Source organism: Desulfosediminicola sp., from assembly GCF_048381775.1.
Lineage (GTDB): Bacteria > Desulfobacterota > Desulfobulbia > Desulfobulbales > Desulfocapsaceae > Desulfopila > Desulfopila ganghwensis.
Genome location: NZ_JBLXGE010000003.1, coordinates 461,373 through 513,079 on the forward strand (window position 1 = coordinate 461,373; position 51,707 = coordinate 513,079).

Annotated in this window: 51 protein-coding genes and 1 riboswitch (1 of these 52 only partly in view); of the genes, 29 read left to right on the plus strand and 22 right to left on the minus strand. The window is 49.0% G+C overall.

Features of this window, described 5'->3' with window-relative positions; all coding sequences use genetic code 11:
• The 6 genes from ACN5NT_RS07480 to ACN5NT_RS07505 all read right to left on the minus strand — a co-directional run.
• On the minus strand, positions 1 to 410 hold the start of the coding sequence (locus ACN5NT_RS07480) for a biotin/lipoyl-containing protein (RefSeq protein WP_136796289.1). The gene continues 1,498 nt to the left of window position 1, outside the view; 410 of the gene's 1,908 nt are visible here — the first part of the coding sequence; it begins with the start codon at positions 408 to 410; its stop codon lies off the left edge, out of view.
• A gap of 55 nt (positions 411 to 465) precedes the next feature.
• Positions 466 to 1,908 (minus strand): acetyl-CoA carboxylase biotin carboxylase subunit, encoded by a 1,443-nt coding sequence (locus ACN5NT_RS07485; protein ID WP_419174994.1) that lies wholly within the window; start codon positions 1,906 to 1,908, stop codon positions 466 to 468.
• A 242-nt stretch (positions 1,909 to 2,150) separates the two neighbouring features.
• Positions 2,151 to 2,624 carry an ecotin family protein gene (locus ACN5NT_RS07490; RefSeq protein ID WP_136796430.1) on the minus strand — a complete coding sequence of 158 codons (474 nt, stop codon included), beginning with the start codon at positions 2,622 to 2,624 and terminating at the stop codon, positions 2,151 to 2,153.
• Between the two features lie 56 nt (positions 2,625 to 2,680).
• Complete coding sequence (locus tag ACN5NT_RS07495) at positions 2,681 to 2,995, minus strand: aminotransferase class III-fold pyridoxal phosphate-dependent enzyme (RefSeq protein WP_419175042.1); 315 nt, start codon at positions 2,993 to 2,995, stop codon at positions 2,681 to 2,683.
• Positions 2,881 to 3,855: an aminotransferase class III-fold pyridoxal phosphate-dependent enzyme gene (locus tag ACN5NT_RS07500; protein ID WP_419174995.1), complete on the minus strand. Its 975-nt coding sequence runs from the start codon at positions 3,853 to 3,855 to the stop codon at positions 2,881 to 2,883. Before ACN5NT_RS07500 ends, ACN5NT_RS07495 begins: the two co-directional genes overlap by 115 nt.
• Positions 3,856 to 3,935: 80 nt before the next feature.
• Positions 3,936 to 4,472, minus strand: coding sequence for a cysteine hydrolase family protein (locus tag ACN5NT_RS07505; protein WP_419174996.1), 537 nt, complete (start codon positions 4,470 to 4,472; stop codon positions 3,936 to 3,938).
• Between the two features lie 671 nt (positions 4,473 to 5,143).
• Between ACN5NT_RS07505 and ACN5NT_RS07510 the strand changes: the two genes are divergently transcribed.
• The 8 genes from ACN5NT_RS07510 (at position 5,144) to ACN5NT_RS07545 (ending at position 12,458) form a co-directional block, all read left to right on the plus strand.
• Positions 5,144 to 5,272 carry a hypothetical protein gene (locus ACN5NT_RS07510; protein WP_419174997.1) on the plus strand — a complete coding sequence of 43 codons (129 nt, stop codon included), beginning with the start codon at positions 5,144 to 5,146 and terminating at the stop codon, positions 5,270 to 5,272.
• 16 nt (positions 5,273 to 5,288) lie between these two features.
• The gene (locus ACN5NT_RS07515) at positions 5,289 to 6,314 is read left to right on the plus strand and encodes a TRAP transporter substrate-binding protein (protein WP_419174998.1); all 1,026 of its coding nucleotides are present in this window, start codon (positions 5,289 to 5,291) and stop codon (positions 6,312 to 6,314) included.
• 309 nt (positions 6,315 to 6,623) lie between these two features.
• Positions 6,624 to 6,992 (plus strand): hypothetical protein, encoded by a 369-nt coding sequence (locus ACN5NT_RS07520; RefSeq protein WP_419174999.1) that lies wholly within the window; start codon positions 6,624 to 6,626, stop codon positions 6,990 to 6,992.
• A 230-nt stretch (positions 6,993 to 7,222) separates the two neighbouring features.
• Positions 7,223 to 7,897, plus strand: a complete 675-nt coding sequence (locus ACN5NT_RS07525; protein ID WP_419175000.1) for an ATP-dependent zinc protease — start codon at positions 7,223 to 7,225, stop codon at positions 7,895 to 7,897.
• Positions 7,898 to 7,901: 4 nt separating this feature from the next.
• Entirely contained in the window at positions 7,902 to 9,458 is a 1,557-nt protein-coding gene (locus ACN5NT_RS07530) for a UUP1 family membrane protein (RefSeq protein WP_419175001.1), read from the plus strand.
• 2 nt (positions 9,459 to 9,460) lie between these two features.
• On the plus strand, positions 9,461 to 10,417 hold the full coding sequence (locus ACN5NT_RS07535; RefSeq protein WP_419175002.1) for an alpha-L-glutamate ligase-like protein: 957 nt from the start codon (positions 9,461 to 9,463) through the stop codon (positions 10,415 to 10,417).
• A gap of 34 nt (positions 10,418 to 10,451) precedes the next feature.
• Positions 10,452 to 11,753 carry a succinylglutamate desuccinylase/aspartoacylase family protein gene (locus tag ACN5NT_RS07540; protein ID WP_419175003.1) on the plus strand — a complete coding sequence of 434 codons (1,302 nt, stop codon included), beginning with the start codon at positions 10,452 to 10,454 and terminating at the stop codon, positions 11,751 to 11,753.
• Between the two features lie 255 nt (positions 11,754 to 12,008).
• Positions 12,009 to 12,458 (plus strand): hypothetical protein, encoded by a 450-nt coding sequence (locus tag ACN5NT_RS07545; RefSeq protein WP_419175004.1) that lies wholly within the window; start codon positions 12,009 to 12,011, stop codon positions 12,456 to 12,458.
• 196 nt (positions 12,459 to 12,654) lie between these two features.
• On the opposite strand, the gene ACN5NT_RS07550 is transcribed toward ACN5NT_RS07545, so the two are convergent.
• Positions 12,655 to 13,533 (minus strand): c-type heme family protein, encoded by an 879-nt coding sequence (locus ACN5NT_RS07550; protein ID WP_419175005.1) that lies wholly within the window; start codon positions 13,531 to 13,533, stop codon positions 12,655 to 12,657.
• A gap of 338 nt (positions 13,534 to 13,871) precedes the next feature.
• Here ACN5NT_RS07550 and ACN5NT_RS07555 point away from each other — a divergent pair, with 338 nt between their 5' ends.
• From ACN5NT_RS07555 to ACN5NT_RS07595, 9 genes are all read left to right on the plus strand, one after another.
• Positions 13,872 to 15,416: an ABC transporter substrate-binding protein gene (locus ACN5NT_RS07555; RefSeq protein WP_136796277.1), complete on the plus strand. Its 1,545-nt coding sequence runs from the start codon at positions 13,872 to 13,874 to the stop codon at positions 15,414 to 15,416.
• A 100-nt stretch (positions 15,417 to 15,516) separates the two neighbouring features.
• Positions 15,517 to 16,455, plus strand: coding sequence for an ABC transporter permease (locus ACN5NT_RS07560; RefSeq protein ID WP_136796276.1), 939 nt, complete (start codon positions 15,517 to 15,519; stop codon positions 16,453 to 16,455).
• A gap of 8 nt (positions 16,456 to 16,463) precedes the next feature.
• Entirely contained in the window at positions 16,464 to 17,483 is a 1,020-nt protein-coding gene (locus ACN5NT_RS07565; RefSeq protein WP_419175006.1) for an ABC transporter permease, read from the plus strand.
• Between the two features lie 13 nt (positions 17,484 to 17,496).
• Positions 17,497 to 18,519 carry an ABC transporter ATP-binding protein gene (locus tag ACN5NT_RS07570; RefSeq protein ID WP_419175007.1) on the plus strand — a complete coding sequence of 341 codons (1,023 nt, stop codon included), beginning with the start codon at positions 17,497 to 17,499 and terminating at the stop codon, positions 18,517 to 18,519.
• A complete protein-coding gene (locus tag ACN5NT_RS07575; RefSeq protein ID WP_136796274.1) occupies positions 18,512 to 19,528 on the plus strand; it encodes an ABC transporter ATP-binding protein in 1,017 nt (338 codons plus the stop codon). Before ACN5NT_RS07570 ends, ACN5NT_RS07575 begins: the two co-directional genes overlap by 8 nt.
• Complete coding sequence (locus ACN5NT_RS07580) at positions 19,525 to 20,370, plus strand: MurR/RpiR family transcriptional regulator (protein ID WP_136796273.1); 846 nt, start codon at positions 19,525 to 19,527, stop codon at positions 20,368 to 20,370. The genes ACN5NT_RS07575 and ACN5NT_RS07580 overlap by 4 nt, the downstream gene beginning before the upstream one ends.
• A gap of 69 nt (positions 20,371 to 20,439) precedes the next feature.
• Positions 20,440 to 21,165, plus strand: coding sequence for a gamma-glutamyl-gamma-aminobutyrate hydrolase family protein (locus tag ACN5NT_RS07585; RefSeq protein WP_136796272.1), 726 nt, complete (start codon positions 20,440 to 20,442; stop codon positions 21,163 to 21,165).
• Between the two features lie 236 nt (positions 21,166 to 21,401).
• The gene (locus ACN5NT_RS07590; protein WP_419175008.1) at positions 21,402 to 22,280 is read left to right on the plus strand and encodes a hypothetical protein; all 879 of its coding nucleotides are present in this window, start codon (positions 21,402 to 21,404) and stop codon (positions 22,278 to 22,280) included.
• The gene (locus ACN5NT_RS07595) at positions 22,277 to 22,591 is read left to right on the plus strand and encodes a hypothetical protein (RefSeq protein ID WP_136796270.1); all 315 of its coding nucleotides are present in this window, start codon (positions 22,277 to 22,279) and stop codon (positions 22,589 to 22,591) included. Before ACN5NT_RS07590 ends, ACN5NT_RS07595 begins: the two co-directional genes overlap by 4 nt.
• A gap of 261 nt (positions 22,592 to 22,852) precedes the next feature.
• Here the strand turns inward: ACN5NT_RS07595 and ACN5NT_RS07600 are convergent, their stop codons facing one another.
• On the minus strand, positions 22,853 to 23,209 hold the full coding sequence (locus ACN5NT_RS07600) for a RidA family protein (RefSeq protein WP_136796269.1): 357 nt from the start codon (positions 23,207 to 23,209) through the stop codon (positions 22,853 to 22,855).
• A 437-nt stretch (positions 23,210 to 23,646) separates the two neighbouring features.
• Here ACN5NT_RS07600 and ACN5NT_RS07605 point away from each other — a divergent pair, with 437 nt between their 5' ends.
• The 3 genes from ACN5NT_RS07605 to ACN5NT_RS07615 all read left to right on the plus strand — a co-directional run bounded on the left by ACN5NT_RS07605 (position 23,647) and on the right by ACN5NT_RS07615 (position 26,509).
• Positions 23,647 to 24,627 carry a TRAP transporter substrate-binding protein gene (locus ACN5NT_RS07605; protein ID WP_136796268.1) on the plus strand — a complete coding sequence of 327 codons (981 nt, stop codon included), beginning with the start codon at positions 23,647 to 23,649 and terminating at the stop codon, positions 24,625 to 24,627.
• 167 nt (positions 24,628 to 24,794) lie between these two features.
• Positions 24,795 to 25,232, plus strand: a complete 438-nt coding sequence (locus ACN5NT_RS07610) for a TRAP transporter small permease (protein WP_419175009.1) — start codon at positions 24,795 to 24,797, stop codon at positions 25,230 to 25,232.
• Positions 25,229 to 26,509, plus strand: coding sequence for a TRAP transporter large permease (locus ACN5NT_RS07615; protein ID WP_136796266.1), 1,281 nt, complete (start codon positions 25,229 to 25,231; stop codon positions 26,507 to 26,509). Before ACN5NT_RS07610 ends, ACN5NT_RS07615 begins: the two co-directional genes overlap by 4 nt.
• A gap of 339 nt (positions 26,510 to 26,848) precedes the next feature.
• Here ACN5NT_RS07615 and ACN5NT_RS07620 read toward each other — a convergent pair whose 3' ends face one another.
• From ACN5NT_RS07620 to ACN5NT_RS07635, 4 genes are all read right to left on the minus strand, one after another.
• Positions 26,849 to 27,202: a YMGG-like glycine zipper-containing protein gene (locus ACN5NT_RS07620; RefSeq protein WP_419175010.1), complete on the minus strand. Its 354-nt coding sequence runs from the start codon at positions 27,200 to 27,202 to the stop codon at positions 26,849 to 26,851.
• A 17-nt stretch (positions 27,203 to 27,219) separates the two neighbouring features.
• Positions 27,220 to 27,528, minus strand: a complete 309-nt coding sequence (locus tag ACN5NT_RS07625; RefSeq protein WP_419175011.1) for an HdeA/HdeB family chaperone — start codon at positions 27,526 to 27,528, stop codon at positions 27,220 to 27,222.
• A gap of 464 nt (positions 27,529 to 27,992) precedes the next feature.
• Positions 27,993 to 28,679 carry a COG3650 family protein gene (locus ACN5NT_RS07630; RefSeq protein WP_419175012.1) on the minus strand — a complete coding sequence of 229 codons (687 nt, stop codon included), beginning with the start codon at positions 28,677 to 28,679 and terminating at the stop codon, positions 27,993 to 27,995.
• A gap of 123 nt (positions 28,680 to 28,802) precedes the next feature.
• A complete protein-coding gene (locus ACN5NT_RS07635) occupies positions 28,803 to 29,966 on the minus strand; it encodes a multidrug effflux MFS transporter (RefSeq protein WP_419175013.1) in 1,164 nt (387 codons plus the stop codon).
• Between the two features lie 509 nt (positions 29,967 to 30,475).
• Here ACN5NT_RS07635 and ACN5NT_RS07640 point away from each other — a divergent pair.
• Positions 30,476 to 31,810, plus strand: coding sequence for a MipA/OmpV family protein (locus tag ACN5NT_RS07640; protein WP_419175014.1), 1,335 nt, complete (start codon positions 30,476 to 30,478; stop codon positions 31,808 to 31,810).
• 84 nt (positions 31,811 to 31,894) lie between these two features.
• Here the strand turns inward: ACN5NT_RS07640 and ACN5NT_RS07645 are convergent, their stop codons facing one another.
• The 9 genes from ACN5NT_RS07645 to ACN5NT_RS07685 form a co-directional block, all read right to left on the minus strand.
• Complete coding sequence (locus ACN5NT_RS07645; protein WP_419175015.1) at positions 31,895 to 32,878, minus strand: endonuclease/exonuclease/phosphatase family protein; 984 nt, start codon at positions 32,876 to 32,878, stop codon at positions 31,895 to 31,897.
• Between the two features lie 293 nt (positions 32,879 to 33,171).
• Positions 33,172 to 33,606, minus strand: coding sequence for a hypothetical protein (locus tag ACN5NT_RS07650; RefSeq protein ID WP_136796259.1), 435 nt, complete (start codon positions 33,604 to 33,606; stop codon positions 33,172 to 33,174).
• Between the two features lie 240 nt (positions 33,607 to 33,846).
• Complete coding sequence (locus ACN5NT_RS07655) at positions 33,847 to 34,287, minus strand: hypothetical protein (protein ID WP_136796258.1); 441 nt, start codon at positions 34,285 to 34,287, stop codon at positions 33,847 to 33,849.
• 590 nt (positions 34,288 to 34,877) lie between these two features.
• Entirely contained in the window at positions 34,878 to 36,161 is a 1,284-nt protein-coding gene (locus tag ACN5NT_RS07660) for a cytosine deaminase (RefSeq protein WP_419175016.1), read from the minus strand.
• Between the two features lie 9 nt (positions 36,162 to 36,170).
• Positions 36,171 to 37,112 (minus strand): ABC transporter permease, encoded by a 942-nt coding sequence (locus ACN5NT_RS07665; RefSeq protein ID WP_419175017.1) that lies wholly within the window; start codon positions 37,110 to 37,112, stop codon positions 36,171 to 36,173.
• 3 nt (positions 37,113 to 37,115) lie between these two features.
• On the minus strand, positions 37,116 to 38,165 hold the full coding sequence (locus ACN5NT_RS07670; RefSeq protein ID WP_419175018.1) for an ABC transporter permease: 1,050 nt from the start codon (positions 38,163 to 38,165) through the stop codon (positions 37,116 to 37,118).
• Entirely contained in the window at positions 38,162 to 39,712 is a 1,551-nt protein-coding gene (locus tag ACN5NT_RS07675) for an ABC transporter ATP-binding protein (protein ID WP_419175019.1), read from the minus strand. Before ACN5NT_RS07675 ends, ACN5NT_RS07670 begins: the two co-directional genes overlap by 4 nt.
• A 51-nt stretch (positions 39,713 to 39,763) precedes the next feature.
• Positions 39,764 to 40,756 (minus strand): BMP family protein, encoded by a 993-nt coding sequence (locus tag ACN5NT_RS07680; RefSeq protein ID WP_419175020.1) that lies wholly within the window; start codon positions 40,754 to 40,756, stop codon positions 39,764 to 39,766.
• Positions 40,757 to 41,135: 379 nt separating this feature from the next.
• Positions 41,136 to 41,843: an SDR family NAD(P)-dependent oxidoreductase gene (locus tag ACN5NT_RS07685; protein ID WP_419175021.1), complete on the minus strand. Its 708-nt coding sequence runs from the start codon at positions 41,841 to 41,843 to the stop codon at positions 41,136 to 41,138.
• A gap of 424 nt (positions 41,844 to 42,267) precedes the next feature.
• Between ACN5NT_RS07685 and ACN5NT_RS07690 the strand changes: the two genes are divergently transcribed.
• The 4 genes from ACN5NT_RS07690 (at position 42,268) to ACN5NT_RS07705 (ending at position 46,223) form a co-directional block, all read left to right on the plus strand.
• Entirely contained in the window at positions 42,268 to 43,329 is a 1,062-nt protein-coding gene (locus ACN5NT_RS07690; RefSeq protein WP_419175022.1) for an extracellular solute-binding protein, read from the plus strand.
• A 97-nt stretch (positions 43,330 to 43,426) separates the two neighbouring features.
• Complete coding sequence (locus ACN5NT_RS07695) at positions 43,427 to 44,515, plus strand: ABC transporter ATP-binding protein (protein WP_419175023.1); 1,089 nt, start codon at positions 43,427 to 43,429, stop codon at positions 44,513 to 44,515.
• Positions 44,512 to 45,369 carry an ABC transporter permease gene (locus ACN5NT_RS07700; RefSeq protein ID WP_419175024.1) on the plus strand — a complete coding sequence of 286 codons (858 nt, stop codon included), beginning with the start codon at positions 44,512 to 44,514 and terminating at the stop codon, positions 45,367 to 45,369. Before ACN5NT_RS07695 ends, ACN5NT_RS07700 begins: the two co-directional genes overlap by 4 nt.
• The gene (locus ACN5NT_RS07705; RefSeq protein WP_419175025.1) at positions 45,366 to 46,223 is read left to right on the plus strand and encodes an ABC transporter permease; all 858 of its coding nucleotides are present in this window, start codon (positions 45,366 to 45,368) and stop codon (positions 46,221 to 46,223) included. Before ACN5NT_RS07700 ends, ACN5NT_RS07705 begins: the two co-directional genes overlap by 4 nt.
• Positions 46,224 to 46,290: 67 nt before the next feature.
• Here ACN5NT_RS07705 and ACN5NT_RS07710 read toward each other — a convergent pair whose 3' ends face one another.
• Positions 46,291 to 46,677 carry a hypothetical protein gene (locus ACN5NT_RS07710; RefSeq protein ID WP_419175026.1) on the minus strand — a complete coding sequence of 129 codons (387 nt, stop codon included), beginning with the start codon at positions 46,675 to 46,677 and terminating at the stop codon, positions 46,291 to 46,293.
• Positions 46,678 to 47,151: 474 nt separating this feature from the next.
• Positions 47,152 to 47,344, plus strand: a riboswitch (cobalamin riboswitch).
• Positions 47,345 to 47,435: 91 nt separating this feature from the next.
• Here ACN5NT_RS07710 and ACN5NT_RS07715 point away from each other — a divergent pair.
• Genes ACN5NT_RS07715 through ACN5NT_RS07730 form a run of 4 tightly spaced genes read left to right on the plus strand, consistent with a single transcriptional unit; the run spans position 47,436 to position 50,973 of the window.
• Entirely contained in the window at positions 47,436 to 48,176 is a 741-nt protein-coding gene (locus ACN5NT_RS07715) for an AIR synthase related protein (RefSeq protein ID WP_419175027.1), read from the plus strand.
• A gap of 10 nt (positions 48,177 to 48,186) precedes the next feature.
• Positions 48,187 to 48,696 (plus strand): ECF transporter S component, encoded by a 510-nt coding sequence (locus ACN5NT_RS07720; protein WP_419175028.1) that lies wholly within the window; start codon positions 48,187 to 48,189, stop codon positions 48,694 to 48,696.
• Positions 48,697 to 48,715: 19 nt separating this feature from the next.
• Positions 48,716 to 50,200 (plus strand): ABC transporter ATP-binding protein, encoded by a 1,485-nt coding sequence (locus ACN5NT_RS07725; protein WP_419175029.1) that lies wholly within the window; start codon positions 48,716 to 48,718, stop codon positions 50,198 to 50,200.
• Positions 50,197 to 50,973: an energy-coupling factor transporter transmembrane component T family protein gene (locus ACN5NT_RS07730; protein ID WP_419175030.1), complete on the plus strand. Its 777-nt coding sequence runs from the start codon at positions 50,197 to 50,199 to the stop codon at positions 50,971 to 50,973. Before ACN5NT_RS07725 ends, ACN5NT_RS07730 begins: the two co-directional genes overlap by 4 nt.
• Positions 50,974 to 51,707: the final 734 nt, after the last annotated feature.

The window sequence follows — 51,707 nt, forward strand, 5'->3', positions numbered from 1 at the left end:
TTGAGGAAGTCAAACACGCGCCAGACATCCACGTACTTGGCAAATTCCCGCACAGTAAAACGAATTACATTCTGTGGATATGGCCGATAACCAAAGAGGTTCACACCCCGACAAAGGGTCTGAAACATAGTGTTCGGCATCTTCTCCCGCAACAGCTCCAGCTTGGTAAATGGATTTACCTGTTTTTTAAGCATATCCACATGGACGGAAGCGCCACCGGTGATTTCCAGTGAATAATATCCCGCCTTATCCCGCTGCTCCGCCGCCAGTAAATCGGTGTGCAGGAGAATGCGATTTTTGAAATCGGACTGAGAGATGTCACGGGCGGTATTGGTTATGTAATAGCTCTTGGCCGCACGAAGTTTTTTCAGCACCTCGCCCGCCGATGTTCCCTGAATAATTCTTTCCATGATTATTTTAAATCCTCACGTTTTTTAATGATCAGCGAAATCAAGATACGGAAAATTACGATGCAAACGGATTCTCACCACGGTGATGAATCTCTGCGATCAGTTTGGCGAGCTTGCCGGCTTCCCCCACCTCTTCTTCATAGTGGAAAAGATGCGGGTGGGTATCGAGATATGAGGTATTGAAGTCTCCCTTTATGAAATCCGGTTCATCAACAACATTCAAGTAAAACGGAATGGTGGTCTTCGGTCCGACAATGGCAAAGTTTTTGAGACAACGCTTCATACGCTCAACGGTTTCATCCCAGGTGAAACCATGCACTGTCATCTTCACCAGCAGTGAATCGTAAACCTCTGGAATTTCATAGCCCTGATAGACAAAACCGTCGAGGCGAACCCCGAATCCACCTGTGGAACGGTAGACGCTCACTTTCTTGCCGCCCTCAGGCATAAAGTTGTTTTTCGGATCTTCGGCGTTGATGCGCACCTCGATGGCATGGCCGCGAATCTGCACATCTTCCTGCCCGAAAGAGAGTTCGTAGCCAAAAGCAAGCTTTATCTGGTTCCTTACTATATCAATACCAGTAACCATCTCGGTTACAGTATGCTCAACCTGGATTCGGGTATTGATCTCCATGAAATAGTAGTTGAAATCCTTGTCGATCAGAAACTCAACGGTACCAGCGTTGAGGTAGTTTGCAGCTTTGGCAGCTTTGACAGCAGTCTGGCAGATCTTTTCAAGCAACTCAGGGTTGCCCACACGTGAGGGAGCAATTTCGATCAGCTTCTGGTTACGACGCTGGATAGAACAGTCGCGGGTGCCAAGGTGCAAAGTCTTACCAGCCTTATCGGCCAGGATCTGAACCTCGACATGCTTCGGATTAATCACAACCTTCTCAAGATAAACTGAGTCGTCATTGAACGCAGCCAGCGCTTCAGAACGCGCCACAGGAATCTGCTCAATTAACTGGAACTCATTTTCAATCAGCCGGATTCCCCTGCCGCCACCGCCGGATGTCGCCTTCAGCATAACCGGATACCCATACCTGGTTCCAAACGCCTTCGCCTCCTGGACACCGGCATCACCATGGGAGAGGTTTTCAGTACCGGGAACCATCGGAATGCCGGCATCAGCCATGATCTGACGGGCAATGACTTTATTGCCCAGATCGGAAATCACTTTCGATGACGGACCAATAAAGACAATACCCTCTGCTTCACAGGCTTTGGCAAATTCCGGGTTTTCCGCAAGAAAGCCATAGCCTGGATGAATCGCATCAGCTCCTGTCCTCTTGGCTGCCTGGATCACCTTGGCAATATCGAGATAATCTTTTCTGGGACCATCTCCCAGCAGCACAGCTTCATCAGCCAGACGGATATGCCTGGAACGTTCATCAGGTTTTTCAAATACCGCGACAGCGGTGCAGTCCAACTCCTGGATCGCACGAATCAGTCGAATGGCAATTTCCCCTCGATTGGCAACAAGAATTTTTTTCTTCAAAGCATTTCCCGAGTGTAATTGGATGATTAGGAGACTGAAACTACTAGCCTGCAGAACGACAGCAGAGAGAATCTGCTGCGGGCGAAAGTAATGCGCCTAATACGCTGCTGTTACCTGGATAAAATTCTGTGAAAACAGCCTAGAGTTCAGGATTACAATACGACAGGAATGCACCCGCAGCTAATACAGGACTCCACAAGTGCATTATACTGATTTGTTTCAACGCTAGCAAAAAACGTCTATTACCCGTTATTCACGTCCGCAGCAGGACCTGCAACCCAGTACCGGTAGCGTACTTCAACACCCTCAGGGACATAAATTACCACTGGCAGACGACTGTTGTAGCGAATCATGAACGGTTCACCACCGATAGGAATAAAACGCTCTGTTTTTTCTGCGTTCGGATCAACAGCCATCAGCGTACCGGCCATCGGCCCGAACTCTTTGACCAGGTAACGGGTATAACCCCACCCCTGAATGGTCTCGCTCTCTATTTTACCACCAAAAAAGTATTTATTCTGGGTATCTACTTGGACGGTTTTGCCTACAATAAGCTCCACGCGGTAGTGGGATTCATTTTCTTGTGCGGGAAGGTTCAAAACATAGCGGACCAGCCCTTCTTCAGCCTCGGGAAAGGCTTTCATGTTGTCCGCCGCGTGAAGCGCAGACGTTGATAATAACAAAGCTAATATACTCGTCAATAAAAAAAATTTCATTTTCATGCTCTCACCTCATGCGCCTGCGGAGGATGAGGGCTCCGGAAAATCGACCATCAACTTCTGCCTGCGCTCTTTATTAGTGTTATGATTTTTCCGAACTCATCAATAAATTCAGATAATTGTGCCTCATTGACTATAAGCGGCGGATCAATCCGTAATGTAGAACCTCGATTACCGATGATATACCCCTTGACTATAAGACTGTTGTAAATTTTGTCTGCCAGACCTTCATCAACCAGATCAATAGCAAACATCAAACCCCTTCCACGAACAGCCCGTACAATCTGTCCATCGACAAGTGATTGTAACTGCGCAAGGAACAGGAATCCTTTTTTCTCTGCTTCGGCAATAAGATCACGTTCTGTAATCTCAGCCACAACCTGGCCGGCAATAGCAGCACCAAGCGGGTCATTCTATGTGACTGCGAGTACTTAAAAGGCTTTCGGGTCAACTCCCGTGCCACTTCGCCACTGAACAGAGCAGCACTAACTGGATAACCGTTCCCTATCCCCTTACCAAGCGCAATCATATCCGGCACCAGCTTGTAATGCTGGTAACCATACCAGCGGCCGGTACGGCCTACCCCGGTCGTCACCTCATTGACGATTATCCGTCCCCCATTCTGCCGCACTTTATCTACTATATTCCGCACCAGCGGTTCAGGAGGAAAGCGGACAAAACCGGAGGAACTGCCCGGCTCGAAAATAAAATCCGAAACCTCAACCGGTATATCACCAAGTGACGGACAGTCAGTATCGCATGTGTCGTTTTTTTTGCACTGCCGGCAATAACTCCAGTCAAACAGGTACCAGTCCCGGCTTCGATCTGTGGCGGAGCTGTATGCACCAAGATAGGCGTCGTGGAAGGTCATCGATACTTTCCTGCCGGTCAGGTGACGCGCAACCTGCCGTGCCACTTCTATGGCCTCACTCCCCGAACAGAGAAAAAGACATTTTCCATCTTCCAGGCCACAAGTGTCAAGTAGTTTTCCGGCTGATTTTCCGATCACACTGCTGGTGTAACAAAACCCCGCGTGCATGATCGAATCAAGCTGGTCTTTTGCCGCTTCGATAATTTTCCTGTTACCGTGGCCGACAGAAATACACCAGACACCAGACTCAAGGTCCATGTACCGTCTGCCATTTTCATCAAAGAGATAGACTCCATCAGCCCTGACGATATTATCCATTTTCATTTCATGCCCGGTACAGTTCAGTACGTGATTCATTAACTCACACCACCTTTAGCCTAAATGAAATGCAGCAGAAATTATTTCAGAAGTATGTCGTTAAGTTATTCTCACCCAGATCAGGAGAAACTAATCCCATCACTTGAAACAGTTCTGATCTCAGGGCCAAAACTTCGAATATTACATAACGTTTTGTTGTGATGTTCCCGTATCCGGGCTGCTTCCATATGCTCTTTATCGTGGGTTGTGTGTGCATCCTTTACAATGTGCACCGAAAAACCCAGAGCGGCAGCACGTCGGACGGTGGTATCGACACAAAACTCAGATGCATACCCGCAAACCATCAGGCTCTCGACACCATAATCGGCCAGAAGCTGTTGCAAATCTGTGCCCTGGAATGAGTCCGGTGTTGTTTTCCGAACGTAGTGATCGGTATCACCAATCTCCAGATTGGCCTGAAGTTTCCAACCATCAGTTCCAGACTCCAGCACGGTACCAGCCTTTTCATGCTGTATGAAAATAACGGGCTTACCGACTAATCGTGCAGCAGCAGTAACTCTGTTAATGTTTTTTACCACAACATCAGCCTCAAATGGTCTCGGTTCCGGATCAAACAGGCCACTCTGAACATCAATAACCAGCACTGCAAATGACATATAAAACCTCTTTGAATTGTTGAATTCCAACAAATATTGAACAACTCAAGCATTATTCTTCATCGGGAATGCGCCGTCTGTTCAGACCGGCTCAAAGGTTTACAACTTCAGGATGGAATCAAATATTACACATTTCCCTGCAAAAGATCGACAACTCAATTCCCGATATCGCTCAGGATTTGTCATCAACCGATCGCCAAAGCAACACGTTGCAATCTTCTGCAACAAAAAAGGTGTTCTAAAGGTTGCTCAAACGACAACTGCCCAACCAGCAGTCGATACAAGTTGATACCGAATCGACCACATGGAACTGCCCCAGCAGGTCAGAACTGCACTGTTATGGCGGTTTATTCAGCATATCCATAGCAGCAATAAAAAAAAACACCTGGCATAAAAATAGATTAATCACTTCATTTCACGACATAAAAAATTCAGAAAATCGATGTTACTATTATTCTCACGGTGACGGAAAGGACGATACTGTTGCACTTTTCGCAGCCAAAGCTAGAATAGGAAGCCGTTCGGGGAGAAACTTTAGCAGTTTGACAGAACGTAGCCGCCGTCCCATGTATGCCCCCACAATCCATTCATCACGCGATAAATAACCGCACATCCACCTTGCAGGCCGGCACAGCAGTTCCCAGAAGTTTTCCTATGATCCAACGCTGCGTATGCTCAATTTTAAGGCCATATATGAAGCTATCTGCATTTCAGACGATGAAAGAACACTCATCTATGCCAATACCGCTTATGAGACAGGTCTCCATGTAGCCAAGGAGAAGGCGCCTGGAGAATCGTGAAGTTAACGGAGGTCCGATGATATCGAGTTGTATAAATGTGCGAACAATTCTCGTTACAGCTTTTGTCTGTCTGATGCTTTCCTTTCAGACCATTCATGCTGCCGATATTGAATATCCTCAAACACGGATTATGGCAGCGACTGCCAATCATGCTGGTTCAGTCCATGTCACGGCACTTGAGAAATTTGCCGAAATCCTGGAACATGAGTCCAAAGGCAATGTAACCGTAACCCTGTTTACCGGCGGTTCCAAGGGGGACGAGCTCGACAATGTCAAACAGCTTCGCACCGGAGAACTCCAGGTCGCAGCGGTTGCCACCAGTGACCTTGCCCCATTTGCACCTTCTGCAACCATAACTGTACTGCCCTATCTTTTCCCTGAAATTGAGAAGGCATATACGCTTTTTGAGAATAACAACTTCATAACGGAGCTCGGCGATCGGGTGGCTGCTGAAAGTCTCACCCGACCTCTTGGCTGGATGATCAGCGACTACAGGTCACTGACAAATTCCAAAAAACCGATTACCCGAATTGCTGATCTTCAGGGTCTGAAAATCAGGGTCCCGGAGGCGCCGATTCAACTCGAATTGTTCCGCTCCTGGGAAGTAGAGCCACATCCTCTCGCATGGTCCGAGACCGTCAATGCCCTGGAACAGGGCGTTGTTGACGGGCAGGTAAATCCTCACTCCGTCAATCGTGACCAGAAACTCTGGGAAGTTCAAAAATACGTCACCGACCTACACCATATGCTGTGGGTTGGTCCGCTGCTGGTTTCCGAGCGCTGGTACCAGAACCTTGAGCCCAACTTGAAGGCCCTGATTGATCGTGCCGCCCGCAAAGCAGTTGCCCACCAGTGGCAATGGGCTGACGAGCAAAACCGGCTGGCACTTCAGGAATGTCTGGACAACGGCATGCAAATCACCCGCCTCAGTGATGAGCATGAGTGGAAAGCACGTGCCCGAACCCTCTGGCCCAGGTTTTACAGAGCAGTTGGGGGAAAAGAAAATATCGACCGCGCGCTGGAAATCATGAATACGCCGTAATCTTCCCAAAAGACCGGATTGCATTTTTTACATACTAATAGCTATGAAATAATTATCAAATTACCCTTGAAACTCAGCACTGCAATCCAAGTTGTGGCAAGAGGACTGATTTAATTTTTCTTTTTTAAGCCCGGAAACAGATTTGTTTTCACTGGGCTACGTGAAAAAAGATCAGTCCTCCCTGCACTTCCGTTACAATCAATCTGGCTCCCGGACGAGTTGCTGAGCATTGGGCAAAATTGTGGGGGTAATCAGAAAGATTTCTATCGAAATTTCGAAAAATATGCCTGCATGTCTCTGCTGACCATAATGATCATGTGCCTTGTAGTTCAGATTATAACCAGAGCCTTTTTCAGCACGTCCTTTGCCTTCACAGAGGAGCTTTCTCGCTCCACCTCATGGATCGGCATCAATTTCTTTCTGGCTTGGGTTTGGGCATGCTACGACACCCATCTGATCGCTTCGGAATTTACTGAGATCTCTCCAACCCTCTTGGTAGTTATAGCCCACGTCGAAATTGTTATTCATGCCTGCTTCCTGCTGATCAACATCCGCATCGTTGAAAAATTCATCAGCAAGTACAGGGAAGATCTCAAGGCTGTGAAAAGCCTCGTTGACAGAATGCCTGGTAGCCTCTTAGCAACCTCGCTGTTCTCATCCCTCCCGGTAACCCGATGATCATTTACGCCATTATCGACAACCTCTCCGTTACCGCAATGTTTGCCCCTGGTGTTAGCCCAGGCCTTCCAACCATGGATTTGTACACAATTTGTTACCCGCCACCCTTGTGTTCTCATCTCAGTTGTTTAATAATACAAATCAGTTCCAATGTCCGGTTTGCCGTTTCACTCTTGAGCGCCTGCCCTTCCGACCAATAAAACAACCGAAAATCAACCACAACAGAAAACATGAAGTCTCGGACCTGTAATCTATTTGCCACCTTACTCAATTGTTTATTTATTTTATTTCTGGCGGCCTGCTCCGCTCCGAACAAGCAAGGGACCATTAATGAACCACCAACTGAACCATCCGTTATTGAAGAAGTGCTGCCCGCACCCGACCTCAGCCCTCAAGAGCCTATCATCGATGAACCGGCAAAAATCATCATCAATCCCGAAGCTGTCACTGGCAGAAATACGAGCGTGATTGCCAGACCTGCGACTGAGATAATCGGAGAGATCGAACCTGTCACCATAGTTCGGGCAAAGATGATAAAGCAGGCCAGGATAGATACAGGAGCTACAACTTCTTCTCTTGATGTGGAAGACTACACTGAATTTGAACGCGACGGCAAAAAATGGGTCCGCTACCACCTGCTGGAGCGTACCACGGGTGAAGTGGCTGAATTGGAGAACAGGATTATTAAATTTGTCCTGATCAAGAGAATAGATGCCGAATCCCATCGGCGACCGGTTATTCGCCTCAAGGTTCGCCTGGGTAATAAAACCCTTACCGAAGAGTTTACTCTTGCCGACCGCAGCCAGTTGGACTTCCCGGTGCTCATAGGCAGAAACATACTTGACAGTAATTTTATTGTGGATGTCTCCAGAAAGAACACCACTTCATCGATGGCTGAGGAGTAATTGAGTGAAACAACGGCTACAACTTATCATTATCGTTACCACCCTCGTTGTTGTTGGCTTAAGCTCGGCGATCTACAAGCATTATTCTCTCGGTTTTTCCTTTCTGCCTTCTGAAAGTATCCGAACCTGGACTGTTGAATCCGCCATAACCTTTACCGCCAACGACGGTCCGGTTGAAATGATTTTCAATCTGCCCAACACCTCCGATAATATTGCTGTTCTTGATATGTCGAGCATCGACTCAGGTTATACCTTTGAGTTGATGGAAAACCAGGCCAAGTGGAGTCGCGAACAGGCAAAAGGGGCCCAGAAGATATTTTTCAGAGCCACGGTTTCCAGCTTAAAAGGCGGTCAGGACCTGGTGCCGTCATCCTTTAAACCGTATGCACGGGAACTCAAGGAACCAGCCACCACTGCAGCAAACAACATAATAGCAGAGGTTGAGAAAAGGCTTGAGAACAGAACAAACAGCCCATTGATCAAAAGTGACACCATAAAAAGTGAAACCATAACAAAAGCCATTTATCTGCTTACGGCACTGAACAATACAGAATCGCCGGACACGAATGTTCTCATCAGCGAGGCAAAATTCTTCCCGACCAAAGCCAATCTTGCGGCGACCGTACTGAACAAGGCAGGCATCAAGGCACGACCTGTTCGCGGCATCAACCTGGTTCGGGACCAGAACAACGCCAGCCTGGATACCTATATTGAAATCGTTGACAACAACAAGCTGGTACTCCTTAATCCCACTACGGCCCAACCGGAAAGCAGAGAAACATTCCTCAGCTGGCAAATTGATGATGAACCTTTGCTCGACCTTATTGGCGGCAGTGGTGGCAAGGTTGCAATTTCAATCCTTGGAGGCCGGATGGCTGCGGAACGCGCCGCTGTACTCCATGGCCATCAATCCGGCAGCGTATTAATCGATTTTTCCATCTACAGCCTGCCGATCAAAGACCAGAACACCTTCAAATTGTTGCTGCTTATCCCCATAGGCGCGCTGGTGGTTGTCGTCCTCAGAAATCTTATTGGCATTCCAACTTCCGGTACATTTATGCCGATCCTGATAGCTCTGGTCTTTTTGCAAACCAAGTTGATAGCAGGACTTGTGCTGTTCATTACTGTAGTGGGCGTGGGACTGGTGCTTCGTTCCTACCTCAGTCATCTGAACTTATTACTGGTACCTCGAATATCGGCGGTACTGGTCTTCGTAATTATCATCTATGTGGCTATCAGTGTCGGCAGCCATAAACTGGGCATTGCCGGAGGCATGCAGGTCACCTTCTTTCCGATGATTATCATCTCCTGGACTATCGAGCGAATGTCTGTACTCTGGGAAGAAGAAGGCCCACGCGACGTATTCAAGCAGGGTGGCGGCAGCCTCTTCGCGGCAAGCCTTATCTACTTTGCCATGTCGAATAGTTACCTCAAACATCTCACTTTTTCGTTTCCCGAGTTATTACTGGTTGTACTGGCCATCATCATCATGATTGGCTCCTACTCCGGCTATCGGTTGACTGAGCTGCGCCGCTTCGAGCCACTCGCCAGAGGGGAATAGCCATGTTTTTTGTTTCACCTGCAAAATTACGCAAAGCTGGTGTGGTCGGCATGAACGGCCGAAATGTTCAGCTGATCGCCAGAAACAATCGCCGCAGCCTCTACCCGCTGGTCGACAATAAAGTTAAGACTAAAGAAATCCTCGCCAAGGCAGGTATTTCAGCACCCAAGCTGCTTGGTGTCGTCCATCACCAGGGTAATATCCGTGAACTTGAAGATTTCCTGCAAAAACACCAGGCCTTCGTAATCAAACCTGCCAAGGGGAGTGGCGGCAAAGGAATTCTTGTGGTCTCATCTCATACAGACGGAGAGTATACCAAAGCGAGCGGCGAAACTATCGGGCTCCGCTCGCTCCAGCGCCATTCCTCAAACATTCTCAGCGGCCTCTACAGTCTTGGTGGAGCCAACGATGTGGCAATGATAGAGGAAATGGTCCATTTCTCTGATACATTTGACGGGTTCTCTTTCCAGGGAGTGCCCGACATTCGCATCATCGTCTATAAAGGCTTTCCGGTGATGGCCATGACCAGGCTCTCGACCAAGGCATCAGACGGAAAAGCAAACCTGCATCAAGGTGCGGTTGGAGTCGGGCTCGACTTACAAACCGGACAGGCCCTGCGTGCTGTCCAGTTTGACCGGCCAGTGAGCCACCATCCTGACACGGGAGTTGCACTGCAGACCTTCGAGGTACCACTGTGGTCTGACTTTCTATTGCTGGCATCACGTTGTTATGAAATCACTTCGCTCGGTTATCTTGGTGTTGATATCGTACTCGATAAACTTAAGGGCCCAATGGTACTCGAACTGAATGCCAGACCAGGCCTCGCCATTCAGATAGCTAACGGCAGTGGCCTGCAACCGAGGGTCGATGCCATCGATGCCATGCAGTCCCAGGTGATATCCAATCTCAGTGCACATGAACGTGCCGAATATTCCATGGAGCATCTATCCAAAGTTTAACTGCACAAAAGGCATCGAGGAAACAATCAGAACCATGAAATTCACTTCAAACCTGACCTGTTGCTTTCTTATATGGGTCTTTTTGTTGGGCTCGGGAGTAGAAATTTCCCACGCAACAGAGACCATCGAAGATCATAGTGACACCATCACTGAACCGGCTACGCAGCCTGTAGAGCAAGAAACGCCGGAAAAGGATGTTGATGAGGGTGCTGCTGTCCAGGTACCTGCCGATCAAGCCCATCAGGATCTTGCTGAAACGTTTAAGGCAGAAGAGGCTCAACCTTTTGAAATCATCGGGCACACCGTTGCCCCAGGCACGACCCGGACTCTGGAATGGCCTTCTCTGCAATCGCCGCTCGGCAAAAGAATTGAGATACCTGTAATCGTCGTCAATGGTGCTAAACCCGGCCCCGTACTGGTAATGACTTCGGCTATCCATGGAGACGAGCTCAACGGCATCGAGATTAACCGCCGCTTCCTGCATGAGCTGAACCCCAAGAGGCTGAAAGGAGTTGTAATTGGTGTACCAATCGTCAACCTTGAAGGATTCTGGCGAAAAGAACGGTACCTGGGCGACCGCAAAGACCTGAACCGCTATTTCCCCGGTAACGAATCAGGCTCACACCCATCCCGTATTGCCCACAGTCTGTTCACCACCATAGTACAGCGGGGCGATATGGTCATCGATCTCCATACTGGTTCATTCTATAGAGAAAACCTGCCTCAACTGAGAGTTGACCTCACTGTTCCACAAGTTGCTGAGCTGGTAACAGGATTCGGCGCCGTTACAGCACTTCATAGTGTTGCTCCTGCAGGAAGTCTCCGTGGGGCAGCAACAGATGCAGGAATCCCCACTATTGTTATGGAGATCGGTGGACCACTGAGCCTTGAAACAGATAAGGTTGAGGTGGGTCTGCGCTCAATTCGAAGTTTTCTGCAATCTGTTGGCATGCTAGATAAAATCACCCTCTGGCCAAGCCCACAGCCTGTGTTCTATGAGAGTGAATGGGTTCGTTCCAATTCAGGCGGCATCCTGATCAACAAGGTGCAACTTGGGGAACCTGTGAAAAAAGGCGCATTGCTGGCAGAAATCTCCAACCCTCTGGATAACACCACTGTGGCCATCCACTCACCCGTTGCCGGTACAATCCTCGGCAGAGCGCAAAACCAGTTTGTCAGCCCCGGTTTTGCCCTCTTTCATATCGGCCATAAACGGTCCCTGGAAGAACTTGAGCAGGGCCTCGAAACCAGCCGGGCAGAAAATGAAGGGACAGATCGGGACACAGAAAACATAGATCAACCTGTTACTGATACAGCTACCGCAGAAACCGAATAATGAGGCCGCCGGCGGTACCCAGGAGGCTCACTCTTTTCATATTATGACATTGTCCATTTTTACGTTTTCCTCAGTCAGCCGCCAGAACAGTATTTTCAACCCTTTCAGCCATACTTGACTAGCTTATATACTTGTTATTACTAAATTTAATCTTGACCTTTACTCTGCCTTATTACATAGTAGAAGTAATGCTCACCCGTATATAGACAGGCACAGTCTGGCCGGTCCAGCATCTTCTCACGTAAGGGTAATTCCATGGATATATCATCAGTACCCGGGAAATGTATTGAACTTACAGCACTTCCAATCAAGGATGGCAAAGTTCGCAGGCTTTTTATACTCGCAGACGGTAAGCGGACCGTGTCCGAGATCATCAGACAGGCAATGGTCGCTGAAAATGAAGGGCTGGAAGGGATACAGCAGTTATTGACACACAACTTTCTCGCCATTGGCGAGTCCGGCAGTGAAGCAGGAAAACACACTCCAGCTGCCTTTCTTAGACGAGTTACCGAGGAATTGGCCGAATTTGTAGGCCCTTTCGCCGCTGTGGCTATGGAACCATACGCCAGCCTGTTACAAAATGACAGCGACAGCGCACGTCAGGAGGTGATTGAGGCTGCCCTTGCCGAGATAGACAGCAATGAAGACAGACAAGAGCTGCTCAGCGTCCTCAAGCCTCAGGATTTGTCTGTTGATACCAAATAGTCAGGTAATTATCAAAATGGTACCCGGATCGGCGCTACCGATAGTTCGGCAGCGCCTTTTTTGTTTTCTGGTTCCCACCAATCCTCAGCCTTAAACCTCTCCCCCTCCCCGCTCGCTCTCGCACCTCACACCCTGGAACCAGACTTCAGCGGGTAATTAGGTTTTGTGTTTTGGCTGAAAAATACAGTATCTGAGATTACTTGCTGCTATGACGTTCAATTAACTTCACTACACTGATACGCATTCTCTCCAGGGCCTTGGCGAGCTTGCCGATTTCATCTTCCGATGAAGTTTCAATTTTCTCATCAAGCCTTTTACCTACACTGATATCCGAGGCCCTCTTTTCCAACGCCCTAACTGGCAATACCACCTTTTTTTCAAAGAAAAACCAGATTACCAGCGACAACACAAAGATTCCGGCCACACCATAACCAAAGAGAGTCATGGCCGAGTTACGTGCATCATCAATTGCGTTTTGCACGGGAACATAGGTCACATAGGCGGCTACCACACTGCCGGCGACCCAATTGTAGCCATTTTCCGTGCCATACATATTTCGCTGGTCCTCAGGTGCATCGGCAGGATTACCATGACAACGAAGGCAGCCCTTTTTCACCTCAATGGGCTGAGCATAATAGAAAAAATCCTCTCCATCTTTCTCCATTATTCCTGATTTTCGCTGCATACTCTTATTGTCATTAAAATCGGTAATAAGCCTGATTTCATCGATGTCAGCCTTGTTTGGAGCATAGAGCGGGTCTACAGTTGCCTGTTTAAACCGGTAACCCGGCAGCTTTTGCTTGAACTCGTCCCACACGCCCCGGGATATGGCAAAACCGGACATAAGGGTTGGATGAAAGCGCTCTTTATCAACCATATCCATGATAAGAGGTCGCTGCTCACTCCTGTAAAAAGCCAGGGATGACTCCAAAAATGCCGATACGATATCCCCCTTTTTCTGTGCTTCGTCCAGTGCTGTGTTAATAGTGAACGAGTAACTCAAGAAAGCAAAAGCACCTGTCGCAATCAGACTAAGACAGCCGATAACCAAGATAAACCGTACTCTGATACTCATACTCCATTCCCCTCGGGCAAAATGGTAGTGCAACTCAAATGCATATACGAATATGCGCTTCTGACAACCTGGCATACGCCATAACGATTAAAGCTTATTACTCCGAATTTATTACATTTTTATTGCAATACTATTTTGTGGGGTCACAACTGTCAAGTGTAGCATTTAATTAAATACCTGTTTTTCAACCTATTCTGCCCGCACCCCGCAAACACCCCAGCACCAGTACCGAAAAAGTTTTTTATTCGCAATTTCCAACTAGTTCCGATAAGGTAACCAAAGTTATCCCAGGAGAATAAAATGTAACCGTAGTTATTTTTTCAAACTTTGGAGGAGAAATGATGAAAAAGCTTTTCGTATCGTTGGCAGTATCGACAGCGATGGTCTGCGCCAGCTTTAATGCTCTGGCCGCCGACAACACCCTGACAATCGGTATCGCCAAGGAACCGGCGAAACTCAACCCGGTCCTGATTCCCGGTGTATTTGGTGAAGCACTTGCCGGCAACATTTTCGACACCCTCATTTCTTTTAAAGAGAGCCCTTCCAGTCCGGCACCAGCCCTGGCTGAGAGCTGGGATATCACTCCGGACGGCAAGCTCTACACCTTTAAGCTTCGTAAAGGCGTAAAGTTTCACAACGGTATGGATTTCACCGCAGCAGACGTCAAGTACACCATCGAAGCGATTATGAACCCGGACAACGCCTCGCCAAGCAAGGAGTTCTTCTCCCCGATCGAGAGCGTGGAAGTTGTTGACGACTATACCGTAAAGCTGCACCTGAAAGATCCGTATGCACCGCTGATGCTCGCCTTGGGAAGTGCCACCTCAGGCATTATTCCTGAGAAACTGGTAACTGAAGTTGGCATGGATGAGTTTGACAAGCATCCGGTTGGAACCGGTGCTTTCAAGTTTGTTGAGTGGCTGCCCGATGAGCGTATCGTGCTGGAAAAAAACAGTGACTACTTCTTAACTGAACCGAAGCTCGACAAGGTTATCTTCCGCCCTATCCCCAAGCCTGAAGTTATGGCTGCCGAGGTTGAGTCCGGCGGTATCGATATCGCCCACCGGCTGCTGCCCCAGGATGTTTCCCGTCTTGAAAGCTCCGACCGCGTGCAGGTTATGACCATCCCAGGTCTTTCCAACTCCTACCTCGGTTTTGGCGTGAACAAGGCACCGTTTTCCGACCTGCGCTTCCGGCAGGCCGTTTACTATGCAGTCCCTTTTGAGCCTGCCATCAAAGGTATCTGGAAAGGCGTTGGCGAACGTTCCTACTCCTGGATACCCAACGGTGTGGTTCCTGAAGACACCAACTACATGAAAGAGCATGCCTTGCCGCATGATCCCCAAAAAGCTACCGCCCTTTTTGACGAGTTGAGACAAGAGGGAGTGTTGCCAAAAGGATTTGAGTTCTCCATCTACACCTCCCAGAACCCGTTCCGGGTCAAAATTGCCACCGCAGTTGCCACCGAGCTTCGCAAATATGACATCAAAGCCAAGGTCGAATCTCTGGAGTGGGGTACCCTCTTCCCGATCCTCAAGGGTAACGATCTCGGTATATACGTAATGGGTTGGGGTTCTGTACCCGATCCGGATCGCTGGACCTACAAGATCTTCTACACCGGTTCTTCCATGAACTTTTCCAAATACTCCAACCCCGATATCGACGCAGCGCTGGACAAGGGTCGCGTACTGGTAGACGTCGCGGAGCGTGGTGAGCAGTATAAAAAGGTTATGCGTACCGCCCTGGCCCAGGAATATGTTCACATTCCGCTGGTCTTCAAGAGCGTTACCGCAGTCACTTCCAACCGGGTGAAGGACTTCGCGCCTTCCCCGCAGGATTATTTCCACCTGGTGACCGAAAAACGTAACGTAAGCGTTCAGTAGCAAACAGAGCGCGATTGCTGTAACTCCGGCGGGATATTCACTTTTCCCGCCGGAGATCAAGATTTCAAGAATCAATTAAGAAATCACAAGGGACAACACTGTGTTCAACTACACCATCAGGCGACTCTTGATGCTCATACCGATACTGGCTGCCATATCGGTGATCATCTTCGCCATTTTAAAGCTCACCCCGGGTGACCCTGCCATGATCCTGCTGGGGGACCGTGCCACCGAGGAACTGTTGCGTCTGACCCGGGAAAAATATGCTCTGGATCAACCATTTATCGTGCAATACCTGAAGATGATGCAGAACTTCCTCACCGGGGAATTGAACTCCATCTACTATCGCGATAACGTGATTTCAGTGGTGATGTCGCGTATGATACCAACTCTTGAGCTCGGCTTTTCCGCCCTCTTTCTGGCGGTGGTGGTTTCCGTTCCGGCAGGTATCGTCTCAGCGATCAAAAGAAATTCGTTTTTTGATTATGCCTCGATGACCACAGCGCTGTTCGGCATCTCGATTCCGGTATTTTTCAGCGGTATTCTTCTTATCTATCTGTTTGCCGTAAAGCTCCAGTGGCTGCCCGCTTCCGGGTATGGTGGCCCAATCTATACCGTCGATGGCGCCAGGCACGTGCTGCTTCCCGCGCTCGTTCTCTCCTTTACCCTGATGGCCTCCACCACCCGAATCACCCGCTCGGCCATGCTCGATGTGATCCGCGAAGATTATATTCGCACCGCCCGCGCCAAAGGTGTCAGGGAAAGCTCTGTCATTCTGGTGCATGCTTTCCGCAATGCTCTGATGCCAATTACCACCAATATCGGTAACCAGGTGGCACGACTGTTTGCCGGTGCGGTACTCACCGAAACTGTCTTTGCCTGGCCCGGAGTAGGCAGGCTTGCTGTCAACGCCATCTTTCGCCGCGACGAAGCACTGGTCTTCGGTGCAGTGCTGATTCTTTCGGTCATTTATGTATTGGTCAACCTGCTCGTTGATCTCTTCTATGGGGTAATCAATCCCCAGGTGCGTTACGAATAGGGGATATTATGCTGCGGGTTAAAACTTTTTATCTTTTTCTTTTTTCTTTTGTCCTGCTGGTGAGCTTCGCTCCCAAGGCCGGACAGGATCTGATCTCCTATTGTCTCTTCGCTCTCCTCACAGCCGCTACACTCTTCATGGCCTATGCCATAAATAAGAGTAACCAGCGCATGGCTACAAATAGAGTAAAAAGCTCCGGCCAGCTGATGTGGAAAAGACTTTCAAAAAACCAAAACGCCATGTTCGGCATGGTGGTACTCATAATCCTCATTTACGCCGCACTGCTGGCACCATTTGTCAGCCCCCATGACCCTCTTGAGACCGACTGGGGTGCCTTGTCCCAGGGCATGAGCAGTAGTCACTGGCTGGGAACTGACGATCTCGGCCGTGATATTTTTGCCCGCACCCTGTTCGGTATCCGGGTCGCTCTCGGCATCGGTATCACCGCGGTTATCCTCAACACGCTGATTGGTACCTTCCTTGGTCTGATCGCCGGTTATTACGGCGGCAGAACCGACTCGATCATCATGCGGTCACTGGAAATCTGGAATTCCATCCCTTTTATCCTGCTGGCAATTGCCATTATGGCTGCCCTGGGAACCGGCGTAGGCAAACTTATCCTGATCGTCAGCCTTTCAAACCTGATGGCTTTCGCCCGAATTATCCGCGGCTCGGTGCTCACGGTAAAAGAGGCAGATTACATTGCCGCTGCACGGGTTATCGGTATCTCCAACCCGGCCATTATCACACGCCACATAGTACCCAACTGTATATCACCAATTCTGGTAATGGCCAGTCTCTCAATCGGTGAGACCATTCTGGTAATTGCAGGCCTGTCTTTTCTCGGCCTTGGCATCCAGCCACCCATGCCGAGTCTCGGGGGGATGCTCTCCAACGGTCAGCAGTTCCTCCATGACAACCTGTTGATGTCGGTTGTTCCCGGTGTAACCATTTTGCTCATTGTGCTCTCCTGCAACCTCTTTGGTGACGGAATGCGGGACGCTCTTGACAGCAGACTCAACGATTAGAGGTGGAACAATTATGAAATCACAAACAACACCTCCAATAATACCCTTGCTGGAAATAAAGGATCTACAAACCTGGTTCCACACCGAAGACGGTATTGTCAAAGGTTGTGACAAAGTGAATTACTCGGTCAATAAAGGTGAGACCCTGGCTGTGGTCGGTGAATCCGGCTCCGGAAAGTCGGTTACCGCCATGTCCATCCTGGGGCTTATCCCTAACCCGCCGGGCGAGATCACCGGCGGCGAAATTCTCTTTAGGGGCGAAAATCTGCTGGAACTGAACAGTAATGAAATGCAGCGCATTCGCGGCAACTCCATTGCCATGATTTTCCAGGAACCGATGACCTCGCTTAACCCGGTCATGACTGTGGGGCAGCAGATAGGTGAAAGTCTGGTTCTGCACCAGGGGTACTCCCGCTCCGAGGCGAAGCAGAAAGCCATAGAGTTGCTGGCCATGGTAGGAATTGCCGATGGCCGGGCCAGAGTGGATGAGTACCCGCATCAGTTAAGCGGGGGAATGCGTCAGCGGGTGATGATCGCCATCGCCCTGGCCTGCAAACCGGAACTCCTCATCGCTGATGAGCCCACAAGTGCCCTTGATGTAACCATTCAGGCCCAGATTCTTGAACTGATTGCCGAACTGCAGCAAAAAATAGGCATGGCGGTGATCCTTATCACCCATGATATGGGCGTAGTTGCCGAAACCGCGGATAAAGTAGCGGTGATGTACAGTGGCCAGATTGTTGAATATGGCAAAGTGAATGACATTTTCTTCAACGCCAGGCATCCCTACCTTGAAGGCCTTATAAACTCAGTGCTCGATATTGATGAAGAGATGGATATGCTCGACGTCATCGACGGCACGGTACCCGACCCGCTCGATCTGCCCGGGGGATGTAATTTTGAACCACGGTGCCCGAAGCGAATGAACTGCTGCAAAACCGAGGAACCACCCCGCACCAGCTTCGGCAATGAGCATTATGCCTGCTGCTGGCTCTACTCCGATACCAAGCATGAAGAGGTCCAGGAAAATGGATAATGAGAAAGTACTGTCTGTAAGAGATCTCAAGGTCCATTTCCCGGTGAAAAAAGGCCTCTTCAGGCACACTGTAGGCCATGTAAAGGCTGTGGACGGTGTCTCCTTCGACTTGTATCGCGGCAAAACCCTTGGCCTGGTTGGAGAATCCGGCTGCGGCAAAACCACCGTGGCCAAGGCACTGGTCAGACTTGTCGCCGCCAGTGGTGGTGAAGTCACCTGCAAAGGCGTGGATATTCTCTCCTGCAGTGAGGCAGAATTGAAGCCCTTCAGAAAACAGATGCAGATGATCTTTCAGGACCCGTTTTCATCGCTCGACCCGAAGATGACTGTAGGTGAGATCGTCGGTGAGGCAGTGAAGTTTCACCGGCCGGAAGAAGAGAGCGAGAAGCTGGTCCATGAATATATGGAACTGACCGGACTCAGAAGAGAATACGCCCAGCGCTATCCCCATGAATTTTCAGGTGGTCAGCGTCAGCGGGTGGGTATCGCCAGAGCGCTGGCCACCGAACCTGCAATCGTTATAGCCGATGAACCGGTGTCCGCACTCGACGTATCAGTGCAGGCCAAATCGCTGAACCTGATGAAACGTCTCCAGCAGCAGTTACATGTCAGCTACCTGTTCATCACCCATGACCTGTCGGTGGTCAAGCATATCGCCCATTCCATCGCTGTCATGTACCTGGGCAACATTGTGGAACTGCTGCCAAGCAGTGCACTCCGGGATGGGGCCCGGCATCCTTACACCCAGGCGCTCATTTCAGCTATCCCCGCCGCTTTACCGGGGCAGCGCAAAAAGCGAATAGGCCTTGAGGGTGAAATCCCCTCACCCATCAATGCTCCTGAAGGCTGCAAATTCCAGACTCGCTGCCGTTACGCTACTGCTATATGCAGAAAAAAGCAGCCCATGCTGGAGACTATCATACGAAGGGATCTCGAACCACACCAGATCGCCTGCCACCACTGGCAGGATATCAAACGTGATCAAAAAGCTGCGGAGGGGAAACAATGACCTTGATAGAACGCATAGGTACCCGCTACCAGGAGATGACCGCCAATGAAAAACGCATCTATGACCTGATGGCCAAAGACGCCAAGACTTTTGCCCTGCACTCGATCGGCAGAGTAGCATCGACGCTTAACATCTCAAAAACCACCTTGATGCGCTTTGCCACCAAAGCAGGATTTTCAGGCTATGCCGAGTTCAAGAAGGTATTGCAACAGGAAGTACTGCTGCAAGGTTCTCCGGCCAGCAAAATGAAGAGTGTCATCAACAGCCATTACCATCTTGATGCTGCAGAACTGTGTCAAAAAGAAAAAGAAAACATCTCCAACACACTGGAATCTATAGATTTTAACCGGATCGACACGTTGGTGGAAGCGCTCCTGCAGGCGGGTGAAATTCATACCATGAGCTGGGGAGTCTCCGGCCATCTGGCTGAGATCTTCGCCCTGCGGATGAAGATGACCGGTATTCGCTGCAACACAATCACACGTAAGCATGGAACTTTACTTGAAGAATCTACACTTTTACAAGCTGGAGATATATTACTTGTTTTTGAATTCCCCCCCTACAATCTTGAGGTGATTGAAGCAGTGCGAAGACTGGCTGATCGCAAAGTGCACATCTCCGTGATAACAGATTCGCCGCGTTGCCCCTTGGCAGAGCTGGCTGAAAATACCTTTTTTTGCCCGACAGATGCCATGTTTTTCGGCAATTCATTCATTGGCCCGCTGTTCTGGGTCAACCTTGTCTCTTCCATGGTGCTGTATCGCAAGAAAGACAAAGTGATGGATATTCTCGAAGAACGTCAGCAGTTTTTTGATGATAAACGCTTTTACCGTCATTCATGACCAAACCTCGGAATTGCCTGCACCGAGTAATCGGTTTTATAATATTTTTTACCTGGCTGGAGAGATGAGATGAAACCAGTAATCGGAATTACCACCGCCCTTATCCAGGGTGCCAAAAAGGTGTATGCCACCGTCAGTAATAACTATGTTCATTCCGTTGAACGAGCCGGGGGGATACCGCTGCTGTTGCCGGTGGTGGCTGATGCCGAGACCCGGGAACGTTATCTGGCCATCATCGACGGCCTGCTGATCACCGGTGGAGACGAAGGAGTAAACCCTCAGCTTTATGGTGAAAACCCAGTTCGTCAGTTGGAATGCATCTGTCCGGAGCGTGACTGTAGCGAGGTCCACCTCATTACTGAATCGATGCGGCAGAACATACCCATCCTCGGCATCTGCAGGGGGATGCAGACCTTAAACGTCGCCTGTGGCGGTACCTTGTATCAGGATGTCTTCAGCCAGGTTGATGCCTCTCTCGGGCACCTTCCCAAAAACATGCCGGTGGACTCAGTCTATCATGCGGTAACACTTGAAGAAAAATCCCAACTTGAATCAATTTTCAAGTCCTCCAGGCTCATGGTCAATTCCTTTCATCACCAGGCAGTAAAAGATGTGGCCAATTCTTTTACCGTTACCGCCCGCTCAGACGACGGGATCATCGAGGCGATCGAACACCAGGACCACTCCTTCGCCGTCGGCGTTCAATGGCACCCTGAAGACCTTACCTTGAAACACACCCATTTTCTCGGTCTCTTCTCAGCGCTTGTTACTGCCAGTAACGGTCATCGAAACTAACCTGTATTTACTGGAGGCAGTTACGTTCACTGCCTCCTTCCAGCCTCAGCTGCCATTACATTTCTGTAACTATCCTACACATATTTGTTGGTAAGCCTCGCTCTATCCTCAAACGTCGCAACTACCACAATCGAGCTTTTAGTTAAATAATCACAGCTAATTAACCAAACAAAGGTCAGGCACGTTTATTGCTTTTACCCTCGTAAGAAAAGAATATTCACTTATGAGGTAAACAGATGGAAATGCACAAAATTGAAGTGTATACCCAGCAGAAAGAACTCACTCAATTGCTTGGTAACTTGCCCGACACCCCTTGTCTTGTTGGTGCACTGGACGTTTCTTTCCGGCATAAGGGTGGCCAGGATAGCGTAAATGCTTCCGCCGATACCAGAGTCGAAATCTTTACCGGAGAAAACCCGACAGAGCTCGTGGGTAAACTCTCCGCGCTTGAAAACGTTGTCGATATCCAGTCATACCCGTGCCAGTCATTTCTTGCTCGAATGCCTTTTAAGGAAGAGAAAAACGATGTTCATTCTGATATGGAAGAACTCATTCCCCAGTCGTCTGTTCCTGCGAATTGCCGGGTAAGTATCCTGTCCGAAGCTTCCATCCGGATGACAATCGACTCAACTCTGAGCCACAGCTTTCTTTATAAAATCTTTCACGTGCTCGCAATAAGGGACATGGCCATTACCGGTGGCAGAAAATACCGGCAAGGTAACAAAGATTTTATAACCTTCACAACAGCTCCTCCAACTGTTGGCAACATCCAGCGTCTTCAGGATGAAATAAAGGATATGCTGGAGAAGGGAGAACTTTCAGAATCAACACCGCCTGACAGTTCTGGAGCCGTCTGTGATGATATTACAATAACAGTGGACGCCAGCGGCAACCTTCCAGCGCTTATTATCAGGGCAACAGGGAATGTAACCGCAGCCCGCAAATCATTGCAGGAAATTTTCTGCCGGCAAAAGCTCGATACCGTGATCGCCCGTTTCACTGCAAGAGAGAATGGCATAGAGGACATTTACTACCTCAAGCCACTGAGCAACACTGGTGTAACAGAAGAACTGGCCAGATCTATAGAAGGGACACTACTAGGGGAAAAGAGATGATTAAAATTGAGGCGTTTTTACCCACATCAATGCAGATTACCGAATTTGAAGAACAACTTTTTGCAGCCGGAGCCCTTTCGGTGGCGGCGGCGGAAATACGGGTTTTCAATAGAGGTGAGGCTAAAACAGAGACATACAGAGGTGTTGAACGTGTGGTACACCACTCCACTCAAACGAAAATCGAGGCGATCGTTCCCGATGAACTCCTGCCCAACATTACCGCAATATTTACTAAGCTGGCAGAAGTTCTTGGTGGGACAGCCTTCCCAAGCTTTATAACCAATCTCAACCCACCGGCCTCTGCGCGTTAGCCCGAATTTCTCCTGAGCTTTCTGTCGAGGCATCGAAGGAAAATAAGCGGAGCCATATGTTTGATATTGCCAATATTATTTTCCCTTCGAGAACGATGAGTTGTTTGAAGAGGGCTTAGTCCGGCAGACTCCCAGCGTAAATACAACGAGCGCCCTCCTCACAACAGCAGAAGGACGCTCTGCAGATAATCATGTACGATCCCAGGTTCTACCACATTACCTTATCCTGGGTGGGACAGATTCCACGACCCTCTGCTGCAACTACTCTTCCACTACCGCCGCTACGACGGAAATCTCGACCAGCAAAGCATCTCTGGCCATGGACGCCTCCACACAGGCACGCGCCGGTGCATGCCCTTCAGGGACCCAATTGTCCCACACCTCGTTCATCTCTGCAAAATAGTCCATAGATTTGATATAGATAGTGGCAGAGAGGATATGTTTTCTGTCACTCCCTGCCTGCTCCAGGAGGGAATCAACCTTGGCGAGCATCGTTTCAGTCTGTTCCTTAATACCCTTGCTCGCATCTTCCGCAACCTGACCACAGAGATAAATTGTACCGTTATGGATAACGATCCTGCTCATCCGCTGTTTGGTTTCCATTCGTGTAATCGTCATTTTCCTGTTCTCTATTTGTTTGCAATTGAATGCTTTTCTGTCGATCTGACCATGTTCAATGTGCTGCGACTACAGGCTCCGACAGGGCCCCGGAGACTCCTTTTCGATACAAAAGGGTCCCCGCATGATCCTGTCAGCCCATCCTTCTCTCAGCGCTCTTTTCCGGTCTCTGGGTAAGCGACCATTTCAGAGCAGCCATAGGAACACAAATCCGGAACCATGTCTTCCATTATAAAATTTTAAGGGATAAATCCAGCCCATAGCCGATCAGTACAACTAAGTCAGCCCGTTTCCCACACTGCCCGCACCCTTGTGCCAGCCTCAATACACGTAAAACGGTTCGGGCTTTCTTTGACATTTCACCGCAAAATGATATAGTTCCCGAACTGTCCGAAACGATTGTCTTTCCATTCACCCTCAACGCGAGTACGCAGGCTATGAGACACTCCTTTCTACTGTTCCCTCTTTTTCTTTGCCTTGTTCTTCTTTCCTCAGTAAACGCTGCAACCACCATTCAGCTTGGAGTAGTCACCAAGCCGGGTTCGGCCCAGAATATTGTCGCCGACAAATTCAAGGAACTATTGGAAGCCCGCTCCGAAGGCAGGTTTCGGGTCAAGATCTTCCACTCCGCCTCCCTGGGAAATGAGACCGAGATTCTCCAGCAAATACAGATGGGCACCATCCAGATGGGTGTTATCACCTCCGGTCCTTTTGACAGTTTCGACCCGATAGTCAGGGTGATCGATTATCCGTTTCTTTTTAAAGACAATGATCAAGCCGACGAGATACTGGACGGTCCGCTTGGCAGTGAAATACTTAAGAGTCTTGAATCATCGGGATTTAAAGGCATCAGCTTTTCCGAAAATGGCTTTCGTAACCTGACAAATTCCAAGCGAAGTGTGCAAAGCCCGGACGACGTGCGGGGGTTAAAAATCCGTGTCATGGCATCCGCCCTGCACAAAGCGATCTGGCAGGGACTCGGAGCCAACCCCACCCCCATGCCATGGCCCATCTATACTGAGCTTGAGCAGGGAGTCATCGACGGCCAGGAAAACCCTCTCTGGGTTATGGAAGTCTACAAATTCTTTGAAATCCAGAAATATATGAGTATGACCCGCCACGTCTATTCGGCTCATATTGACGTGGCCTCCCTGAGTTGGTGGAAAAGATTGAAGCCCGAAGAGCAGCAGCTCATAACTGAGGCGATGCAGGAGGCGGCCAGATTCCAACGGGCCGATAATCGGGCCAAGGACGCTGACAGGCTTACTCTTCTCAAAGCAAAAGGCATGGTGGTGATCGAAGAATTGGACAGGTCTGCTTTCAGGGAAAAAGTTTCAGACTTGAAAAACATTGCTCTTTTTGGTGAACCCAAAGTACAGGATCTTCTCGGCAGGGTGCTTGAGGCAACAAAAGAATAGGATCAGAATACTATTTTCATCTTCATAAGATAATGTTGCCTCTAATTCCCTCCGAGCCCAGAGGCCGGTCGATCAGTTTGCTGGCTCTGCTTGCGCTGCAGACGGCCCGTTTCAGTAGTTTTTGTAACAGGCTGACTGAACACAGTTTACTTGGGCTCGGTTCATTGATGACACTGGTCGTGGTCAGCCAGGTGTTTTGCCGCTACGTCCTCAACAGTTCACTGTTCTGGTCTGAAGAGCTGGCCAGGTACCTACTGGTGTGGCTGACCTTCCTGGGTGCCGCCGTAGCCTACTGGCGCGGTATGCATCCCGGGGTTGATCTCATCTATTCGCGCCTGGGCTCACAGGCTAAATTGTTCAACCGGCTTCTTGTTCATCTGCTCTGCCTCTTCTTTTTCTTCATCATCATCCGCTATGGGATCGAGTTCGCCTACTTTGTCCGGCTGCAGACCACGCCGGCCCTGATGCTTCCCAAATGGATTATCTTCTCAATCATTCCCGCCAGCGGCCTCCTGTTGAGCCTGCACGGGCTTGCCATGCTCCTCTTTGAGCTCTGCCCCGGAAAAGTGCAGGATGAGATAAAGACAAGGATTGGGAAAAAATGAGCGGATCGTTACTGCTGATACTCCTGCTGACACTCTTTCTGCTCAATGTGCCCATCGCAATCGCCATCGGCCTTGCTTCCGTATCGGTGATGATAATCAGCAGCGATTTTTCCCTGATGGTTGTTATTCAGCGAATGTTTTCCGGAGCCGATTCCTTTCATTTGATGGCGGTACCGCTGTTCATGTATGCGGGACTGTTGATGGAAAAAGGCGGCATAAGCGAGCGGCTCATCAATCTGGCAAATGCACTGGTCGGCTGGCTGCCTGGAGGTCTTGCTGCTGTGACCATTGTCTCGGCCATGTTCTTTGCAGGTATCTCCGGCTCAGCGGCCGCCGACACCGCCGCGGTTGGGGGACTGCTCATCCCGGCAATGAGGGGATCGGGATATCGAGCAGATTTCGCCGCGGCGGTGCAGGCGGCCGGGGGGAGTATAGGTGTTATTATTCCACCATCAATTCCTATGATTATTTTTGGCTTTCTGACAGGGGCTTCCATCGGCAAACTCTTTGCCGCAGGTATCCTGCCGGGCATTCTTATAGGATTGACCCTTATTGCGACCGCCACCCTCATCTCGGTCAAACACGGGTATAAGGCGCAAAATGTTTTCAGCACCAAAGCGGTTTTTACAGCCCTGCGCCAGGCGCTGCTGTCGCTGGGGGCACCCATTATCGTTTTAGGCGGCATCCTGTTCGGCATTTTCACCGCCACGGAATCAGCTGCAATAGCTGTCGCATATGCCCTGGCCGTCGGAATGTTTATCTATAAAAAAATTAGGCTCCGCGACCTCTCCACAGTTTTCATAGAAGGTTCGATCATCGCCGCAGTGGTCATGTTTATCATCTCAACCGCGTCTGTATTCAGCTGGATTGCAGCCATTGAAGATCTTCCTGCACGACTCGCCGAAACACTTTTCTCCATCTCGGATAATCCGATTATCCTGCTGCTACTGATCAACCTACTACTGCTTATCGCCGGCACCTTTGTGGAAACCACCGCAGCGCTTATCCTGCTGGTGCCGATGATCGTCACCATGGTGCCGGCCCTCGGTATCGATCTGATCCATCTCGGGGTTATCGTGGTCACCAACCTGGCCATCGGCATGCTCACCCCACCCATGGGCATTTGCCTGATCGTTTCAGGTGCAATCTCAGGGGAGCATATCGGTGCCATCAGCAGAAGGATTGTCCCTTTTCTGCTGATACTGATAGTCGACCTACTCATCATCTCCTTTTATCCGCCACTTTCCATGTGGCTGGCCGGATACATAGGTAATTAATATGCTACAATTACCAAAAGATCCCTAAATTCCCGTTATCATGAATTTTTTTGAATTTAATCTCAAATGGTTACCAACACTGAATTGCGAACGCCTCACCCCTACGTTCTTCTTGTTTGCGCCTTTTAAGAACCTGTGGTTCTATTCCATATCCTTCCGCCGCATAAGTCTTCGCGTTACCCCGTTGCGTGTTGCACCATCATTGTTTTAAAACCGTATCTTGTCCTGAACCAGTTTTTACATCTGCGAATTATTTCAGCACAGACCACAGATCAATATAAAAAAAGCCCCGATGGACATTCCCATCGAGGCTTTGTTATTCTTATATCCAGCAAGCGGCTATCTTCTACCCCGCATGCAATCTCTATAATATTTATCGTAGTTGTCGCGCCATTTGCGGTCATTCCGAATACTGCCGACGATGGCCCCGACACCGCCACCTCCAGCGGCACCTTTCCAGGCGCCTGACCCACCGTCAACAACGGCTCCGACAAGTGCTCCGGAAGCCGCTCCGTAGGCCGCCCCTTTTAACGTGCGGTTACTACTTTTTGAATTGTCGCGATCAGCCTTTCTTATAGCGTAGCTGTCGCATTGACGGTGATTTCCTTTCTTGTTGTGATTTTTGGCCATTGCCAAAGAGGCAGAAAACTGCAGCCCAAGCAGCACGACAAGTAGTACAACGAATTTGTTCATTTCAGCCTCCCTGATGATTACTGGTCGGCTTTCCTGAATGCATCCAGAACTGTACTGGTCGCGTTGGAAAGGCAATAGTCTTTCACATCCTCAGTGAGCTTGTAGGCCTTATCAACATCAAGTTTAAACTGGCCTTTTTCGCCCGCCAGGATCCCCTGATACAGACCAAAACCAGCGGCACGCTCCGTGTCGTTACCCGCCATGAGCTCTTTGCAGGTCAGGGTCTCAAGATCCAGTATTACAGTTTCCTCATCATCTGCAAAGGCTGCGGTGCCTGCAAGCACCAGGCTGGCTACCATGAGCATGAGTATTTTTTTTAAAATCATTATATTTTCCTCCATTAGAAATTTGTACGCCGTTCAGGCAATATTCTGCATTATGCAGGCTACATTTTCCCCCCGGAAAAAGTGCGGATTTTCAGAATAGTTGAAAGATATACATCAAGATGAAGACCAGCAATGTTCAGGAGACGGACTTGTGAACCGGCCTCTCATGCAAATTGCACTCAGTGTGAATGATATCGCCTTCTTATTTGGATGGAAAGACCAGGAAAAAACCCTGAATAGCGATTACTCAGGCTAATCGGTCTTCCGTGACAGGATACAACTGAACTGAACCTTCAGGAACACACCTACCACTATGCAATGGCTGTGTCAACGCCAAGCACAACCATGCCTCAAACAATTTTTTCCCGTTTAGAGCTAAGCCACCCGCATCTGTTTTGCAGGCGGCTGTAAAGCATCTCCTGATTCAGGGTCACGTTTAAAGAATGCTACTCCTCTGCCGGAACTCAGTGCAGAGCCCTGCCACAACCGTGAAGTTCCCGCCCGTTAACCCAGATGGTCACTTCACTGGAATACACCTCGCCGCTCATGGAATCCTGACACTCCCTGCCCCGTATCCGGATGTTGAATGAGACACCATCTGCAGCAGTTTCATAGATTGTCGTCCGCTCCTGCTGATAAATCTGTGGCTCAGGGCGTTCGAACCTATGTTGCACGTTTCCGTAATCTCCCACATAAATGATGGAATCCGGCCGGATCTCCACATGCCAGCCAGGCTCATTCCCCTGGGCCCTGAAATCGACTCCACCCAGTTTGGCATGCTCCCAGATAGCCTTTGGCCGGTTGTTCCGGCACTCTTTGTATTCTCCCTCGTTCCCCGCAAACCACGCGCGCTCGCCCTTGTTCCAGAAGGTGGTATCGCCATCGGTATATTTTGCACCTGACCCGGAAACCACCCGCGGCAACTCAACAGTCCGCTCTGGCAAAAAAAGCCAGCTACTCTCTCCACCAACACGGGCCACAAATTCAAACTCGTTATCACATTGGTAGACAAAGGTTTCTGCCTCTTCTGCTGGAAGGGATTGTTCGCTGCCGGAGGACGAATCGCCCGGCCCGGATGCTACCGAACACGATGCAAGTAAAGCCGCAAATACCATAGAAATGGTGGCCGAAGCGTAAGATTTTATTTTCATTGATACTCCTATATATAAACAGGTTCTATATTCGAGGAGATTGCCCTTTCTATCCGCTGAATCCGGCAGAAATAATAGCCTTTCAGCATCAGCACGTATCATACATTACTGAGAAAGACCTTATCAAGACACCATTTTCAATTTGAAGACCCGATTGATCACGATCCAGGCCGTCAGAGTCAGCGTGGCGGAACAGGTACCGAGTATCCCCAGAACACGGACAGTATCCTGCCAATCCAGAGAGATGAACCACATGGCCATGGCACCGGTCAGAAAGTAAAGAAACACCATCAGGGAGGACGCCGCACCGATATCCTGCTCGACCTGCTCCAGGAGAAGGTTATTGCCTGGCGGCCTGCCGAAAGCGAAGGCAAAAGTCACCAGCCACATTGGTACAGCCAGCCTGTAAGGGTCTGGAAGAGGCAACAGCATCAGCAGTGACGCAAGCAGCAATACCGTATAACTCAACGGTAACAGCCTCGCCAGTGGCTTGCTGCGGGAAACCCTTGAGAACAAAAGAGGAGCCGCCATAAATGCCGAAGCGTTGAGAGCAAAGAAATAGCCGTAGACCTGCTCGGAGAAGCCATAGGTGGTTATGTAGATATTTGAAGATACAGCGATAAAAGCAAAGATGGGAATGCCGAGCACTGAGAAGGCCAGGTTCAGGAGGAAAAACCTGGGATTCCTGGCAAGACGCACGTAACTCAACATCACCCGCCGCAGCTTTTCCGTACTTTTCTCCTGTAATGATTCCGGCAGCCGCCATACCCCCAGAAACGCTATCGTTCCCATAACGGCTTGCACCACAAAAACCCAATTCCAGCCAATGTGGTCAATAATCCAACTACCGATAAGCGGCCCCAGCATTGGCGCCGCCGCCACAATAATCCCCAGCTGTACAAATACCCGCTGCCGCATATTACCATCAAACAGATCCCTGCAGATGGCAAAACAGATGGCCGAGGCACTTGCAGCACCGGCACCCTGCATGACCCGGGCAACAATCATGGTGAAGACATCGTCCGCCATGGAACAGAGCAAGCTGGCAATGACAAATATGATCAACCCGACGAGCAGCGGCGGTCGTCTGCCATAGCGATCTGAAAGGGGACCATAGATGAGCAGAAAACCGCAGTAGGTGATAAAAAAGCCAACAAGGGTCAGGTTGACAATAACCAGGGGCTGCTGCCATTCATTCACCAACAGGGGGATAGCAGCGAGGTACATATCTGTGGATAGCGCGGGAAAAGCAGCAAGAAGTGCCAGAAGTGCAATAATTTGAATCATATATAAACCTGGAAAAGCATCGCCATAACCGTAATGTAAGCTGAACGAAAAGTTGTTCACTGATAAAGCCGGGAAGAGAAATCCAGCAATCAATGGGAATGCAGATCCTCCACAGATACAGGGGCCCGGTCGGGTCGTCAGATCGGGCGAACAAGAGGGCTGAAAAACATAATAGCGCTCATATCATTAGTCATTATAAATCACTGTTGCAATCACGATTCTGCCAACCACTCCACTTTATTCGTTTTCTCATCTGGAGTCCTCCCCAAACGCGTATTATTCGAAATCTCCCCGAGATTTCATAAGCCCTTGCCCTTTTACAAGCGTTTTTGTTATAAGCTATGTCGAAAATTTGCGTTTAACATTCTGTTAATTTTCAAAAACAGGCGTAAGCCTTGCTGAAAAAGCCCCGTAAATAAAGTGATACGACAACTGCCTGCCTGTTGCCCGCAGTACTTCGTAGTTTACCTCACAGTACCACCTGAAAGTTTATTTCACATTTTACCTTTATGAAGTTATTACGTTACCCAGTTAAAGAACGATCGCCTCTGATCTTTACTATTCTTGTGTCTGCCATACTTTGGTTTCCCGGCACCGGCAACGCTCTCTTTCAGGAGTTCGAGACCATAGAGGAACAGGAATGGGGTGTTGCAGCTGTTGTACGTACAGCTACCATCCCCTACGCATCCGATAATAATACTGTGAGCAGCTTCGTGCCGATGCTCTATTTCAACGGTGAACGATTTTTTCTGGATGGAATGGGTGGCGGCGTCAAACTGATTGAAGAGCAGAAGTATCGCCTGGACCTGTTTGGTCGCCTGCGATTCGTTGACATTCCGGGTGGCTATCAGAACGATGTCCAGGCCGACACCATTGATCTGGGGCTGAGATTGCGTCTCTTTCCCACTGAGCATCTTGTCAGTGATCTGGAGGTTCTTACCGATGATCACGGCCGGGTACATTCAAATATCGGTATCAAATACAACTACCACGGCGACGATCTCGAACTCTCGCCCTATGCCAACCTCCGCTATTCCACGAGTACATTTAACGATTATTACTATGGCTATGATCAGACCAGTGTGGGTAGCGGCACAGAGTTCTCAATTGGCATAAACGCTCGCTATCATCTCTGGCAGAATCTCTACGCAATAGGCAATATACAGACAACGTTTCTTGGTGACAGTATCCGAAATTCCCAACTTGTGGACCAGGACAGGGTTGACGAATTTTCACTGGGTATTGGTTTTTTCAACGACAAAAAGAAACCAAGAAAACGTCCTCTTTCCAATACTCCTTACTTACGGATTGCCCACGGTTGGGCAACGGAATCCAATATAGGTGATATCATCACCGGCGGAACCGTCTCAGACGAATACAATAACCAGCTCACCTCCATCTTTTACGGCTACCCGATCGCTGACGAGCTGTTCGGTATCCCTATAGATGTCTATATTACTCCCGGCCTGGTCTGGCATTGGAACTCGTCGGTACAAAGTTCTATCCAGGAATACGTAGTAGCCATAAAAGCATACTATACTTTCAACTGGCCAACACGCTGGCGTTTTGGTGTTGCAGAAGGTCTTTCCTACCTTTCAGATATCACGTATATCGAGCAGTCAGAAATGGACAGAAAGGATTATGAACCGAGTAATCTTATGAATTATCTGGATTTATCAGTTGATGTCGATCTTGGTGATCTTTTCAAGAGCGAGCGCATGCGCAACTGGTATCTGGGTTACTCGATCCATCACAGATCGGCAATTTTTGAATCGGCCTCACAATTTGGCAGGATCAAAGGTGGAGCGAACTACAACACCATCTATCTGCAATACCATTTCTAGTATTTCACTCTTTTAAAGAGAGTATGCAAAACCTCTGGATTAAGCCGGTGCCCTTCTCTCTGGGCCGCCGGCTCAATCCAGAGATCATTCATCCCTGAATCTAATACTTGCCACAACCTGGCCATGATCCGATTGCCACTTGGGCAGTTTATCTCTTGAGAGAGTATCGTCTTTTAAATGATCGTCCAGGACATGGACAAAATTCACATCACCAAGCCGTTCTTTATTCCGAAAGAAGAACTCCTGAGATACGTAAATATGGTCCAGTGACTCATAATTACCGTTATAGATATGGGTAGGCCACTCATTCTTATATGATTTCAAAGAGATAATATCAAAAGCGCTGTACAGCGCCCTGTCCCAATGCTTTTTCTTGTTTGCCTTGGAATCGAATTTCCAGGGCATAGGCCCCGCGATAATGGAATTCGTAACTGAACGGGTCGCATCGTTGAGATCGCCAAGTACAATCACCGGGTCGTTGTTTTCACTCAAGGCATCAAGTACCAGTTTCCTGAGGCCCGTCGCTTCTACAGATCGCCGCAACAATGACCTGGTCTGCCCAATAGCCTGCACCAAAAAGTCATCATCATCCTCACCTTCGGCGATGCTTGGCCGCTTCGACTTCAGGTGGGCTACAATCACCGTCGCCATAACCTCTTCTGCCAATTTCAACCTCGCTTTTAAAACCGGTCGCGAAAAAGTTTTGTAATGACCTGCAACCCCTTCTATCGATTCAGTTACTTCTTCAGGAATTCGTGAAATCGACTCTGCCTCTCCCGCCAGAGGAAATGTCGACGCCAGACCTACCACGGGTGAGTTCCCGGTTTCGCCAAATACATGAATGTCTTCCGCCGAAAAGCTGGTCGAGCCGAGGGCGGTGACCAGTGCCTCCTTGTGGAAGACCTCCTGAAATCCCATGATCTGGGTATCCATTTCTTCGACCTGGTTGCGAATCCATTGCACCTTCCTGCCGAAATCCTCGACAGAATATTTTCTATTGCCGTAGTATGTATGGTTTGGCAGCACCAGATTATACAGATTGAATGTTCCGACCTTGAAGCTCTTCATATTCCCTCCTCAATACCTCAGTGCGTTATTGGCAGTATGGGATTACCGTTTCAATACAGCGGAGTTTTGACGCTTCTTTTGCTGGACCTGTTGCGTTTATGTTGCCCACACCCAATGTAGATAAATTACCCTGGGATTCCAGGCCACCCTGCCGGGCGTTCCACTGATAACGGCATGACAACAAAACACCTTTTTACAGTTAGGCAGAGGACCAGTGTACCATAAGAGCACGCCAAAATACAGAGAAAGATTAAACGTATGAAGGTGGGATCAAGGTGTCATCTGGCAGGTATTCATTCTGCCCGGGAAGGTCGGCACCTTGTTCGTATTCGCATACCTGTAGAGGCTGCCACAACAACAAGAACGCACCAGAGAACTGCACGGAAAAGTGCAATAAAGAGGCTCGCTATGCCAAAAGAGGAGGAGACAAGCAGGAAAAAAGAAAATCCTATGGAAGCCAGGATTCCATATACCAGTGGATTGCGGGGAACTATAAGACCTAGCAAAATACCAGTCATTGTTACGGTAAAAAACACCACCAGGCAGTCTGAGGCTGCAAAATGCAGTATTGAGGCAAAATACTGATAGGCAATGGGCATCCCATCAATCCAACCATGATAGTTTCTGAGAAGGTCTATTTCAAAGAGCCACTGACTGAGCAGTATATAGAAATTACAACCGACCAACCCCAATAGTAACGCTATAGCCGCCTCTTTGAACTTTTGCATTCTATTCTCCGTTATCTCTTGCGTACCCGCTTTTGTAAGGCGAGCAAGAACATGCTACTCAAGTTGCAGTAGCATCTGTCGATTGTGCAGCAATCGAAATTGAAAATATTTTAGCTGAAACAACCCACATTTTTCTAATTATTTCATAATAATTTCATACAATTGATAACAGATATACCTGCAATGCCTGCAGGTGCATTTAAACAGAAAGGGAACCATTTCTAAAAATGCGTCTACTTTTCACTGTTGCAGTTCAACCAGTAGCCCCTCGATCAATATTTCCAAGGCATTGAGTTTTAAACGAACTTCCTCTTTTTCTTCTGCTGTAAGTGCTTTATAACCACGGGGATATGGCCAACCATATCCCCATCGGTAACTGGTCGGAAAGTAGGGAGAACCTCCCACACGAACACCGGTCAGCATAATTTTCGCTATTTCCGGCTCACCTACCTGAGCGACGCATTGCTCCAATACCTTATCAGCCAGCAACCGCTCTTCATAGTCGCCGCCCTGCCAATAGGCGATATCGTGTTTGATACAGCAATTCACCCATAGTGACTGGTGTTTTAAGGTACCATCGGGAAAAACACTACAACCATCAGTCGTTAATGGTTTTAACTCGCCGGCAATCGAGGTTACCGGAATAAAGATAAAAATCAGAATACAAATTATATTATTCATCAATATTGCGTTAAAAGTTTTTTTAAAGACCATAACAATTTATGAACACCTTTCGGATTACCTTTAAAAAACAGTTTCACGAAGTGAGACGTGACCAGGTTGACAAATGCCCATCCCTGGAATCATGATCCAACCGGCCTGTAGAGAAGAGCTTTTCTAGTTTTAAGCTATTTCCCTGTTCCTCTTGAATCTGGATGAAATTTAAACATCTGGAATCCAAGAACCTGAAGTCTATGCCAACCACATACTCTTTATTTTCTGTCAGTCACAATCATTACCCACAGAGATTCGGTTATACTATCACCAGTCACCATTTCATGCCTTTTTAAAATTAATAAATTCGAGCAAATACAAAGGATTGCTTTAACTACTCCAGGCAAATCAAACAAATCATTCACCAAAGCCGAGCACCGCCACGGATTAACTCCAAGAACAATGCGCAACAGGTAATTATACTCATAAAATGAGTATCATATGAGCACAGGAAAGAAAGAGTTTGAATCAGCCCAGACAAGCTGAATTGAATAGGTACATGGTGGTGCCGGGAGAATCCCGGCACCAGGTTGTCAAGCACAGGATCTCTGTCGCTTTCAGCCAGGATCTCCTTGTTGAAAAGATACCTTAGACCGCACTCCGTCAAGGTGGAGTGTACTCTCGACCTGCGGTGTTGAGGCGATGATTTGCCCTTTGCGAAACACAAAGAGTCTGGCGGGTTTCAAGCGTAGTGCTTCCATTTCGTTTACAGCCTGCAAGACCACAAAGTCCGCCTGATTGCCCACAGAAATACCATAGCCGTCAAGATTGAGAACTCCGGCGCTTCGTGAAGTAACCATTTCAACAAGCGTATGTGCCTGGGAGGCGCCCATCATCTGCAGGCAATGGGCGCCCATGTGGGCAACCTCAAGCATGTCATGGCTCCCCATCGGATACCATGGATCCATAACACAATCATGACCAAAGGCAACATTAACCCCTGCTTCAAGCAGTTCGGGAACCCTGGTTAAACCACGCCGCTTCGGATAATTATCATGTCGACCCTGCAGATGGATGTTGATCAACGGGTTACAGATCGCCTGGATACCAGCTTCTGCCATAAGCGGCAACAGCTTGGAGACATAATAATTATCCATGGAATGCATGCTGGTCAGATGGGAAGCGGCAACCCGCCCACCAAGCCCAAGGCGCTCCGTTTCAAAAGTGAGATGCTCGATATGTCTCGACATGGGATCATCGGTTTCGTCACAGTGCATGTCCACCAGCAGGCCACGGGACTCGGCAACGGAAAGAAGCCAGCTGATCGACTCACTGCTCTTGGACATGGTCCGCTCAAAGTGGGGTATACCACCAACGACATCCACCCCTTTATCCAGCGCTCTCAGCAACAAATCCTTACCACCTTCGGTACGGAGTACCCCATCCTGGGGAAAGGCAACAAGCTGGATATCGACCCACTCTTTCATCTCTTCCCGAACTTCAAGCAACACATCAACCGCCAGCAGAGATGGATCGGTTACGTCCACATGGGTTCGGATAGCCAGTGTCCCCTTGGCGATTGACCACTGAAGCAGCTTCAGTGCCCGCTCCTTAACCGCCTCGGCAGTAAGGTCAGGCTTCAGCTCACTCCAGATCTGAATGCCCTCCAGTAAGGTGCCACTCTGGTTATATCGCGGTAGGCCAAGTGAGAGAGCAGCATCCAGATGAAAATGACAATCAACAAATGGCGGGGTTACCAAACATCCCTGCACGTCCAGTTCATTATGCGCATCACCGGTAATGACACTCTCTATGGCCACAAATCGACCTTCGTCAATCGCGATATCCACAGGACTTGTGCTGCCCGGTAACATTGCATTTCTTACGAGATAGTCAAACATTGTTTCTCCTTACCGTTCGCCTTTTCTGAAAGGTACCAACAGTGCTTTGGGATACGCAGATCTTCTGGACATAACAATAAGAGCTATAATGGACACCACATAGGGCATCATCAGGTAGAACTGATAGGGAATGACCATGCCGGATTGCTGCTGGACCCTCATCTGCAATGCGTCAAAGGCTGCAAATATTATTGTGCCCACCAGCGCTTTACCCGGATTCCATGAAGCGAAAACAACCAGAGCGATACAGATCCAGCCCCTGCCGTTGACCATGCCAATATAGAAGGCATCAAAGGCGGACATGGTGAGAAACGCGCCGCCAATGGCCATGAAGGCGCTGCCAACCATCACCGCTGCGGTACGGATGGCGAATACTGAAAGCCCCTGGGATTCTACTGCCATCGGGTTCTCGCCGGTCATGCATAGAGCAAGCCCCGCCGGTGTCTTCTTCAAAAAATAGGCCACTGCCACAACTGATAGCAGGGCCAGCAAGGTCATCGGTGATTGAGTAAACAGTACCTCCCCCAGAAATGGAATATCGCTCAGTACAGGTATCTGCAGAGGCTGAAACGGGATAATCTTCGGGGGCGTCGTGACATCGGGCAGCAGCATCCTGAACACGAACGATGAGAGGGCCGTGGCAAGCATGGTTATCCCCAGCCCGGTCACGTGCTGTGACAGACCCAGATACACAGTAAACAGTGCATGCAAAAGCCCAAACAAAGCTCCTACCGCAGCTGCCACCAGCACCCCGGCCCATAAGTCTCCACCGAAATACACCCAGGTCCAGCCGGTCATACAGCCTGCAGCCATAATGCCTTCAATCCCGAGATTGAGAACACCGGCACGTTCACAGATAAGCTCACCGATAGTACCGAATATCAACGGAGTTGCCATACGCACAGTCGCAGCCCAAAAACCGACTTCAAAGAGGAATTGTAGGATCTCCATTGGCTACCTCCACCTGATACGATATCTGGTGAGCATCATGCTGAAGAGTACCGCGAGCAATGAGACTGCAGTAGCCACATCAGCAATGTAATTAGAAATATTCAACGACCTGCTCATGGAGTCGGCACCGATGGAGAGCACGGCAATAAAGAGCGAGGAGAGTAGAACGCCAAGGGGGTGCAGGGCTGCAAGCATGGCAACCACGATACCCGAATAGCCGAATCCCGGAGAGAGATCCAGGGTAAGGTAACCCCTGAGCCCGCAAAGCTCTGAAACACCGGCGAAACCGGCGATGCCTCCGGAGATGAGAGCGGTACGTATAATTGTGCTGTTTACCGGGATACCCACAAAATTGCTCGCCTTCGGGTTATACCCTACCGCCCTGATTTCATAGCCCCAGGTGGTGAAGCGCATCAGCAGCCAGACAAATACGGCAGTGGCCACGGCAATAGCCAGCCCCCAATGGAGTCTGGTCTTGGGAATCATATGGCCAAGTATCGCTGAATCGACCACTGGTGCAGCCTGGGGCCAGCCCATGGCCATCGGATCTTTCCAGGGGCCGAACACCAGCCAGTTGACAAAGAGCAGCACGATAAAGTTGAGCAGCAACGTAGTCACAACCTCATCAACGCCAAATTTCGTTTTCAGAATCGTTGGCCCAAGCAGAAGCAGACCACCAGCTAACGCCCCGGCCAGAAAAAGAAAGGGAATCATCAACCCGGCAGGGAGATCAATCATGCCGGTACCGAGCCAGGTGGCAACGCAAGCACCAGCGTAGAGTTGGCCTTCGGCACCGATATTCCACAGCTTGGCCCTGAAAGCCACCGAGGCGGCAAGGCCGGTAAAAATCAGCGGAATTGCCCTGGCCAGTGTCTCTGAGATGGCAAACCGTGAGCCAACCGCGCCTTTTACCAGCAAGATGGTTGCATCAACAGGTGATGCTCCGGCCCAGAGAATGAGCAGTGAGCAGCAAAACAGGGCGATACAGGCGGCGCTGACCGGTACCATGGCTTTGAGCAACAGGGTTGAGTTTTCTCGAGGTTCGAGTCTCATGACTGCTCCTCCCTCAGTTGCTTCGAATGAAGCACATCCCGATGGCCGCTCATGGCAAGCCCCAGCTCTGCAGCAGAAGTCTGGCCCGGATCTATAGGTGGCGACAGGCTGCCCTGATACATGACCTGAATCACATCGGCCACGGTGAAAAGTTCATCGAGATCTTCTGAGATGATAATTACTCCGGCGCCATCCCTGCTCGCCTCGATCAGCTGACGATGAACAAAGGCCGTAGCCCCGACATCAAGGCCCCAGGTCGGCTGGTTGGCGATGATGACTTTGGGCTTTTCAGACAATGCCCTCGCGAGTATGAGTTTTTGCATATTTCCGCCAGACATGGTGCGGGCATTGGCATCCTGTCCGCCACAGCGTACGTCGTAGGTCGAAATCAGTTCATCGGTGTGATTGGCGAGAGCTGCCCCGTTGAGTAGCCCGAAGCTACTGAACTCCGACTTCCAATACTTTTCCAGGGCAACATTTTCCACCACCGTCATATCACCTATCACTCCTGTCGAAGTTCTGTCCTCAGGTATTCTTCCCACCCCCTGCCGCAACATAGTGAGCGGAGAAGGCGAACGTACTACCTCGCCATCGAGAAGCATTTTGCCGGAAGAAGGGATAAGCAAACCGGAGACAAGATCGGCCAGATGCCCCTGACCGTTACCGGAAACTCCGGCAATACCGACGATCTCACCGCTATAAACAGTCAGAGACAGCTCTCTGAGCAGCTGATGTCCGTCGTTACTGTTGATATTGATATTCGCCAGTTCAAGGCGTGGCTCTCCCGGTGACGCTATCTTGCGCTCAACTGTTGGCAATTCACCGCCAACCATTTCTCTTGCCAGCTTATCGGCAGAAGTTTCGGCGGTTTTGCACTGGTGAATAACCTTGCCGTGCCTGAGCACCAGACAACGATCACTGACGGCCATTACCTCACGCAGCTTATGGGTGATGAAAATGATAGACAATCCTTCTGCAACCAGAAGTTTAAGGGTGGCAAAGAGATGAGCGCTCTCCTGGGGAGTCAGAACTGCCGTTGGCTCATCCAGGATGAGAATTCTGGTATCCCGATACAGTGCCTTGAGTATCTCAACCCTTTGTCTTTGGCCAACAGAGAGCCTGTTGACCAATGTGTTCGGATTGACATCGATCTCATACTGATCTGACAATTTTTTTATTTTCGCCTTCGCTTCACTGTCTTTGCGACGAAACGAAAAAAGCGGCTCGGTCCCCAGCATAATGTTGTCGAGGACAGTCATATTGTCCGCGAGGGTAAAATGCTGATGAACCATGCCCAGTTTTGCTTCCAGCGACTCTTTCGGTGAACCCGGCGGCAAGGGCAAGCCGTCGATTTCAATGGTCCCCTGATCGGCAACATAATGGCCGAAAAGGATATTCATAAGTGTGGTCTTGCCGGCCCCGTTCTCACCGAGCAGGGCCAGAATCTCACCTCTGTCCAGTTTCAGGTCTATGGAGTCATTAGCGACCAGCGGACCGAAGGTTTTGGTAATACCTTGAAGCCTGAGAAGCGGTTTATTCCCGTCCATGGATAAAACTCGTCGCTGTCAGCGGCCTAAAACCGCCGACAGCCCGTTAACTTAGAAGGTCGATTTCGGCTCATCATCGTCAATTTCAACAACAAAAGAACCGGCCTTGATCGCAGCAGCGGTTTCAGCAACCTTCTCCTTGATCTCTGCAGGCAGTTTGTCCTCAAATTCATAGTATGGAGTAAGGGACGCACCACCTTTGGCCATCATGGTCCACTCCCTGTAATCCTCAGCCTTGAACTCACCGGCTTTCACCAGTTTGACAGCGTGCCCGATTGCCGGCTCCATATGCCACAGGGCGGAGGCAACCACAACGTTTTCGCCGTTTTCTTCCTTGTTCATGTCATTCACATTTCCAAATGCCACAATGCCCTTTTCCCTGGCCGCATCAACAACACCGGCACGCTCGGCGTACATGACATCAACACCGGCTTCTACCTGCGCATAGGCAAATTCCTTGGCCTTGGGCGGATCATACCAGGAGCCGATAAACGAAACCTTGAACTCCACTTCGGGATTTATAGAACGTGCTCCGGCCATGAAAGCGTTGAACAGGCGGTTAACCTCCCCGATTGGATATCCGCCGACCATGCCAATCTTGTTGCTCTTGGTCATGGTAGCCGCGATCATGCCCATCAGGTAGCATGGCTCATGGATGTAATTATCAAAAACCGACAGATTATTTCCAGAAGGGCCAAAGGTGTCACCCATCAGAAAAGCTACCTCGGGATAATCGGCCGCCACCTTGCGAACATCGCGGGAAATACCAAATGCTTCACCGACAATCAGGGCCACCCCGGATTCTGCATACTCGCGCAACACCCGAATATAGTCTGTGTTAGAGACCTTTTCGGAAAAAACATATTCAACCTCTCCCTCATCAGCGAGGGCAACGAGCGCCCTGTGCAGAGTGGCATCCCATTTCTGCTGAATTGGCTGGGTATAAATGCCGGCGACCTTAATCTTTTCAGCAAATGAACTGATTGGCAGGCAGAACAGCGCAATGAATAGAACGCTGCACAAGAAAAACGGTGTCTTTTTCATGATTCATCTCCATAGATAGTTTGGCGTTATTATATTTTATCCCTTACACGGCTACTCCGAGTCAAAACAAAATATAAACACATCGCGTTGTCAGGCTTTGCAAACGGTGCAAATTTTGCCGAACCAGCATTGTGCATGGATGCCATTTATCAAGAACGATGCCAGGAAAAGGCAAATCAGAAGTTTTAACTGAACCCTCTGATTTACTGATCTAAAAATGTATGGAGTGTGCCAATGGGGAGAGGAATTCGCCAGAACGGGAAAGATAGGCAAATAAGGGATTACATTTTTGTCGTAATCCCCTGCCATTTATAACCAAAACGTATTATAGCCATCCCTGCATAATGAAAGTTCTTTTTAAGGGATATGCCATACCGGTTTATCTCGGAAACGCCCCGTTATTGATATCGGTACAGGTACCATTGATATACTCCGGGCAATCGGTTGCCAGCCAGAACATGGCCTCGGCGACCTCTTCAGGTTTGGCAAACCTGCCGGTATAGACGGACGCTTTTATGGCGTTTCTTCGATCTTCAGGAATGGTATACAGCATATCAGTCTCTACCGGACCCGAAGCAACAGCATTGATTACAATGCCATAGCCGCCAAGAATCTTGGCATATGATTTGGTCATATTGATTACGCCGGATTTAGTGATACCATACCAGAGATCCGGGTGACCGATGTGGCCGGCGATGGAGGAGTTATTGACAATTCTCCCGTACCCTTTCTCTACCATGGATTTTGAAACTTCACGGATCAGAGCCACTGGAGCCTCAAGGTTAATTTTAATCATCTGCTCCATCTTCTCCTGCGGATAGTTATCATACGGCAGGGAAAAGAGTACTCCGGCATTGTTGATCAGAATATCCACCGCCGGGAGATCGGCGATCAACTCCGGAATACCGGCTATGTTACTCAAATCGAATGGTACAACTGTCACCTGGGGATGGTCGGCGAATTCGAAGCCTTCGAAGTTTCTGGCAACAACGATAACCTTACATCCCGCCTCAATGAATTTTTCTGTAAGTACCAGACCAATACCTTTATTCCCGCCTGTTATAAGTGCTGTTTTCTGCGCTGTCATAATTTCTTTACGTCTCTATGGATTATTACTTTGGCAAAAAGCATCCCATCCGCAATGCCCTTGCCTGTTTTTCAACATCAGCGGCCCATTGTACAGGTTAAGACGAACAAAACAATATTTGTGTGTTGCCCAATGCTGTCGTCCGCGCCCCCGACTATTGCAAAAGGACATCTCCATTAAGGTCTGATCTGTAAAACATTATAATTTCATTGATCTTTCATTAAATGTCAGTTAAGCCAGTTTGTAGATGCTAATAGTCGTTGATTCCCGCTCTCTCAGGGTTTAGGGTTGTCCCTGTTCTGTCACTATATCCTATAAATTCAATGGGTAGACGACCTGCAACCACCCAAAGCTATATAGAACGTGACGCTTTTATAAACCTGCATTCGAGATATCACCCTATCATTGAAACAAGGAGAATACCATGAAGAGACTTCTGACTCTCGCCTCTGTTGCGCTCATCGGCCTTGCAACCACTGCCCAGGCCCAGGAAACCCTGAAGATTCTTACCTGGAAAGGATACGCCCCCCAGGAGCTGGTTGAGAAATTTGAAAAAGAGACCGGTATGAAAGTTGAGCTGACCTTCAGCAACAACGAGGAGATGATTGCCAAACTCCGCGCCACCCGTGGTGCAGGCTTTGACCTTGCCCAGCCAAGCCAGGATCGTATTTCTTCCGTACAGGCAGAGTTCAAGCTCTATCAGCCACTTGATTACAGCAAGGTGGAAAGCGCTCAGTTCATCCCTTCAATGCTCGACGCGGTTAAGAAAAACACCAAGGTTGGTGATGACTCTTTCGGTGTACCATTCTGCTACGGAACCTCCGGTCTTATCGTCAACACCAAGCTTGCTCCTGAAGCCAAAGATTACGATGCGCTGCTTGACCAGGCTTATGAAGGCCGCATCAGTTACCGTCTCAAGCGCCCGACCCTGATCGGACTCGCTTTTGCCGGGGGTGCAGATCCGTTTGCCAAATATGATGATCCTAAAGCGTACAAGGCATTGATGGATGAAGTTTCGCAAAAAATGATCCAGGCCAAACCATACGTAAAGAACTACTGGTCAAACGGTGACGCCCTGCTGGAGATGGTACGTAGCGGTGAAGTAACCGTGGCCATGGGTTGGGAGAATGGTGGCTGGAAGCTGCACGCCGAAAACCCTGATATCGATTTCATCGCCCCGAAAAGCGGTGCCCTGGGTTGGATCGATACCTTCACCATTCCGGCCAAGGCCGATAACGTAGAAGGCGCCTACAAGTGGATCAATTTCATGCTGCGCCCTGAAAATGCTGCTATTTTCACCAATGCTGAGAGATATCCGACCGCCTCTAAGGATGCAGGCCAGTACCTCATAGCCGAAGTACGTGAGAACCTCGAACGTTCATTTAGCCCTGCGGATATTGACAACATCAACTGGTATCCGCCGGTCAGTGCAAACATCGAGCAGATTGAAGGTAAGATTCTTGACAAGGTGAAAGCCGCAAAATAGCCCCATCTCGAAAAAGAGTTCGTTAACCTCCACTAACGATGCCGCTTCCAAGCTGGAGGCGGCATCGTTTTTTTCGTTATTCATTCAATACCAGATTATGCCTCCAGTTCTCGATATCCAGAATCTTATTAAACAATTCGACACCTTCACAGCCGTAGATAACATCAACTTTCAGGTTGAAGAAGGCAGCTTTTTCTCAATTCTCGGTCCCTCCGGCTGCGGAAAAACCACCCTGCTTCGAATGATTGCGGGTTTTCTGTCACCTTCTTCCGGAAAAATTGCCATTCGTGGCCGTGATATGGTCGGGGTGCCGCCCAACAAGCGGCCGGTCAATCTGGTCTTTCAGAATCTGGCGCTTTTCCCGATGATGAATGTTCGCGACAATATCGCCTTCGGCCTTAAACGGCAGGGACTTCCTTCATCGAAGATTCTAAAAAAAGTGGAGACGATGTTGGAACGGGTTCACCTTACAGGCTATGGAGACAAGGATATTTCCCAGCTCTCCGGTGGTCAGAAGCAGAGGGTTGCCATCGCCCGTTCCCTGGTTTTAGAACCCTCGCTGCTGCTTCTGGATGAACCCCTGGGAGCGCTTGATCTCAAACTTCGTGAACAAATGAAGATTGAGCTGAAAAAACTGCAGGCTGATATCGGCACCACCTTCATGTACATTACCCACGACCAATCTGAAGCTCTGGTGATGTCGGATAAGGTGGCTGTTATGAATAACGGTCGCTTCGAACAGATCGACAGCCCGACCAACCTCTATCGCCATCCGAAAAGCCGTTTTGTAGCGAGCTTTGTCGGTGAGACCAATACGCTCCCGGTTCAAAAGCTGCAGCATAATCCTCTGACGGTACGTACCGCCTTCGGCCTTGAAATGCAGGCCGTGGCAGATGGCCAACTCACAGACGAACTGGACCTCTTCATCCGCCCCGAAGCCATCATCTTGAACCCGGCCAAAGAGCTGGAAGGTATCAACAGGTTCCTACTCAAAGTAAGAAACATCCTCTTCGATGGCTCCAACACCAAATTTCTCGCCACTGTCGAAAATGCCGATACAGAGGTTGAGCTCACCGTGGCACTGCCCCAGAATGAACAGTTCGCCCACATACAACGAGGTGATATTCTCAGTGCCGGTGTACATCGTGACAGTTGTCGCTGCTACAGGCGGAGGGAACAGGCATGAAGCAACATCTTCGCCTTGGATTATTGATTTTTCTGACCCCGGTACTGCTCTGGCTGGTATTGCTGATTCTCATCCCCCATATCGAGCTGCTGCTTATGTCGCTACGCGGCACCAATGATTACGGGGAACCAAGCTGGACCTTGTACAACTACCGTTCCTTCTTCAGCGAAGAGATCTACTGGTACACATTTGCCCGCACCGCAACATACGCGATCACTGTCACCATCCTCACCTTTCTGGTGACTTTTCCGGTAGCCTTTTACATCACCAAGATTGTCTCCCCCAGATTTACCGGTTTTCTCACTATCCTGTTGCTGATGCCCTTCTGGGTCAGTGAACTGGTCCGGGTGTATGGCTGGATGATCCTGCTGCGCGAGAGTGGAGTGCTCAACCACCTGCTGCTCTCCATCAGTATTATCAATACCCCGATAGAAATGCTCTACAACGACATAACCATGGTGATGGGGCTGGTATACACCTCGATGCTCTTTATGGTGGTTCCTCTCATCTCTTCCCTGGAAGGTATGGACGATTCAATGATCGAGGCCGCTCACGATCTCGGTGCTTCGCCTCTGACCATCTTTTTCAAGATCATAATCCCCTATGCTGCACCAGGCATCACTTCCGGCTCCATTGTGGTGTTTATGCTGACTCTCGGCAACTATCTCACTCCGAACCTGATGGGAGGCAAAAACTCACTCTGGTTCACCGAGCAGATCTACAATCAGTTCATTGCCAGCTTCAACTGGAACCAGGGCGCCGCCTTCGGCTTCCTGCTCTTGCTGCTCAGCTCAATAATCATCTGGACCGGCCTTAAAATCAGCAGGCAGGAATTGGGGAGGGCCTTATCATGATTCGTACTCTGCCACAGCAGCGGGGCTACGCGACCCTTTTCAAGCTGTACATAGCACTCTTTTATGTTTTTCTCTTCGCCCCGCTGGTGGTCACCTGCGTTCTGGCGTTCAATGACTCGAACTTTCCGGCACTGCCCTGGCATGGGTTCTCTCTCGACTGGTTTTTTAGCGATGGTCCGGAACGAATAGGCCTGTTCCATGACCGCTCAAATATGCAGTCGCTCTGGGTCTCCAGCCAGACCGCTTTCTGGGTATCTCTTTTCTCAGTTATTGTAGGAACAGCCGGTTCCTTTCTCTTTGAACATGAAGAATTCCCGGGAAAACGCGGGCTATGGTTTCTGGCATTGACCCCGCTGGTCATTCCCGGGGTTATTCTGGGTATCTCAATACTGCTGACCGCCAACAGCCTTGGCATCTATTTCGAAGACACCTTTGGTATAGATATCCCCCTCTTTCGTCCCGGCTTCTGGCTGGTGGTGCTTGGGCAATTTTCCTTCATTACCACCTTTGTGCTGCTGGTTGTCTCTGCCCGGCTGAGAAAGTTTGACCGAAGCCTGGAAGAAGCGGCTCTCAACCTGGGAGCAACCCGGCTGGAGGTGATCCGCCATATCACCCTGCCCTATCTTCGCCCGGCCCTCATTGGCAGCGGCGCGGTGGCCTTTCTGATGAGCTTTGAGAATTTTAATACCACCCTGTTTCTGGTCGGTTCAGAGACAACTTTGCCGATTAATCTCTACCTGCAGGTACGTGACGGCTCCACTCCAATCATCAATGCGGTGTCCTTTCTGCTGATTATCACCACCTCGACCTTTGCAGTTGTCAATCTGCTGCTAAAGAAAAAGGAAAACGCATAAAAAAAGCCGCAAAGTGAATGAATTCTTCACTTTGCGGCTCTGCATACAAGCTATACATCCCTGAACGCTAGCGATAGGCCGGCGGCTGCTCCATATAGATGTACGTATCTCCCTGCTGGCGATAATACATATTGTCGATGATCGCATAGGATACACCTGCAATCATGGCAAAAGCTGCTACCGAAGGTAGATGATTCCTATGGTAGGATCGAGGATGATGGTAGTACCGAGGCGGTGCCTTGCGATAGTTTCTCGCATGATACCTGGGCAGATGAGCGGGTTTATGGTTGTAGTGTTTTTTCCCCTTATAGTTGGGCAACTGAACCGGTTTATGATTTTTATACACCTTATGCGGTTTATGGTGAGGGCCTCTCCCATTCGCGAAAACTGATGATGGGCATATAAAAACAACCATCATCAGAACAATCACAATACTGCTAGCTATCTTTTTCATAATGCAAACTCCAAAATCAAATGTTACCTGAGGTAGAACCAATCTAAAAGATAGAGCATTTTTTATCCACCGCAATCGGGAGGACCATCTGCAATGGCGCCGCTTTCACTCCCCCAGACATCTTTCATCAGACACCTGCCAGCAATAAAAAAACCCTACATCAACCTTTATAAAATCGACTAGTTACAGCACCATTTCCAGGTCAACGCTGCCTGGGCATTAAGGTGGCTGTAACCAATTGTGAAAAGATTGTGTACGCGAGGCGATAGCCAATGGAAGGTAAATTGGAAGTTGTTTCTGCCGGCAGCAGCGATATTCTTCTTTGCAGCAACAGTTCACGGCAGCATAGGCTTTGGCTCTTCTATGATGTCAACTCCACTGTTCGGGCTTTTCACTGACCTGCAGAATCGACTTGGTGGGCAAGGGAAACCGGAAAAACGGTTGACTTTTCATCACAAAAATATTTGATATTTCTTTAATATACATGCTACAGGTGCTGTCTTCGCAATGACAAACGAAGACGGATAAAAGGAAATCAGGTGAAAAACCTGAACGGTCCCGCCACTGTAAGGTTGAGAACACTGCATTAAGCCACTGTATTTTACGGGAAGGCGCAATTGTTCGATGAAACCGAGTCAGGAAGCCTGCCTGTCAGATTCACGCATGCATCATGATCAATGGTAAAGCTCATGGTTGTTATACCCTTCATGGGGTAACAGCTATGAGCTTTTTTTGTTTTTACAATATGGTGGTTGTCAATGGGATACAGAGGACGAGATGTAGAAGTTATCGATATAGGATCCGGTATTTCCCTGGTTATTGCCTGCGACTCCTGTGGATCGGTTGGCAGCAAGGAGCTGGATCTCGTTAACGCTCCGCCGGAAATTGTTGGCCGCCTGACAGCTCGAACAGTCCTCATGGAGCTTGTAGCCGTGGGGGCCTCACCTGTTGCTATGACAGTCTCTATCTGTGCGGAACCCAGCCCGACTGGAGACGAAATATTGCGGGGTATCAAAAAGGAACTGCAGATGAGTGGTCATCCTGATGTAAAGCTTGCCGTGAGCACCGAGAAAAACTTTGAGACGCGGCAGACGGGTCTTGGAATTGGTGCCACAGGGACCTGCAAGGCAAGTAACCTCAAGATTGCCCAATCAGAAGCAGCTGACAAAATTTTCTGTCTTGGAGTACCCAGACTAGGAGGAGAAGTCATTATTTCAGGCTGCATGGATATCATACACAGCGGCACCGTGGCGCAACTGAGACCACATCCACTGATTCATGATATCCTTCCCGTTGGCTCAAGGGGCATCAGGGCAGAAGCTGAATTACTGGCAAGACAGTCTGGAACTATTTTCGATGCCGCCCAAGGTTGCAAACTGGACCTTGAAAAATCAGCAGGTCCTTCAACCTGCGTTCTTTTTTCTAGCCGTGAATCTATAGAAGACTTGAATCATTTCGAAATTTATCCCGTTGGTCAACTCATCATGAAATCTGATTAAGGAGTTTGCTATGCAAGATATTACCGCCCCAGACCTTAAGAATGATGTGCGCCTGGTAAAACGTGCTGCATACATTGCGATCTTTGTTGCTCTCAGTGCAGTTGGAGCGATGATTAAAATTCCAAGCCCGGTGGGCACGATCGGCCTTGATTCAGCCCCCGGCTATTTCTGTGCATTGGCTTTCGGGTATGTTGAAGGTACTGCTGTCATTTTTATCGGACATCTGCTCACAGCTGGAGTTGTCGGGTTTCCCTTAGGGTTACCTCTCCACCTTTTCATCGGATTACAGATGGCACTTTGGGCGATACTTGTCCGTTTTATCAAACAAAAACTTGGGCTCTGGCCAGCAGTCTTAACCGGTGTTGTCCTCAACGGGGTGGTTTCCGCTTTCACCATGGTCTTTATAGGTGGTGTGGGTGCTGCTCTTGGAATTATGCCATTTCTCATTGCAGGATCTCTGTTCAATATATTAGTCGCCGCAATTGCGTATAAAAGCTTGAAAAAGGGCAAACTGATTTGATGTATTCCCAACATTTGTCATGACTGAACAAGGCAAGGCAATACGAAGAGATCTTGGCCCGGCAATATCTGTTTCCAAGGTATCTTTTCAATACAGGACAGGGGACGTCCCGGCCTTAAACGATGTAAGCTTTCAGCTTCCACCCGCCACATGCACCCTTGTAAGAGGTGAATCAGGTTCTGGCAAGACAACTCTCTGCTATTGTCTCAAAGGCCTGATTCCACAGGCTGTTGAAGGGGATTTTAGCGGTCAGCTTGAAATAGCCGGGATTGATGTAACCAAATACAGAATCCAAACTCTCTCCAGGCACATTGGCTTTGTTCTTCAGGATCCGGAGGTCCAGATTGTTGGCCGTACTGTTTATGAAGATCTGATCTTTGGTCCTCGCAATCTCCTGATCGCCAAAGAGACAATCGTTTCAGATTTCCCCTCTGTTCTTCGGGCAGTTGGGCTCGAAGGTTATGAGGGCAGAGAAACATACCAGCTGTCAGGAGGAGAAAAGCAGCGTTTGGCTATCGCCGGTGTACTGCTGATGAAGCCTCAGGTGCTGATTCTCGACGAGCCATCTTCAGAATTAGATCCTGCAGGCCGCAGAAATCTCTATGATTTGCTGCTCACGCTTAAACGTGAAGAGGGTCTTACTCTCGTCATTGTGGACCAGCAGCTTCCCACAAGTCATCCCCTGGTAGATGAGGTGCTCTTCCTAAAGGATGGTGAGCTGAAAGAAGCCGATAGCATAGGAGAGTGTTCCGTACCTTGCACGCTGCCACCAGTTCTTTCGAGCAACGAAGCTCCGACGGTCCTGACTGTTGACAATCTCTCTTTTGCATATCGCCCTGAAACACCAGTACTGAAAAACATCAGCATGGAAATCAGGCAACGGGACTTTCTTGCACTGGTCGGACACAACGGCAGCGGTAAAACAACCCTTGCAATGCACCTCAACAGGTTACTTGAACCACAAAAAGGTACCGTCAGCTATCAGAAGAAATCCCTCGAGAAGTTTAGTCGCGCTGAGATAGCACGTTCGATCGGCTTTGTTTTTCAAAACCCTGATCATCAAATATTTGAAACAAGTGTGGAAAAAGAGATCGCTTTCGGGCTTGTTCAGCAGGGCATAAATACTAAAGAGATCAAGAAGAAGGTCGATGAAGTTCTGGGCTTCATGGCTCTGGAGGATTACCGGGACCATCATCCTGCCACCCTGCCAAAGGGGATTCGTCAGTTTATCAGTGTGGCCTCAATAGTGGCCCTCTCGCCTGAAATTCTGGTGGTTGATGAACCAACCACAGGTTTAGACACAAAAGGAAAAGAGATAATACTATCCCGATTAAGAGAGCTCAACGACAGAGGAACCGCAATTGTAATGATCACGCATGATATGGAACTAGTAAGAGAGCATTGCTCCCGGCTTATTTTGCTGGAACAGGGCGAGATCAAGCTCAACATGCCAACCACTAATGCGCTGAAAAGCTTAGAATTTAGGGACTTTATTGGACAATGAAAAATTTATCTGTGAATGTTCGTTCAAAACTGGCTCTTTTCTTTCTTGTTATCGTGTTCTCGATGATTTTCAACTCCCCCTTCTTTTTGTCCGGCCTGCTACTTTGTACCCTACTGATCGGTATGGTCTGTTCTGTGGATATGAAAAAAGTGGCAGCAATACTTCTTCCTTTACTGCCGATTTTTATACTGCTTGGTATTAGTAGCGGATTTTTTTCTGTGGCCAGGTTCACCGATCAGGCAAATAATGGTGTGCTGTTCTGTCTTGGTGACAGTGTGTGCGCTACCAGGGGAGGATTTCTGCTGGGGGTGAGCTTTTTATGTCGGCTTACCCTCATGATCCTCTCGACTTCAATCCTTTTACAGACCACCTCGCTTGATGATTTTATAGATTTTTTCAATACCACCGGATTACCGCCCTCTGTCAGTTTTGTGATAACCACCGCGATCAGGTTTGTCCCTGAACTCAACCGCAAGAAAGAGCAGATAATTAATGCTCAACGGGCGCGCGGTGTCGATATGGAAACGGGGCAGTGGTTGAGAGGCTTAAAGGCCAGGATCTCTATTATGATCCCTCTCATAATTCAGGGGATATCCCTTGCTGAGCACCTGTCAATTGCCTTGCTTAACAGAGGTTTCGGCTGCAGAAACAACTGGACTGTAATGAAGAAAGCGAAACTTGTCATGTTCGACTATTTTATCCTGCTTGCCTGTCTGTTACTCTTTTTCGTCGGAGTCGTCATAAGAAGCAGGAGTTCATATTTTTTACTCTGAGAGTTGTGGACGTTACACCCCTGAGCTTGAAACAGCATCCGAACAAGAATCAATTGGAGACGGACCACTATTGATGTAATGTCTCGCCAATTCATCTGAATTTTCGGGTTCGCATCCTCAGCATCACAGAAGAGGTCATACTGAACCTCCCCCGTTCATGATTCAACATTAGGAGAAAGGGCAGACCTGCCCCGCATGGGCTATCGGGAAACGAAAAATCGAAGAATCCGCTCGAGGAGTGTTGAGGGTATTTCAAATATTGCAGTCAAAGTCCCGCGAGACTCGATCTTATTCGTACTTCCAATCTTGAAGTCAGAAGCGAATTTTGTTTTGCACGATGGACATGCCATAAGCACTCCTCCTATGCGTTTGGGGAAGCGCAGCTGCTGGTCACATTTAGGGCAAGTTTTTACGATATATTCAGACATGAACAAAATATAACTGCTTTGTAAAAATATTGCCAACCTGAGAAGTCATTAGCATCCTCCCTTCAAGGAAAGATTGGGGCCAGGCCTTGAAATTGGGGGTTATGTTTGTTGGCAAAATTTGACCAACGGCTTTGGCGCATGGAGCTTGGTGTAAATGTTGATCTGAGCTTTGCCTTAACAGAATAGGTTTATCAATAGTTGCGCTCTGGCAGTCCTTCAATTCACAACAAAACATGCTGCAATTATTGATAAACCTTGAGAACTGAACTGCGGGGGAGTTGTGGCCGGAAACGTTATGCTATGGGG

Excerpts from the sequence above, each read along its gene's own strand:
- ACN5NT_RS07650 (WP_136796259.1), bottom strand. The coding sequence starts at position 33,606 with ATGCAAAAGTTCAAAGAGGCGGCTATAGCGTTACTATTGGGGTTGGTC.
- ACN5NT_RS07545 (WP_419175004.1), top strand. The coding sequence starts at position 12,009 with ATGGATATATCATCAGTACCCGGGAAATGTATTGAACTTACAGCACTT.
- ACN5NT_RS07615 (WP_136796266.1), top strand. The coding sequence starts at position 25,229 with ATGAGCGGATCGTTACTGCTGATACTCCTGCTGACACTCTTTCTGCTC.
- ACN5NT_RS07675 (WP_419175019.1), bottom strand. The coding sequence starts at position 39,712 with ATGGACGGGAATAAACCGCTTCTCAGGCTTCAAGGTATTACCAAAACC.
- ACN5NT_RS07555 (WP_136796277.1), top strand. The coding sequence starts at position 13,872 with ATGATGAAAAAGCTTTTCGTATCGTTGGCAGTATCGACAGCGATGGTC.
- ACN5NT_RS07585 (WP_136796272.1), top strand. The coding sequence starts at position 20,440 with ATGAAACCAGTAATCGGAATTACCACCGCCCTTATCCAGGGTGCCAAA.
- ACN5NT_RS07550 (WP_419175005.1), bottom strand. The coding sequence starts at position 13,533 with ATGAGTATCAGAGTACGGTTTATCTTGGTTATCGGCTGTCTTAGTCTG.
- ACN5NT_RS07625 (WP_419175011.1), bottom strand. The coding sequence starts at position 27,528 with ATGATTTTAAAAAAAATACTCATGCTCATGGTAGCCAGCCTGGTGCTT.
- ACN5NT_RS07730 (WP_419175030.1), top strand. The coding sequence starts at position 50,197 with ATGAAAAATTTATCTGTGAATGTTCGTTCAAAACTGGCTCTTTTCTTT.
- ACN5NT_RS07690 (WP_419175022.1), top strand. The coding sequence starts at position 42,268 with ATGAAGAGACTTCTGACTCTCGCCTCTGTTGCGCTCATCGGCCTTGCA.
- ACN5NT_RS07540 (WP_419175003.1), top strand. The coding sequence starts at position 10,452 with ATGAAATTCACTTCAAACCTGACCTGTTGCTTTCTTATATGGGTCTTT.
- ACN5NT_RS07490 (WP_136796430.1), bottom strand. The coding sequence starts at position 2,624 with ATGAAATTTTTTTTATTGACGAGTATATTAGCTTTGTTATTATCAACG.
- ACN5NT_RS07525 (WP_419175000.1), top strand. The coding sequence starts at position 7,223 with ATGAAGTCTCGGACCTGTAATCTATTTGCCACCTTACTCAATTGTTTA.
- ACN5NT_RS07680 (WP_419175020.1), bottom strand. The coding sequence starts at position 40,756 with ATGAAAAAGACACCGTTTTTCTTGTGCAGCGTTCTATTCATTGCGCTG.
- ACN5NT_RS07705 (WP_419175025.1), top strand. The coding sequence starts at position 45,366 with ATGATTCGTACTCTGCCACAGCAGCGGGGCTACGCGACCCTTTTCAAG.
- ACN5NT_RS07645 (WP_419175015.1), bottom strand. The coding sequence starts at position 32,878 with ATGAAGAGCTTCAAGGTCGGAACATTCAATCTGTATAATCTGGTGCTG.
- ACN5NT_RS07640 (WP_419175014.1), top strand. The coding sequence starts at position 30,476 with ATGAAGTTATTACGTTACCCAGTTAAAGAACGATCGCCTCTGATCTTT.
- ACN5NT_RS07600 (WP_136796269.1), bottom strand. The coding sequence starts at position 23,209 with ATGACGATTACACGAATGGAAACCAAACAGCGGATGAGCAGGATCGTT.
- ACN5NT_RS07605 (WP_136796268.1), top strand. The coding sequence starts at position 23,647 with ATGAGACACTCCTTTCTACTGTTCCCTCTTTTTCTTTGCCTTGTTCTT.
- ACN5NT_RS07630 (WP_419175012.1), bottom strand. The coding sequence starts at position 28,679 with ATGAAAATAAAATCTTACGCTTCGGCCACCATTTCTATGGTATTTGCG.
- ACN5NT_RS07570 (WP_419175007.1), top strand. The coding sequence starts at position 17,497 with ATGAAATCACAAACAACACCTCCAATAATACCCTTGCTGGAAATAAAG.
- ACN5NT_RS07655 (WP_136796258.1), bottom strand. The coding sequence starts at position 34,287 with ATGAATAATATAATTTGTATTCTGATTTTTATCTTTATTCCGGTAACC.
- ACN5NT_RS07565 (WP_419175006.1), top strand. The coding sequence starts at position 16,464 with ATGCTGCGGGTTAAAACTTTTTATCTTTTTCTTTTTTCTTTTGTCCTG.
- ACN5NT_RS07580 (WP_136796273.1), top strand. The coding sequence starts at position 19,525 with ATGACCTTGATAGAACGCATAGGTACCCGCTACCAGGAGATGACCGCC.
- ACN5NT_RS07515 (WP_419174998.1), top strand. The coding sequence starts at position 5,289 with ATGATATCGAGTTGTATAAATGTGCGAACAATTCTCGTTACAGCTTTT.
- ACN5NT_RS07575 (WP_136796274.1), top strand. The coding sequence starts at position 18,512 with ATGGATAATGAGAAAGTACTGTCTGTAAGAGATCTCAAGGTCCATTTC.
- ACN5NT_RS07720 (WP_419175028.1), top strand. The coding sequence starts at position 48,187 with ATGCAAGATATTACCGCCCCAGACCTTAAGAATGATGTGCGCCTGGTA.
- ACN5NT_RS07610 (WP_419175009.1), top strand. The coding sequence starts at position 24,795 with ATGACACTGGTCGTGGTCAGCCAGGTGTTTTGCCGCTACGTCCTCAAC.
- ACN5NT_RS07715 (WP_419175027.1), top strand. The coding sequence starts at position 47,436 with ATGGGATACAGAGGACGAGATGTAGAAGTTATCGATATAGGATCCGGT.
- ACN5NT_RS07670 (WP_419175018.1), bottom strand. The coding sequence starts at position 38,165 with ATGAGACTCGAACCTCGAGAAAACTCAACCCTGTTGCTCAAAGCCATG.
- ACN5NT_RS07710 (WP_419175026.1), bottom strand. The coding sequence starts at position 46,677 with ATGAAAAAGATAGCTAGCAGTATTGTGATTGTTCTGATGATGGTTGTT.
- ACN5NT_RS07635 (WP_419175013.1), bottom strand. The coding sequence starts at position 29,966 with ATGATTCAAATTATTGCACTTCTGGCACTTCTTGCTGCTTTTCCCGCG.
- ACN5NT_RS07620 (WP_419175010.1), bottom strand. The coding sequence starts at position 27,202 with ATGAACAAATTCGTTGTACTACTTGTCGTGCTGCTTGGGCTGCAGTTT.
- ACN5NT_RS07665 (WP_419175017.1), bottom strand. The coding sequence starts at position 37,112 with ATGGAGATCCTACAATTCCTCTTTGAAGTCGGTTTTTGGGCTGCGACT.
- ACN5NT_RS07535 (WP_419175002.1), top strand. The coding sequence starts at position 9,461 with ATGTTTTTTGTTTCACCTGCAAAATTACGCAAAGCTGGTGTGGTCGGC.
- ACN5NT_RS07505 (WP_419174996.1), bottom strand. The coding sequence starts at position 4,472 with ATGTCATTTGCAGTGCTGGTTATTGATGTTCAGAGTGGCCTGTTTGAT.
- ACN5NT_RS07520 (WP_419174999.1), top strand. The coding sequence starts at position 6,624 with ATGATCATGTGCCTTGTAGTTCAGATTATAACCAGAGCCTTTTTCAGC.
- ACN5NT_RS07685 (WP_419175021.1), bottom strand. The coding sequence starts at position 41,843 with ATGACAGCGCAGAAAACAGCACTTATAACAGGCGGGAATAAAGGTATT.
- ACN5NT_RS07590 (WP_419175008.1), top strand. The coding sequence starts at position 21,402 with ATGGAAATGCACAAAATTGAAGTGTATACCCAGCAGAAAGAACTCACT.
- ACN5NT_RS07595 (WP_136796270.1), top strand. The coding sequence starts at position 22,277 with ATGATTAAAATTGAGGCGTTTTTACCCACATCAATGCAGATTACCGAA.
- ACN5NT_RS07510 (WP_419174997.1), top strand. The coding sequence starts at position 5,144 with ATGCTCAATTTTAAGGCCATATATGAAGCTATCTGCATTTCAGACGAT.
- ACN5NT_RS07500 (WP_419174995.1), bottom strand. The coding sequence starts at position 3,855 with ATGAATCACGTACTGAACTGTACCGGGCATGAAATGAAAATGGATAAT.
- ACN5NT_RS07660 (WP_419175016.1), bottom strand. The coding sequence starts at position 36,161 with ATGTTTGACTATCTCGTAAGAAATGCAATGTTACCGGGCAGCACAAGT.
- ACN5NT_RS07725 (WP_419175029.1), top strand. The coding sequence starts at position 48,716 with ATGACTGAACAAGGCAAGGCAATACGAAGAGATCTTGGCCCGGCAATA.
- ACN5NT_RS07695 (WP_419175023.1), top strand. The coding sequence starts at position 43,427 with ATGCCTCCAGTTCTCGATATCCAGAATCTTATTAAACAATTCGACACC.
- ACN5NT_RS07700 (WP_419175024.1), top strand. The coding sequence starts at position 44,512 with ATGAAGCAACATCTTCGCCTTGGATTATTGATTTTTCTGACCCCGGTA.